The sequence below is a fragment of the Desulfosporomusa polytropa genome (assembly GCF_055380075.1).
This window is the reverse complement of record NZ_AP042400.1, coordinates 810946-868616: the sequence shown is the minus strand read 5'-3', so window position 1 is coordinate 868616 and position 57671 is coordinate 810946. Positions and strand designations below refer to the sequence as shown.

Annotated in this window: 51 protein-coding genes and 2 pseudogenes (1 of these 53 running past the window's edge); 5 read left to right on the top strand and 48 right to left on the bottom strand. The window is 41.7% G+C overall.

The window, feature by feature from the left end; translation table 11 throughout:
• The 38 genes from ACZ449_RS05860 to folP form a co-directional block, all read right to left on the bottom strand.
• Nucleotides 1–588, bottom strand: the 5' portion of a protein-coding gene (locus ACZ449_RS05860) for a MinD/ParA family protein (protein WP_464260116.1). The gene continues 294 nt to the left of window position 1, outside the view; only the first 588 of its 882 coding nucleotides appear in the window; the start codon lies at nt 586–588; its stop codon lies off the left edge, out of view.
• A 1-nt stretch (nt 589) separates the two neighbouring features.
• Nucleotides 590–1678 carry a flagellar biosynthesis protein FlhF gene (flhF, locus tag ACZ449_RS05855; RefSeq protein ID WP_464260115.1) on the bottom strand — a complete coding sequence of 363 codons (1089 nt, stop codon included), beginning with the start codon at nt 1676–1678 and terminating at the stop codon, nt 590–592.
• Between the two features lies 1 nt (nt 1679).
• Nucleotides 1680–3749, bottom strand: coding sequence for a flagellar biosynthesis protein FlhA (flhA, locus tag ACZ449_RS05850; RefSeq protein ID WP_464260114.1), 2070 nt, complete (start codon nt 3747–3749; stop codon nt 1680–1682).
• A 21-nt stretch (nt 3750–3770) separates the two neighbouring features.
• Nucleotides 3771–4913 carry a flagellar biosynthesis protein FlhB gene (gene flhB, locus ACZ449_RS05845; RefSeq protein ID WP_464261822.1) on the bottom strand — a complete coding sequence of 381 codons (1143 nt, stop codon included), beginning with the start codon at nt 4911–4913 and terminating at the stop codon, nt 3771–3773.
• A complete protein-coding gene (fliR, locus tag ACZ449_RS05840) occupies nt 4864–5649 on the bottom strand; it encodes a flagellar biosynthetic protein FliR (RefSeq protein WP_464260113.1) in 786 nt (261 codons plus the stop codon). Before fliR ends, flhB begins: the two co-directional genes overlap by 50 nt.
• A gap of 40 nt (nt 5650–5689) precedes the next feature.
• Entirely contained in the window at nt 5690–5959 is a 270-nt protein-coding gene (gene fliQ / locus ACZ449_RS05835) for a flagellar biosynthesis protein FliQ (protein ID WP_464260112.1), read from the bottom strand.
• Between the two features lie 12 nt (nt 5960–5971).
• The gene (gene fliP / locus ACZ449_RS05830) at nt 5972–6691 is read right to left on the bottom strand and encodes a flagellar type III secretion system pore protein FliP (protein WP_464261821.1); all 720 of its coding nucleotides are present in this window, start codon (nt 6689–6691) and stop codon (nt 5972–5974) included.
• A 68-nt stretch (nt 6692–6759) separates the two neighbouring features.
• Entirely contained in the window at nt 6760–7332 is a 573-nt protein-coding gene (fliO, locus tag ACZ449_RS05825; protein ID WP_464260111.1) for a flagellar biosynthetic protein FliO, read from the bottom strand.
• A gap of 17 nt (nt 7333–7349) precedes the next feature.
• Nucleotides 7350–7712, bottom strand: a complete 363-nt coding sequence (locus ACZ449_RS05820) for a response regulator (protein ID WP_464260110.1) — start codon at nt 7710–7712, stop codon at nt 7350–7352.
• Nucleotides 7713–7750: 38 nt separating this feature from the next.
• Nucleotides 7751–8863, bottom strand: coding sequence for a flagellar motor switch phosphatase FliY (fliY, locus tag ACZ449_RS05815; RefSeq protein WP_464260109.1), 1113 nt, complete (start codon nt 8861–8863; stop codon nt 7751–7753).
• A complete protein-coding gene (fliM, locus tag ACZ449_RS05810) occupies nt 8856–9860 on the bottom strand; it encodes a flagellar motor switch protein FliM (protein WP_464260108.1) in 1005 nt (334 codons plus the stop codon). Before fliM ends, fliY begins: the two co-directional genes overlap by 8 nt.
• 88 nt (nt 9861–9948) lie before the next feature.
• Nucleotides 9949–10428, bottom strand: coding sequence for a flagellar basal body-associated FliL family protein (locus tag ACZ449_RS05805; RefSeq protein ID WP_464260107.1), 480 nt, complete (start codon nt 10426–10428; stop codon nt 9949–9951).
• A gap of 65 nt (nt 10429–10493) precedes the next feature.
• A complete protein-coding gene (locus tag ACZ449_RS05800) occupies nt 10494–10691 on the bottom strand; it encodes a flagellar FlbD family protein (RefSeq protein ID WP_021167586.1) in 198 nt (65 codons plus the stop codon).
• A 113-nt stretch (nt 10692–10804) separates the two neighbouring features.
• Nucleotides 10805–12718, bottom strand: a complete 1914-nt coding sequence (locus tag ACZ449_RS05795; protein ID WP_464260106.1) for a flagellar hook protein FlgE — start codon at nt 12716–12718, stop codon at nt 10805–10807.
• A 99-nt stretch (nt 12719–12817) separates the two neighbouring features.
• On the bottom strand, nt 12818–13213 hold the full coding sequence (locus ACZ449_RS05790; RefSeq protein WP_464260105.1) for a TIGR02530 family flagellar biosynthesis protein: 396 nt from the start codon (nt 13211–13213) through the stop codon (nt 12818–12820).
• Nucleotides 13206–13847, bottom strand: a complete 642-nt coding sequence (flgD, locus tag ACZ449_RS05785; protein WP_464260104.1) for a flagellar hook assembly protein FlgD — start codon at nt 13845–13847, stop codon at nt 13206–13208. Before flgD ends, ACZ449_RS05790 begins: the two co-directional genes overlap by 8 nt.
• 17 nt (nt 13848–13864) lie before the next feature.
• Entirely contained in the window at nt 13865–15493 is a 1629-nt protein-coding gene (locus ACZ449_RS05780) for a flagellar hook-length control protein FliK (RefSeq protein ID WP_464260103.1), read from the bottom strand.
• Nucleotides 15494–15534: 41 nt separating this feature from the next.
• Nucleotides 15535–16191 (bottom strand): MotE family protein, encoded by a 657-nt coding sequence (locus tag ACZ449_RS05775; protein ID WP_464260102.1) that lies wholly within the window; start codon nt 16189–16191, stop codon nt 15535–15537.
• 18 nt (nt 16192–16209) lie between these two features.
• On the bottom strand, nt 16210–16752 hold the full coding sequence (locus tag ACZ449_RS05770; protein WP_464261820.1) for a lytic transglycosylase domain-containing protein: 543 nt from the start codon (nt 16750–16752) through the stop codon (nt 16210–16212).
• Between the two features lie 5 nt (nt 16753–16757).
• Nucleotides 16758–17210 carry a flagellar export protein FliJ gene (fliJ, locus tag ACZ449_RS05765; protein ID WP_464260101.1) on the bottom strand — a complete coding sequence of 151 codons (453 nt, stop codon included), beginning with the start codon at nt 17208–17210 and terminating at the stop codon, nt 16758–16760.
• A 23-nt stretch (nt 17211–17233) separates the two neighbouring features.
• Nucleotides 17234–18547: a flagellar protein export ATPase FliI gene (gene fliI, locus ACZ449_RS05760; protein WP_464260100.1), complete on the bottom strand. Its 1314-nt coding sequence runs from the start codon at nt 18545–18547 to the stop codon at nt 17234–17236.
• Entirely contained in the window at nt 18544–19317 is a 774-nt protein-coding gene (locus ACZ449_RS05755; protein WP_464260099.1) for a FliH/SctL family protein, read from the bottom strand. Before ACZ449_RS05755 ends, fliI begins: the two co-directional genes overlap by 4 nt.
• On the bottom strand, nt 19310–20320 hold the full coding sequence (gene fliG / locus ACZ449_RS05750; protein ID WP_464260098.1) for a flagellar motor switch protein FliG: 1011 nt from the start codon (nt 20318–20320) through the stop codon (nt 19310–19312). Before fliG ends, ACZ449_RS05755 begins: the two co-directional genes overlap by 8 nt.
• An 18-nt stretch (nt 20321–20338) precedes the next feature.
• On the bottom strand, nt 20339–21901 hold the full coding sequence (gene fliF / locus ACZ449_RS05745) for a flagellar basal-body MS-ring/collar protein FliF (RefSeq protein WP_464260097.1): 1563 nt from the start codon (nt 21899–21901) through the stop codon (nt 20339–20341).
• Between the two features lie 94 nt (nt 21902–21995).
• Nucleotides 21996–22292: a flagellar hook-basal body complex protein FliE gene (gene fliE / locus ACZ449_RS05740; protein WP_464260096.1), complete on the bottom strand. Its 297-nt coding sequence runs from the start codon at nt 22290–22292 to the stop codon at nt 21996–21998.
• 13 nt (nt 22293–22305) lie between these two features.
• A complete protein-coding gene (gene flgC / locus ACZ449_RS05735) occupies nt 22306–22740 on the bottom strand; it encodes a flagellar basal body rod protein FlgC (RefSeq protein ID WP_464260095.1) in 435 nt (144 codons plus the stop codon).
• A 5-nt stretch (nt 22741–22745) separates the two neighbouring features.
• Entirely contained in the window at nt 22746–23159 is a 414-nt protein-coding gene (gene flgB / locus ACZ449_RS05730) for a flagellar basal body rod protein FlgB (RefSeq protein ID WP_464260094.1), read from the bottom strand.
• A gap of 272 nt (nt 23160–23431) precedes the next feature.
• Nucleotides 23432–24208, bottom strand: a complete 777-nt coding sequence (codY, locus tag ACZ449_RS05725; protein WP_464260093.1) for a GTP-sensing pleiotropic transcriptional regulator CodY — start codon at nt 24206–24208, stop codon at nt 23432–23434.
• 35 nt (nt 24209–24243) lie between these two features.
• Nucleotides 24244–25644 carry an ATP-dependent protease ATPase subunit HslU gene (gene hslU / locus ACZ449_RS05720; RefSeq protein ID WP_464260092.1) on the bottom strand — a complete coding sequence of 467 codons (1401 nt, stop codon included), beginning with the start codon at nt 25642–25644 and terminating at the stop codon, nt 24244–24246.
• A 15-nt stretch (nt 25645–25659) separates the two neighbouring features.
• Nucleotides 25660–26190 (bottom strand): ATP-dependent protease subunit HslV, encoded by a 531-nt coding sequence (gene hslV / locus ACZ449_RS05715; protein WP_464261819.1) that lies wholly within the window; start codon nt 26188–26190, stop codon nt 25660–25662.
• 29 nt (nt 26191–26219) lie between these two features.
• Entirely contained in the window at nt 26220–27167 is a 948-nt protein-coding gene (gene xerA / locus ACZ449_RS05710; RefSeq protein WP_464260091.1) for a site-specific tyrosine recombinase/integron integrase, read from the bottom strand.
• Nucleotides 27168–27266: 99 nt separating this feature from the next.
• Nucleotides 27267–28562, bottom strand: a complete 1296-nt coding sequence (gene trmFO, locus ACZ449_RS05705; RefSeq protein WP_464260090.1) for a methylenetetrahydrofolate--tRNA-(uracil(54)-C(5))-methyltransferase (FADH(2)-oxidizing) TrmFO — start codon at nt 28560–28562, stop codon at nt 27267–27269.
• The gene (gene topA / locus ACZ449_RS05700) at nt 28555–30759 is read right to left on the bottom strand and encodes a type I DNA topoisomerase (RefSeq protein ID WP_464260089.1); all 2205 of its coding nucleotides are present in this window, start codon (nt 30757–30759) and stop codon (nt 28555–28557) included. The genes trmFO and topA overlap by 8 nt, the downstream gene beginning before the upstream one ends.
• The gene (gene dprA / locus ACZ449_RS05695; protein ID WP_464260088.1) at nt 30756–31841 is read right to left on the bottom strand and encodes a DNA-processing protein DprA; all 1086 of its coding nucleotides are present in this window, start codon (nt 31839–31841) and stop codon (nt 30756–30758) included. Before dprA ends, topA begins: the two co-directional genes overlap by 4 nt.
• A gap of 136 nt (nt 31842–31977) precedes the next feature.
• The gene (locus tag ACZ449_RS05690; RefSeq protein WP_464260087.1) at nt 31978–33105 is read right to left on the bottom strand and encodes an MGDG synthase family glycosyltransferase; all 1128 of its coding nucleotides are present in this window, start codon (nt 33103–33105) and stop codon (nt 31978–31980) included.
• Nucleotides 33098–33622, bottom strand: a complete 525-nt coding sequence (folK, locus tag ACZ449_RS05685) for a 2-amino-4-hydroxy-6-hydroxymethyldihydropteridine diphosphokinase (protein ID WP_464260086.1) — start codon at nt 33620–33622, stop codon at nt 33098–33100. Before folK ends, ACZ449_RS05690 begins: the two co-directional genes overlap by 8 nt.
• Entirely contained in the window at nt 33619–33987 is a 369-nt protein-coding gene (gene folB / locus ACZ449_RS05680; protein ID WP_464260085.1) for a dihydroneopterin aldolase, read from the bottom strand. The genes folK and folB overlap by 4 nt, the downstream gene beginning before the upstream one ends.
• A gap of 11 nt (nt 33988–33998) precedes the next feature.
• Complete coding sequence (gene folP, locus ACZ449_RS05675; protein WP_464260084.1) at nt 33999–35201, bottom strand: dihydropteroate synthase; 1203 nt, start codon at nt 35199–35201, stop codon at nt 33999–34001.
• A 121-nt stretch (nt 35202–35322) separates the two neighbouring features.
• Here folP and ACZ449_RS05670 point away from each other — a divergent pair, with 121 nt between their 5' ends.
• Nucleotides 35323–36375, top strand: a complete 1053-nt coding sequence (locus ACZ449_RS05670; protein ID WP_464260083.1) for a nicotinate phosphoribosyltransferase — start codon at nt 35323–35325, stop codon at nt 36373–36375.
• Between the two features lie 71 nt (nt 36376–36446).
• On the opposite strand, the gene ACZ449_RS05665 is transcribed toward ACZ449_RS05670, so the two are convergent.
• From ACZ449_RS05665 to ACZ449_RS05655, 3 genes and pseudogenes are all read right to left on the bottom strand, one after another.
• Nucleotides 36447–37208 carry a TPM domain-containing protein gene (locus ACZ449_RS05665; RefSeq protein ID WP_464260082.1) on the bottom strand — a complete coding sequence of 254 codons (762 nt, stop codon included), beginning with the start codon at nt 37206–37208 and terminating at the stop codon, nt 36447–36449.
• 24 nt (nt 37209–37232) lie between these two features.
• On the bottom strand, nt 37233–37787 hold the full coding sequence (locus ACZ449_RS05660) for a LemA family protein (protein ID WP_464260081.1): 555 nt from the start codon (nt 37785–37787) through the stop codon (nt 37233–37235).
• An 83-nt stretch (nt 37788–37870) separates the two neighbouring features.
• Nucleotides 37871–39399, bottom strand: a pseudogene (locus ACZ449_RS05655) (YifB family Mg chelatase-like AAA ATPase).
• A gap of 598 nt (nt 39400–39997) precedes the next feature.
• On the opposite strand from ACZ449_RS05655, the gene ACZ449_RS05650 reads away from it, so the two are divergent.
• Both ACZ449_RS05650 and ACZ449_RS05645 read left to right on the top strand, forming a co-directional pair.
• Nucleotides 39998–40234: a phage integrase N-terminal SAM-like domain-containing protein gene (locus tag ACZ449_RS05650; protein ID WP_464260080.1), complete on the top strand. Its 237-nt coding sequence runs from the start codon at nt 39998–40000 to the stop codon at nt 40232–40234.
• Nucleotides 40235–40824: 590 nt separating this feature from the next.
• Nucleotides 40825–41046, top strand: a complete 222-nt coding sequence (locus ACZ449_RS05645) for a hypothetical protein (RefSeq protein ID WP_464260079.1) — start codon at nt 40825–40827, stop codon at nt 41044–41046.
• Nucleotides 41047–41418: 372 nt separating this feature from the next.
• Here ACZ449_RS05645 and ACZ449_RS05640 read toward each other — a convergent pair whose 3' ends face one another.
• The 4 genes from ACZ449_RS05640 to ACZ449_RS05625 form a co-directional block, all read right to left on the bottom strand.
• Nucleotides 41419–42093: a hypothetical protein gene (locus ACZ449_RS05640; protein WP_464260078.1), complete on the bottom strand. Its 675-nt coding sequence runs from the start codon at nt 42091–42093 to the stop codon at nt 41419–41421.
• A gap of 21 nt (nt 42094–42114) precedes the next feature.
• Nucleotides 42115–51123, bottom strand: coding sequence for a two-partner secretion domain-containing protein (locus tag ACZ449_RS05635; protein WP_464260077.1), 9009 nt, complete (start codon nt 51121–51123; stop codon nt 42115–42117).
• 34 nt (nt 51124–51157) lie between these two features.
• Nucleotides 51158–52864: a ShlB/FhaC/HecB family hemolysin secretion/activation protein gene (locus ACZ449_RS05630; RefSeq protein ID WP_464260076.1), complete on the bottom strand. Its 1707-nt coding sequence runs from the start codon at nt 52862–52864 to the stop codon at nt 51158–51160.
• Between the two features lie 517 nt (nt 52865–53381).
• The gene (locus ACZ449_RS05625) at nt 53382–53696 is read right to left on the bottom strand and encodes a hypothetical protein (protein WP_464260075.1); all 315 of its coding nucleotides are present in this window, start codon (nt 53694–53696) and stop codon (nt 53382–53384) included.
• 264 nt (nt 53697–53960) lie between these two features.
• Between ACZ449_RS05625 and ACZ449_RS05620 the strand changes: the two genes are divergently transcribed.
• Both ACZ449_RS05620 and ACZ449_RS05615 read left to right on the top strand, forming a co-directional pair.
• On the top strand, nt 53961–54746 hold the full coding sequence (locus ACZ449_RS05620; protein ID WP_464260074.1) for a recombinase family protein: 786 nt from the start codon (nt 53961–53963) through the stop codon (nt 54744–54746).
• Nucleotides 54747–54784: 38 nt separating this feature from the next.
• Entirely contained in the window at nt 54785–55282 is a 498-nt protein-coding gene (locus ACZ449_RS05615) for a recombinase zinc ribbon domain-containing protein (RefSeq protein ID WP_464260073.1), read from the top strand.
• A 77-nt stretch (nt 55283–55359) separates the two neighbouring features.
• Here ACZ449_RS05615 and ACZ449_RS05610 read toward each other — a convergent pair.
• The 3 genes and pseudogenes from ACZ449_RS05610 to ACZ449_RS05600 form a co-directional block, all read right to left on the bottom strand.
• Nucleotides 55360–55510: pseudogene (locus ACZ449_RS05610) on the bottom strand (ATP-binding protein); the annotation flags it as partial.
• A 30-nt stretch (nt 55511–55540) separates the two neighbouring features.
• On the bottom strand, nt 55541–56611 hold the full coding sequence (locus tag ACZ449_RS05605) for an FUSC family protein (protein ID WP_464260072.1): 1071 nt from the start codon (nt 56609–56611) through the stop codon (nt 55541–55543).
• Between the two features lie 78 nt (nt 56612–56689).
• On the bottom strand, nt 56690–57298 hold the full coding sequence (locus tag ACZ449_RS05600; protein WP_464260071.1) for a hypothetical protein: 609 nt from the start codon (nt 57296–57298) through the stop codon (nt 56690–56692).
• Nucleotides 57299–57671 lie beyond the last annotated feature (373 nt).

The window sequence follows — 57671 nt, the reverse complement described above, 5'->3', positions numbered from 1 at the left end:
TTTGAGGGGTGCATTCCCTTTTTGCCCTGCATAGGCTTTCACCATCGCATAGGCATCTGTTATCGCGGTAGGCTCTGGTGTTGTAATAATAATAACTTCATCAGCAGCCATAACAAAATTCAAAACATTACGGCTAAGTCCGGCTCCTGTATCAATTAAAATAAAGTCAGCCCAATTATCAAATAAAGATATTTGGCTAACTATATAGTTTAAATGGGCATCGCTTAAATTAGCCAAATGATAAATTCCTGAACCGCCAGCCATAAACTTAATACCGCGCGGACCATCTGTGGCAATGTCGGTAATCTTCAAGCCATCTTCCAATAAATTAAGAATATTATAACTAGCTGAACAACCAAGAACCACTTCCACATTAGCCATCCCTAAGTCAGCATCAATTACCAATACCTTTTGGTTTAGTGCGGCTAATGCCAGCGCTAAGTTTACAGTAAAATTAGTCTTTCCGACACCGCCTTTACCACTAGTAATTGCAATTACCCGGCTTTTAGCACTTTGCTTAATAACCGCACTTGTCGGAATGGAAGAACCTAATGTCATTTGACGCAATTTCTCAGCTTGATCACTCATATTAATCCCTCAAAATCATATTTGCTAATTTAGTAGAGGTAATTAACTCAATATCATCTGGAACACTTTGTCCTGTGGTCATATATGATAAAGAGGTGGGGAAATGATATACCAAATTTAGAATGGTGCCCAAATTACTTGCTTCATCCACTTTTGTAAATAAAAATTTCTGAGGAGAGCAAATTGAAAATTTATTTACTATTTCTAAAGCATCACGATATTTTGTTGTAGTACTCAAAACAAGATGTGTTTCAATACACGGATCCACTGACAATAATGCCTGCAATTCCTCTAATTGACCATGATTGCCTGGACTACGTCCAGCAGTATCCACTAACACCAACTGCTTATCCTTATGGCGATAAATTGCATTCTTAAGCTCATCAGGAGAATACACAATTTCTATTGGTACACCAATGATATCACCATAAATTTTCAATTGTTCAACAGCAGCAATGCGATACGTATCTGCTGTTATCAAAGCTACCTTATAGCCCTCTTTTAATGCAAAATTTGCAGCTAACTTGGCAATAGTCGTAGTTTTTCCTACGCCTGTCGGCCCAATCAACGCTACCGTTTTACAGCTTGAAGGCAGTATAGTAATTCCATCAATTTTTTGGAAGCAATTGGTGATGCGATCAACTAAAAGTTTACGAGCAACCCCTTGATCACCACCGACAATAGCGTTGTCATCTGCCAATCCCTTAATTAGATTGGCGGCAATCACAGGTTCAATATCATTCTTAATTAATAAGTCCATAAGGGGCGAGGATTGTTTGTTGTTCTTAGGAAGTTGGCCTACCATTTGTTCTATCATTTTCCGCATAGACGACATTTCAAGCTGTAGCGTCGTTATTTTCGCATCGTCTACTATATTGGCTGCTAGCGGAGCAGCAATGATTGACTGCTTTTTGGGGGCAACAGTATCTATGGCTGCCATGACCTCTACCATCTCTTTGCCAAAAAAACCAAAAATCCCACCTTTTTTAAACCGGCGAGTATGCAAGATAACGGCATCTCGTCCTAAATCTTGTTTTACATGAGCCATTGCTTCTGCCATGTTGTGTGCTGTAAATAGTTTAACTTTCAACTTACAATTTCACCATCCCTAGTGCCTGCACTTCAGCTTTTGGATCCAATTCAGCATAGGATAAAACCGTTAAATTGGGCGCTACTCGTTCTGTAAGTTTGCGAAAATACAGCCTAGCTCCCGGATTTGTAAGAACTACTGGCTGATAACCCATATTAGTAAGCTTAGAAAGTTCATTTGTAAGACTAGTAATTACAGCTTGCACCATTTTTGGCTCTAATGCAACATATGAACCTTGTTCAGTTCGCTGCACTGAATTAACAATCGTATTTTCCAACTGCGGATCAACCGTTAAACAGGTTAACATATTATTATTTACAAATTGACGGGATATTTGGCGAGACAGTGCATGTCGAACATATTCGGTTAAAATCTCCGTATCTTTCGTTAATTGAGCATAATCAGCCACTGTCTCAAAAATTGTCACCAAATCTCTAATAGAAACTTTCTCACGCAGCAAATTCCCCAATATTTTTTGAATTTCGCCAATTGATAAGAGATTAGGGGTCAATTCCTCAACAACAGTTGCATTATTTTGTTTAACCGAATCAACCAAGGTTTGTACTTCCTGCCTTCCTAGAATCTCAGCAGCATGGCTCTTGATAATCTCAGTAAGATGTGTTGCCAAAACAGACACCGGGTCAACTACCGTATAACCTGCCAGCTCGGCTTGCTCACGATAAGTCTCTTGAATCCACAGCGCTGGCAGCCCAAAAGCCGGTTCTACAGTTTCAACTCCTGGCACTGATTCAAAAGCTGCACCTGAATCCATGGCTAAAAAGTGATCTAACATTAATTCGCCTCTGGCAATTTCAATACCTTTTAATTTAATTACATAGATATTAGGTTTCAATTGAATATTATCGCGAATCCGGATTGTCGGAACAATCAGCCCAAGTTCTAATGCGCATTGACGGCGAATCATAACCACTCGGTCTAATAAGTCACCGCCTTGGCTGACATCAACAAGCGGAATAAGACTATAACCAATCTCCAATTCCATTGGATCAACTTGCAGCAATGCAATGATATTTTCGGGTTTTCGGACCTCTTCTTTCTCAATTTCCTCTTGTTGAGACGCTTCCATCTGAACATCTGATTGTTGAGTTCTAATGAGGGTATAGCCGACGCCCCCAGTAATAGCACTGAGAGCAAAAAACGGAACGCCCGGCAACCCTGGAATTAAGCCTAAAATCAATAATACCCCGCTGGCAATAAAAAATATGCGGGGATTATTGATAATTTGACGGGTAAGATCTGAGCCTAAGTTAGAATCAGAAGCTGCTCTAGTTACCACAAGACCTGTAGCCGTAGATACTAATAACGCTGGTATCTGATTAACCAAACCTTCGCCTACTGTCAACAACGTATACGTCTGAAGTGCTTGCAGAACATCCAGGTTCCGCTGCACCATCCCAATAACAAAACCACCGACAATATTGATTACTATAATAATAATAGCAGCAATGGCATCGCCTTTAACAAATTTACTCGCACCATCCATTGCACCATAAAAATCAGCTTCCCGTTGAATATTTCTACGGCGCTCACGCGCATCTTTATCACTAATAAGCCCAGCATTAAGATCAGCATCAATACTCATTTGCTTACCAGGCATAGCATCCAAAGTAAAGCGGGCGGCAACTTCAGCAACACGTTCAGCGCCCTTAGTAATTACAATAAACTGAATGATAATCAAAATAACAAACACAATAAAACCAACTACCGCATTACCACCAACTACAAAATTACCGAAAGCGGCAATGACTTCGCCAGCATGTCCCTCAAGTAAAATAAGACGTGTAGACGATACATTAAGTGCCAATCGAAATAAGGTCGTAATTAACAGCAATGACGGAAATACAGAAAAATCTAAAGGCTCAATATTATAAATAGCCACCATTACAATAATCAAGGCTAATGTAATATTTAATGTCAATAATAAGTCAAGCAGCATTGTCGGTAGTGGAATAATCATCATTACTACAATTGTAATAATAGCAACCGCAACCATGACATCACTATATTTTTCTATGCCTGTAATCAAGGCAGATTCTCGACTAGTAGCCATCTATTCTATCGCTCCTTCAAGCTAGGACAAACGTTTCTTTAACCGATATACGTAAGCCAAGACTTCTGCAACCGCCTGATATAACTCATTAGGTATAACATTACCAACCTCTACCACAGGATATAATGCCCGGGCTAATGGTTTATTCTCAACAACAACAACTTTATTTTCTCGTGCTACTTGTTTGATCCGTTCAGCCAAAAAATCCTGACCTTTAGCCAGAACCACCGGAGCGGCCATACTTTTATCATACTTAAGGGCAATAGCTAAATGAGTAGGATTGGTAACAACCACATCAGCTTGAGGAATTTCTTGCATCATCCGCCGCATAGCCATAGCCCGCTGTTTTTCCCTGATTTTGCCTTTTATTTGCGGATCGCCTTCCGTTTGCTTCATTTCTTGTTTGACTTCTTCCTTAGACATCTTCAAACTTTGATTATGTTCCCACCATTGATACATATAATCAAATATTGCCAAAATCATCATAACTGCAATAATTTGAAAAGCCAGGTCAATAACCAACGATCCAACTAATTTAAGGGAGTCAATTAATTCCATGCTAATTAGTTTGGGAATATCACTTGTTTTAACAACGGCAAAACGATAAATAAAATAACCAATAACACCTACTTTAAAAAGAGCTTTGGCGAGTTCAACAAGTGATCTTTTTGAAAATAGTCGCTGAAAACCAGATAGTGGATTTACTTTACCAAAATCCGGCATTAACACTTCTGTTGAAAAAATTACTCCTACTTGCATAAAATTAATAACCACTGATATTACCATAATAACTAAGAGAATCGGCAAAACTGTTTTTGCCATAACGATTCCAATATTTAGAAATAATAACTGAATAGCATTAATCGTTAAATCGGTTGTCGCCAAACTAGATAAAATAGCTGTCGTGTAACTTGCTAATTCATTATATACACCAACACCTAACAAATTCAGCGTGTAAAAACCAGCCAAAATGACGAAAGCCGAACTAATCTCAGAGCTTTTGGCCACCTGCCCCTTTTGCTTAGCTTCCGATTTACGCTTAGGGGTAGCCTCTTCCGTTTTTTCACCATTAAACAACTGTAAATCAAAGTTAGTTAGCTTATATTGGCTATCGTTAACTGGGGGCGAAACTCTCCAAGAGGCGATACATATTATGAAAACCATCACTGAAAATCACCTCCAAAAATGCTATATAAACTGGCAACGCTAACGATAGTACAAAAATGCCGACAATAATTTTGCCCGGCATACCAACAACAAAAATATTCATTTGCGGCATGGTACGAGCCAAAATACCTAATGCTACATCGGTAAGCACCAATGCTACCAACACGGGCAAACTAATCTTAATTGCAATAATAAAAAGATCAACAACCATATCTACTGCAATATTAGCCATTTCCGGGCGAAACAATCCGTGGGTTACCGGGATACTTGTAAAACTGTAAACAATCGCTGATAAAAAAAGGTGATGACTATTACTGGTCAAAAACACTAATATTGCTAATATATATTTAAAATTACCAATAAGTGGTACCTGTTGACCGAATTGAGGATCGATAACATTAACCATTCCAAAACCGATTTGTGTATCAAGTAAGGTGCCTGACATCTGTATCCCATAAAAGATAAATGAACAAGCAAACCCCATGATCAAGCCAATCAAAAATTCACTAATAACGATCGCTATATAGGAGAGCAAAGCATCCGGGATAACAAGGTTTGGTTGAATTAATAGTGGTAACAAAATATAGGATATTAGTAATGACAACCCCGCCTTTACTAGTAATGGAACATTGCGAGCGCCAAAAATAGGAGCCGATGAAAAAACACCACTTATCCTTGCAAAGATCAGTAGGAAAAAGCCTAACTGATTTTGCAATAAAGTAAACAAATCCACTATTTGTTACCACCTATCTATCAGTAAAACTAGCTCCCCATTAACGCACCATATTAGGCAGACTCATAAAAATTTCCCTGGTATAGCCCACCAATATACTAAGCATCCATGGACCAAAAACAAGTACAGCAACAAAAACAGCAATAATCTTGGGAATAAAAGCAAGTGACTGCTCTTGTATTTGGGTTGTCGCTTGGAATATGCTGACCGCAACACCGACAATCAGACCAAGAATGAGCATTGGGGCTGACACCATCATGACCATTGTTAAGGCATCGCGACCAACCTGGATAGCCATATCGCCAGACATAAGTGCCCCCCTCTACACAAAGCTACTGACTAATGATCGGATAATCAAATGCCAACCATCCACCAATATAAATAATAAAATTTTAAAAGGTAACGATATCATTACTGGCGGTAGCATCATCATCCCCATCGCCATGAGGGTGCTAGCCACCACCATATCAATAACAATAAATGGAATATAAATCAAAAAACCTATTTGAAAAGCAGTTTTTAGTTCACTAATAATAAAAGCCGGAATTAATACTGATGTGGGAACATCTTCCGGTGCATTAGGTCGTGGCATCTCAGATAAATTTACAAATAAGGCTAAATCGTTTTCGCGAGTCTGTTTAAACATAAATTCCCGCATAGGTTTCACAGCCTCGGTCATCGCGGTTTGCTGATCCATTGTCCCCGCCAGCATCGGTTGAAAAGCATTTTGGTTCACCTGATCAAAGTAGGGGGACATCGTATAAAAAGTTAAGAACAGTGAAAGCCCTACTATAACCTGATTAGGAGGCACATTTTGCGTTGCCAACGCGCTACGCAAAAATGATAATACTATAATTATGCGTGTGAAGGAAGTCATCATAATCAAAATAGACGGTGCCAGTGAAAGCACCGTTAACATTAACAGAACTTGCAGGCTAAGCGCAACATCCTGAGGACTATTTGCTTGTTCCACCCCAACATTGATATTGGGAATAGGTATTAAAGGTGCTGCTCCAGCTACAATGGGACAAGCTAATACCATAATTATAGTCAAAATCAAAACTTGGTATTGCCCTGATTTCACATAGTTAATCCTTTGAGACACTCTATTTACCTCTTCCTACTATCGGTATCATGCTCCTTCTCGCGAAATTCGAGAGTGTCGGAACTGAAAGCATCGGGGGATTTTTTTTGCATTTTTCTGAGCAAACCAAGTTGACGCTGAAAAACACTACTAAATTGTTCCGGAGGCATAACGATATTTTGAGTGGCCTTAAGCTGTTCAATATCTGATAGAGAGGTTATCTCATTGAGCATCGTAATATTCTGCTCGGTTACTCCTAATACCATAAACTTGCCGGCTATCTCAATTACATAGATAGCGCGGTTAGGCCCCAAAGATAGGGTAGCATAAATCTTACCACTTCCAAATCCTCCACCGCTAGTCAGTCTTTGTCCTAAGAACCGCGAAGTAAGATAAGCAAGACCAAGAACCAATAAAAATGTTAATAGTAATGATAAAATATATCCACTGGTTGCAAACCAAGATGACGTTGCTGGTTGAGGCTCCTGATATTTTAAATACTCGCCCGTTTCCGCAGCCGCCAACACCTGACCTGTAAACAAAGATAAACAAACAAGAAAAATTAGAATACCGCCGCTAACGCGCCAATTACTAAGCATCTATCAATTTCACCTGACTAACCAACTGCTTTGCGGACAGCTTCCAGAACACGGTCAGGTTGAAAAGGCTTAACAATAAAATCGCGAGCTCCTGATTGAATTGCTTCAATAACCATCGCCTGTTGTCCCATTGCGCTACACATAATTACTTTTGCGCTAGCGTCTATTTTTTTAATTTCTTTTACGGCGGCAATTCCATCCATCTCTGGCATAGTAATATCCATAGTGGTCAAATCCGGTTTAAGTTCCTGATATTTTTCTACCGCTTTGAGCCCATTTTCCGCTTCGCCTACTACATCATACCCATTTTTAGATAAAATATCTTTAATCATCATTCTCATAAAAGCGGCATCATCAACAATTAAAACTTTAATGGCCATTAAATTTATCTCCCCTATCTCAAAAAAATTTGGAATTACTACTGAAGATGGCTAGCCCGCTCCAACGGAGTTATTATATCGGTAATCCGTACGCCAAAGTTTTCATCAATTACTACAACCTCACCTTTGGCAATCAGTTTACCATTAACCAAAATATCTACCGGTTCACCTGCAAGCTTATCCAATTCTACCACTGATCCTGGAGTCAATTCCAGAATATCGCGAATTAGTTTGCGAGTTCGCCCAAGTTCAACCGTAATCTGGAGCGGCACATCCATAATAAGGCCAATATTGGTATCTACACCAGGTATGCCTGCCGCTTTTAAAGGAGCAAACTGCACTGGCTGTACAGCAACATTTTGCACTTGTTGCTGCTTAGGCTGGGATGCTGGTTGAGCGGCATATACAGGAGCCGGTTGCGGTTCAGCTACTGGCTTAGGAGAAGCGGCAGGCTGTGGTGCTGACGCCGCAGGCTGTTGTACAGCATTCAACAGATTTTCGACCATTTCCTTAGCTATATTAATAGGTAATATTTGCATAAGCTCGCTGTCAATAAGATCCTCTACCTCCATCCGGAAAGAGATACGTACTAACGAATCATCACCTGAAACAATACTATCAATATTAGGATCTACTGCGAAATCCAACAGATTGACTTTCGGTGGTGCAATATCTACCTTTTTCTTAAACATCGTCGATATGGAGGTTGCCGTTGAACCCATCATCTGATTCATCGCTTCGCTAACAGCACTCATATAGAGTTCATTGAGTTCTGTTTGCGGATTTGTGCCATCTCCACCCATCATTAAGTCAGCAATAATTAATGCATCCTGCTCACGTACTGCTAAAATATTAGTACCTAATAGACCTTGCGTGTACCCAACTTCAATAACTAAATAGGGTAACGGATATTGGCGTTTAATCTCATTTAAGCTAGTTATCGAAACCTTCGGTGTAGTAATTGATACTCGCCTACCTAAAAGCACTGACATTGTCGTGGCCGCAGTACCCATAGATATATTACCAATCTCACCTAAAGCATCTTTTTCAATGTCGGATAAATCTTGCCCTGCCGGAGATGGCGAGGCTGCAACCGGTTCGCCTCTTAGCAAAGCGTCTATTTCTTCCTGGGACAGGAATCCATCACTCATTATCATCATCTCCTTGGGAAATTACTTGCGTTATTTGTATTGCATTTCTATTAGAAATAAGTCCCGGTTTACACTTAAATTTTTCTCGGCTGCCAACAAGTATACTTAAATCACTTTCTGCTTTCGTTTCCAATTGCAGTACATCACCCACTCCTAAATCCAATAGTTCATGGACAGTAACAGTAGCTCGTCCAAGTTCAACAATAACAGGAATAAGCGTTCTCTCAATTTTTCGTTTTAATACATTCACCGTTTCCGGTGAAGCTTGCTTAGCTGCTGCCGACGACACCCAGAATGTTGTCGTCAATTTTGACATAATTGGTTCAAGTACCAAATACGGAATACAGATATTCATCAGACCTTCGGCTTGGCCAATCTTAGCTTGAAGGGTAATGAGTACTACCATATCATTAGGAGGAACAATCTGTGTAAACTGCGGGTTAGTCTCTAACGCCTCCATGCGTGGTTCAATCGCCAGAACCTGCTTCCAGGCTTCTTGCATGCTATCCATCGCTTTATTAATAACTTTTCGGATAATCGCTTCCTCAATATCAGTCAACGAACGTGGCTTAGCAGGTGGTAAACCTGGACCGCCAAATAATCGATCAATAATTGCCAGTACAATATTAGGATTTATCTCTAATATTGCGTTTCCTTTAAGTGGTCGCATCTGAAAAATACTAATAACGCTGGGGTTTGGCATTGACCGGATAAACTCCTCATATGTCAGTTGGTCAACAGAGGCCACATCAATATGAATAAGTGTCCGAAGATGCGCTGATAGGTACGTATTAAGCAAGCGCGCAAAATTTTCATGAAGCATATACAGAGTACGAATTTGATCCTTTGAAAATTTATCTGGGCGTTTAAAGTCATATATTTTGATTTTACGTTGTTTTTCTTCGGTTTTTATTTCTTCAGCAGTTACAACGCCGGTAGATAAAGCTGACAAAAGTTCGTCAATTTCAGATTGTGATAAAACATCGGGTCCTGCCAATCCTCCCCCTCCTTTCCTATCCAAAATTGCTACTAACATCCTAGCTGACTACAGCTATTTTAATTATACTAAAAGAATGAACGCGAAGCTACTGTAAAACAAAATTGGTTATATAGATATCATAAACTCGTTCTTCACCAAGCGTTGTGTTAATTTCATTTTTCAACATCTCTTTTAACTGCTCTTGCTTGGTTGGGTCAAAATCTTCAATTTTTTGTGAACGCAAAACATAAACAGCAGTATCTAATATCTTTATTTCCTCAGGTGACGGCATTTTCCCTTCCTTTGTCGCTGCATTTTTATTTGGTTTTAATTCTACAATGACGCCAATTTTAAGATAACGACCACTATTTACACCGCCAATATTGATAATCAACCCGTCTTTTGCATCCCCCAGCTTAATAAACTGTCCTGGCTCATGCAGAGCATTTTTTTTCTCAACCGTTTGATCTGACACAACCCTAGTTGCAATCAAATACGAAATACCACCGGCTAAAATTAAGCCCACAACAATTAAGATGATCAGTACCATCATCGACATCTTCTTGGGTTTTTCCTCTTCAGCCACTGGCGCACCTCCCTTACAGTATCTTTGGACTACTCATCCTATTTGCTACTCACATACATTTCATGTTAGCGCATATTCCGAAATAATGCCCGGCGATAATCCATTACCTTACGCACAATCTCATCCATCGCTTCTTCTACAATCAGTTTCTTCCCGCTAGTTAAAGTAATCACTGTATCAGGTGTCTCTTCAATGGTTTCAATCAATTCGGCATTTACTACAAAATCACAATCTTGAGATTTAAGTTTTGTAACCTTTATCATGTCATTCCCTCCCTTACTATTGTTCTATAAAAATTCATGGCTAGTTTATACTTTTCCTCCGGAAAAAACAGGTAGCAGAAGGGAGGCTTTCCCCCCGCTACCTTTCCTTGAAATTATCGTTTCAGATTGGCTAATAACTCCAGCATTTCATCTGTTGTTGTGATAATCTTGGAGTTAGCCTGGAAGCCACGCTGGGTAATAATCATATCACTGAATTGCTGCGCCAAATCAACGTTGGACATTTCCAACGAAGCGGAAATAAACGACCCACGCCCGCCAGTAGACCCTGCACCAACCTGTGGTTGGCCGGAATTGTTTGATTTAGCAAACATGGTATCACCGACTTTACTTAACCCACCCGGGTTGTTAAATGTAGCCAAAGCCACCTGCCCTAGAGTCTTGTTTATCCCATTAGAAAAGATGGCAGAAATCGTACCACTTTTGTCAATGGTCAGTTTTGACATATCAATTGTGCCTGATGTGTAGCCATCAGTACTATTGGCCAACACCGTAGACTCACCACTATATTGGGTAACGGCCGGAGTCGTGCCATTTTCCAAGAACAGATTCATGGTAACAGGGAAGCTGACAGCACCATTACTGCCTGGCACGGTAACCAATGGCCCCGTGGCAGCTGAAGTCGGTGAAATTAACACACCTTTGGAATTAAAGGTCACTTTGTCGTTATTCACTGCCGTCGCGGTACCGTCGACTTTGGCAGAAACAACCCATTCTCCCGGCACACCGGTTTTCGTAAACGTATAATCCACTTTATGCGCCGTTCCCACGCTGTCATAAACACTAAGCGATGTATTTGCTATGGCTGACTTCCCAGTGGTGATTCCCGACATATCTATGGTTGTAAGCGCACTCAGGGTTCCTGATCCAGTTACAGAAATAGAAGAATGCAGCGAATCGCCAACGATAAATGTACCAGGAGCAGTGATGGTAATATTAGGGTCAGTTGTACTAACTTCCCATTCTTCTGCATTACTGGTTTTTTTAAGAGTTACAGGAATTGTTATTCTATTACCGGTATTATCAATAACCGAAATATTAGTCGATACTGTAGCATTTTCCTTAGCATCAGCCGGAATAACTCCGCTCATTGTAGCTGAAGTATTGGCATCAGCAGCAGTTAGAGCTGTTATCTGTCCAGTTAGAGTGTTGGCACCATTGGAAATGGCAGAATGAAACATAACACTCTGCCCTTCAATTGTAAGTGAAAAATCATCTGCTGGAGTTGCTAAAGGCACGGTAATTGAGTGTGCGCTACCAGTATCATCTCCTGCTGTAACGCTCCATGTATTGACACCCGGATTTCCTGTTTTTGTATAATTAATTGTAATCGGTACTAAAGCACCGCTCTGCAAATAGGTATTCACTGTGAAAGACACTACAGTTCCTACTTTAGCATTTGCGTCCAGTTGTCCATTAATGTCCATCGCTTTATCTGCTGTAGGAATCCCAACCGCCGTCCCTTTCCCATCAGCACTTAAATTATTGCCAACGGCAATCTCTGTCGATACTTTCGGAGCCATGGTAGTTCCGGCAGGAACCTGTATCGATGTAATCGGACCAGTTGTATTAATATTTCCCGCAGCGTCCGGCATCCATCCCATAACTTTAAGACCACTACCGGGTATCACATAATTGCCGCTGGTATCAAAGTCAAAATTGCCGGCTCTGGTATAGTATTGGTTAGCGCCGTCAGACACAACAAAAAAACCTTGACCTTGAATGTATAGGTCAGTTTGTTTGCCAGTTGTTTGAGGAGCACCATCCGTAAAAAGTGTGTCAATACTGGCAACACCCATACCAAGACCAATTTGCATAGGGTTGGTACCACCACGATTGCCTTGAGCAGCAGACGCCCCTTGCAGGCTTTGGCTTAAAATATCCTGAAAGTTAACTCTACTTGCTTTAAAACCAGCGGTATTTACGTTAGCAATGTTATTGCCAATAACGTCCATACGGGTCTGGTGGTTTTTCAGACCGGCTACGCCGGAAAATAGTGAACGCATCATAGTAAAAGTGACCTCCTACTTTATTATGTATATCTCTCTAGTATTATTGACTGCCTCAGTCATTCAGCAGTATTGCGGGCTTCCTTAAGAGGTCCAGCCCTAAATAATCACAGCACTATCAATATTGGTAAATACATTATCTTTAATAGTGGCACCGTCCATAGCTGTTATGACAGTCTTGTTTTTGACACTGACAACAAATGCCAAGCTGTCGTTCATTAGGATAAGCGATTCTTTGGCACCCTTTTGTGCCGCTTTCTCGACCGCTTGCCCTAGCTTACCTAATTGTGAACTATCAAGGTGAATATTTCGGCTATGTAAGCGTTGCATGGCATGTTGGGAAAATTTAACCCCTGCTATTTCCTGTTGCAACACCTGATTAAAATTGGAAACGGTGGTTGCTTTATTGGCAGAACCAGTTGCAGTTGTCGATTGATTTGGCGAAATAACTGGCGCTAACGGTTGGTAAGTAGTATAGATACGATTATCAGTCATTACTGGTTACTTTCGGCGGATACTCAACTGCTGTTACTTTGTTCATATCAATGTAAGTATCGCCAATTAACAATTTTGCTTCACCATCCACTACCTTTGCACCTATAACGATCCCTGACATTGGTTTAGCGGTAGTGCTGTCAGTCCAGGTAACCTTCATGCCAATCATAGTATTAGCTTCTACCAAAGCTTCTGCCACCCGCGTGGAAGCATGATTAGTTGTCTGCGTTGGAGACTCAACTGCCGTTACTTTGCTCAGTTCAATGGAAGTATTGCCAATAATCAGTCTAGGTTCACCGCTGACTACCCGGACACTTGAAACAACCCCTGACATTTCCTTAGCGGAAGCGCTGTCAGTCCAAAAAACTTTTGAACCAATCATATTACTGGCTTGGGTCATCTGCATGGAAGTATTCAGGTTCTTCATTTGTTCCAAACTGGTAAACTGCGCCATTTGCGCAATAAAATCTTTATCCTCCATCGGGTTCATCGGATCCTGATACTGCAATTGGGTGAGTAGTAGCTTCAAAAAATCATCTTTACCAAGATCATCACTTTTTTTCCTGGTAGTCGCAGTACTGTCAGTGTTAGACGAAGATTGACTAGTACCGGCAACTGAATATGCATTAGCCATGTTAACACCTTCTTTTTTTAAATACGGTAATCTACACCAGATTGCGAGCCAATTCCTGAAGTATTTCCGCCTATTATTTCACCATCAAGCGCTTCGATAAAATCACCGGCAGATTTTTTATTAGTAAACTTCATTAATTGCTGCCGCGTGTTTTGCTCCTGACCTTGGTTAGGCTGAAATTGACTGAGACCGGCATAAACACTAACATTATCCACTTTTAACCCCGTATTGGCTAAGTCTTGCTTCAGTTGAGGCAGCGAAGCTTCAATAAGACTGCGCACTTCCGGATTATTGGAATGGAAGCTGGCATTTACCACACCGTTTTCGATAGCTACTTTAAGGGTAAGTTCACCAAGATGTTCTGGTTTGAGCTTCATAACCATTTCTGTATTTTGAGCTATGGTAATAATTTTCGTTTGCTCCACAATTTGATCAACAACTTGATACACGTCGGCAACTTGAGTGGTTGGTGACTGAGTTTCAGTAGTTTTAGTTGACGCCATTATACCAGTTGTGGATACTAAGGCAGCATCTAAATTATGTGCAAATATAGGCGAATTCGTTACTTCAGTACCTTCAGTCGACAGCTCCTGTGTAACTCGGAGTGTACTGGAATCTGCCAGGCTATTTTTCTGTCCTTCACCACCGCCAAGGTTTGAACTTAAAGTTCTCTCCTGCTGGTTGGTTCCCACTGCCGGTATAACCACTTGCTCGCTAGGTAACTGCTCTTGCTGATTCGTATTACTGTTAGCACTTGGGGTAGCTTCTACTTTCACGGCTTGCGTTTGCAACCCCAACCCTACTGCCGTTTGCGCTGCAATTGCGCCGTTAGGCTCTGCGGCAATTTCGACTTGCGCCGCTTGGTTTTGCAGACCTGCTGCTGTTTGCGATACAACTGTTGTGTTAGAGTTTGGAATGGCTTCTACCTGTACGGCTTGGGATTGCAGTCCTGTTGGTACTTGCGCCAAATTTTCTTGCTCTGTCGCACCACTTGATACTGTGACTGTAATACTTCCTGATAGCTTACTTAGCATTTCCGGACTTTGTTGCCCGGTTTGCAGCAGGTTAGACATGACATTTTGCGTCATGTTACTTTGATTACTATTGGTAACAGGGTTCTGCATAGAATCAGAAGTTGTTGCTGGTTGTGCTAGCGTGGAGACCTCAGGAACATTCGTTGCCATCTGGAGTTGACTAATCGCTGTTGCAGTTAACGCGGTAGTACCTTGTTCTGCAGACTGCGTGTTCACAACTGGCGTGTTCACTACTGGCATAGCAAGCAGTATTTGCGTGGTTAAAGCAGAACTAGTAAGGTTTGTCAACCCCTCTTGATCAAGCAAATCGTTTTCCTCAAGCTTAGCTGTATCACCCACAGGCGTGGCAGAACCAGCAGACGTTTGCTCTTTAGCTGTATCAGTATCATTTTTCTTAATTACATTATTAGGCGCCACCGAATCCATGGGGTTATCAACGGCAACCGATTCCTGCTCGTTGGCAGTTACTTCATCAGACTTAGAAACCACATTGTTCAGTGTATCACTAAAGCTAGTCTTGGTTTGACTTTTAGAGCTGCTATTTGAGCTTTTGCTAGACGACACTGGAGCTGGGCTAGATTTTGTTGGTAATAGATTAAGTGCTAGATTCATTTTTTCACCTCCTTTCATAGGTGTTACTTGGCTATATCACGCTATAACCTAGGTACTTGAGGCTGACCTCTAAGCATTTCCTGGGATATGCGAGCAGCACGTGAGGAATCAATTAAGGCTAAGATTTTGGAAACTTGTTCTTCTTCCATTTTTCCAAAAATAGAAATAACGGTGGAGTCATCTAGTTCTTGCATAATAGCAACCGCCGCCTCTGGTTTCATTCCCCCATAGAGCCGAGCTAGCTTGGAAATACGTTTAGTTTCTTCTTGCTGTTTAATTTTAGTCTGCTTCTCTACCTCTTCTTTGGTAATGACAGTAGTGCCTGGGGGTTGAGGCGTTGGTAACATCGAGACTGGCGGCTGAACCTGTTTGGGGCCATTTGGCAATACTTGTTGAGCGGCAGCAGCATCGCTTTCCAGTTCTACCGGTTCAAAGTTCGTTTTTGGAAAAAAACGAGCAACCGCCGGGTATTGCGCCAAATTCGCATCTTTAGTAATTTTCTCTATGTCAATCACTTTTAAATAAACTCCGGCAGCAAAACCTATGGCGATCAAAATGCACAAAGCCACAAGAATAGACAACACTTTAAAAACTACACTAAATTTTGATTTGGGAGCCTCTGCCTCCGGGGCATTAGTAGTAGGCACGCTTGCTGTTTGTTTAGGTTTGGCGGCAGGATTTTTCGGTTTTTCAGCCATAATTAATTATAGACTCCTCTACTTAGCCAGAGATAGAACCCTAGCTACATAGTTACGTGTTTCACTGTACGGCGGAACACCATTATAGTTCTTCACCGCTTGTGGTCCGGCATTATAGGCAGCTACCGCTTTAGAAACATCACCATCAAATGTAGTCAGCATCTGTTTCAGATAACGAACACCACCATCAACATTCTCACGCGGATCATTAATATTACCTACCCCAAGTGAACTGGCCGTTTCTGGCATAAGCTGCATTACACCCACTGCACCAACAGGGGAAACAGCGTCTTGCGATAATCCAGATTCAGCTTCAGCAACAGCCATTGCCAATTTTGGATCAACACCATATTTAGCAGCAGCTACTTGTACCATTTTGGCAATGTCCCCACCTTGAGCACTATTGCCAGGTGAGGTGCTTGGGATATTATTGGCTTGTTGGGTATTGGCAGCTGAAAGTACTGTAGCAAAATTGCTGCCAGCTTGAGTTGCCGGAACAGTTGGAGCAAAGCGTCGTTCTATGTCGGCAATCCGCTGAACCACATGGTTAATACTTGACATCATGTTTATTCACTCTCCTTGTTACGCATAAAGGCCTGCGTTCCAAGCTCATCAAGAACTTTTTGTTCGTCTTGCAATAATTCGATATTATACTGTTCTAATCGTTTTTTTCGCAAATTGTCAACAAGTTTTCTTTGTTTCATCGCAGCTTCCAAGACAACAAGACACTCTTGTCGGTAAGCCTCGGCCTTAACGATTTGCTCTTGCTGAAAAATAATATCTTTTTTAATCTTATCGATATAATAGCTAAAAGTCTTAAGAGTTTCAATTGTTGGAGAACCAGCATGTTCTTCGCTGAGTAAAGTAAGGCTGCCTAGTAGTTTGTTTTGAAATTGATTCAAAAATTCTTGTTCCTTATATAAGCGCATACTGGCCTCAGTCATCTTGATCTGCGCCTGTTCTTCTTCCATTTTTCGAAATTTTAGTAATGTCTCCAGGCGAAACCGAAATTTCTTCATAGCCTACCCATCCTCAGTAACTGTTAGGCAACAATCATTTTTAGACGTTCAATGGTCGCAGACATAGGCATATTTTCATCTACATCCTGTTGCAGGAAACTTTTAATTTGGTCAATGACCGCAATAGCGCGATCAATATTCGGGTTACTGCCTTGGGCATAAGCACCAATATTAATTAAATCTTCGGCCTCGCGATAAGTAGCAAGCAAAGCCCTAAGTCTTTGAGCACACTGTAGATGTTCTTTATCAACAATTTCCGTCATTACCCGGCTAACACTATTTAGAACATCAATAGCCGGATAATGATTTAAGGCTGCCAGCCCTCGTGACAAAACAATATGTCCATCCAAAATACTGCGCACAGCATCAGCAATTGGTTCATTCATATCGTCCCCATCAACTAATACGGTGTAAATTCCAGTAATGGAACCTTGATCACCAGTACCTGAGCGTTCTAATAATTTTGGCAACATAGAAAATACGGATGGAGTATAACCACGGGTAGCTGGCGGTTCACCTACTGTCAGTCCCACTTCTCGCTGAGCCATGGCAAACCGTGTTACTGAATCCATCATCAGCATGACATCCATACCCTGATCGCGAAAATATTCTGCAATAGCAGTAGCTGTCATGGCCCCTTTAATTCTAACAAGAGCCGGTTGATCAGATGTTGCCACAACAACTACCGAGCGTTTAAGGCCTTCTTCACCTAAATCGCGTTCTATGAATTCCCGCACTTCCCGGCCACGTTCACCAATAAGGGCAATTACGCTAATATCAGCCTCAGTATTACGAGCAATCATGCCTAGTAACGTACTTTTACCAACTCCACTGCCGGCCATAATACCTACCCGCTGGCCCCGGCCTAATGTTAATAAGCTATCAATGGCCCGGACACCCACACCTAACTTTTCTTCAATACGACGGCGGGTTAAAGGCGGCGGCGGCATAGTACTAAGCGGATAGTCGATATTGCTAAGTAGCGGACCTTTGTCATCTATCGGATTACCAAGCCCGTCTAAAATGCGTCCCAATAATTGACGTCCTACGCTTACCCTGAGCATTCTATGAGCTGAAACAACTTCACAGCCTGGACCAATACCTTGCAAATCGCCAACAGGCATCAGTAAAATGCGGTTCTCTTTAAATCCAACAACCTCAGCGGGAATAGGTTCTCCTTTGCGAGGATAAACATAGCATAACTCTCCCAAATTCACATTAGGTCCTTGTGACTCCATCACTAAGCCAATAATTTGAGTAATTTTACCGTTTAGTTTCATGTTATCCGCATTAGCTATTGCTAATAAATAGCGAGAGGAATCAAATGTTTTACTCATGGTAGTACTTCCTCAAGTGCCTTGTGAACTAGTTCAAGCTTGGTATCTAATTTTGCATCAACAGTACCTAACGCTGTTTCAATAGTACATCCACCTAAAGCTACAGTATGATCAGCGGTTATAGTAATGGTATTATCCCGTTTAATCATTAACTGCAAATCACGTTTGGCCATTAGCGCCATTTCATAATCTTCAGGATTTACTCTGACTGTTATCTGATCTTGATCACTAACCTTGTCTAAGGCTTCCTTAAGTATTGGCAAAATCGTTGTCGGATTATCTGCAATCTCTCTCGCCAATACTTTGCTAGCTACAGCAAGAGCGATTTCAACAATTTGGTGTTCTGCGTCAACAAACATTTGGGCAACTTCTTGCTCTGCGGTTTGAATAAGATGCTGCGCTTTTTCGAGAGACGACTGCATTGTTTGTTGCATATCGGCAATTGCAGTTTGATTACCTTGATTATAACCTTCTTGGTAGCCTTGCTCATGTCCTTCCTGCTGACCTCGGGCATGGGCTTCGTCATAAGCCTGCTGAGCTATTTCTTTTGCTTTGCTTTCGGCATCAGTCAAACACTGTGCAGCCGATGTCTGTGCCTTAGCCATAATAGCTTCGGCCTCACTACGGATTGCTGCCAAATCTATTTCTGGCTGCGCATTCTGTGGTGGTTGTTCCTGTACTACCACTGGCTCAGGAACGGCTGCTAGCCTATGTTTGATGACAACTGGCGATTTCCGCTGACAAAGCACACTTTTTATAATCTTAGACAATTATTTCGTCTCCTTTACCACGCGAAACAACGATTTCGCCTGATTCTTCGAGACGACGGATATTATTTACAATTTTTTGTTGAGATTCTTCAACATCTCTTATGCGTACAGGACCCATATATTCGATTTCTTCCTTGAGCATTTCAGCAGCCCGTTTGGAAATATTTTTATATACCTTATTAGCAACCTCACTTGATGTTGCTTTGAGAGCCAATGCCAAGTCTTTATTCTCGATTTCTCTAAGTACAAGCTGAAGTGATCTGTCGTCCAACAGCACAATATCTTCGAAAACAAACATGCGTTTTTTGATTTCTTCGGCTAATTCAGGGTTTTGTACTTCCATATTTTCAATAATGGTTCTCTCTGTAGTCCGGTCCACACGGTTAAGAATTTCAACAATGGAATCTACACCACCAGCGGCTGTAAAGTCTTGAGTTACCAGTGATGACAATTTGCGTTCCAGTATCCTTTCCACATCGCGAATAACATCAGGTGAAGTGCGGTCCATTGTCGCTATTCGCCGGGCAACGTCGACCTGACGTTCTGGCGGCAATGCGGAAACAATGGCGGCCGATTGTTCAGGTTGGAGATAAGCCATAATCAAAGCAATGGTTTGAGGATGTTCATTTTGAATAAAATTAAGCAATTGACTTGGATCAGTTTTTCGAGCAAAGTCAAACGGACGAATTTGCAGACTAGTAGTTAGACGGTTAATTATTGATACAGCTTTATCAGAACCTAATGCTTTTTCTAAAACCTCACGAGCATAATCCAAACCACCGCTGGAAATATATTCTTTCGCTAAACACATTTGGTGAAATTCATTGAGAACTTTATCTTTTTGTTCTTGTGATAATTTTCGTTGATTAGCAATCTCCAGCGTTAGCTTCTCAATTTCGTCTTCCTTCATATGTTTTAGCACTTGTGCGGAGATATCTGGCCCTAAAGCAATTAATAAAATTGCAGCTTTTTGTTTGCCTGTCACTTCATTGGACTGGTACATAAGCTCTGATGCCTCCCATCATTCATCTGCTAACCAAACCTTCAAAATCTGGGCCACATCTTCTGGGCGCGATTTGGCAAATTTTTCAACAGTGCTTCGTTGTTCAGCCCGTTCGGTTTCCTGCGCATTCATCTCATCTTGAGCCTCGTCTGCTACATCAACAAGGGGTTGGCCTTCAAGCGAAATAGCTTCCAGTAATGCTGCTTCCTCTTGCTCGCGACGGCGAGCATATCGCCTATATAAATAGTATAGAATAGCACTAATAATCAGAACAGCAAGTCCTACTTTCAGCAAAAATGCTTGCTGCAGTTGTTTAGCATATTCTTCATCTTCTTTACGCTGTTTATCAGCCATTTCGGTATTAAACTGTATTGGCTCAACAGCAATGGTATCTCCCCGAGTAGGGTTAAATCCAATAGCCGAAGCTACCGTTTTATTTAAGCTATCTTGCTGTGCTTTGGGCATCGCTGCATCTACAAGCACTGCTACTGTCAAGCGCCGAATAGCACCAGGCGTGCTTACTACTTTTTCCTTGGTTTCATTAATTTCATAATTACGGATTGCTTCTCGCTTTTCATAATTTGATTGCGAGTTATTATTAGCAACATACCCCGGAATATTGGATGTCGTTCCTGGAACACCACCAGGGGCATTAGCAGCATTCCCTTGATAACTCTCATTAGTCTCTTGTGAACTGCGAATAATACCCTTGTCATCGACAACCGGCTCGAAAACTTGGCGATCTAACGTGCGTTGATCAAAGTTGAGTTCAACATTAACCCTGGCAGCAGCTTTGCCGATACCCAGAGTCTGATCAAGTAACGATTGTACGTTCTTTTGCAGGTCATCCTGTACTTTTTTAGTCATCTCAAACTGAGTAATCGCCGCAGTGCCGGCCTGAGGCGGCGTCTCTGAATCTGATTGGTCATTTAAAACTCGTGCCAAACTATCGACAACAGTAATATTTTCTGGTTTCAACCCTTGCACACTATGGGCGACCAAATTAACGATTCCTTTGACTTGTTGCTGATTCAATTTTGCATCTGGTTTAAGTTTAAGCATGATGGAAGCCGTAGCTGGTTTCTCTGTTTTTTTATAGAGGCTATCCTCTGACATCACAATATGAACTCTGGCCTTTTCCACTTCTGCCATCTGTTCAATTGTGCGTGTCAGCTCTCCTTGAACGGCTTGCAAAAGTTGTACTTTATTTTGAAATTCTGTTGCGCCAAATTTATTTTCGTCAAAAATTTCAAACCCTTTATTCCCGCGTGGCAAACCTTGACTGGCTAAGTCCAACCTGAGCTTATGTACATCTTTGGCTGGAACTAAAATGACAGTACCATTACTGCCAGTTTGCACTTCATAAGCAACCTTCATCTCTTTTAATTTTGCAGTAACTTTGCCTGCATCTTCAGCTTCAAGCGTAGTAAACAACGGTACATTGTCAGGACGACTCCCCCACCAGTAACTCCATGCTAAAATAGAAATAAATATAAATGCGGCTGTACCGAGGATAATGTACCTATGTTTATTATTTAATTTTTGCCAAAGACGCAGAGACTGTTCTTTCAAGTCAGTCATGTCTCCACCCTTTCAGTTAAGGAAAAGTAATACTTAGTCAAATTTACATTATAGTCGTATATTTGACAATGCTGAATCATTTTCCATATAAGCATTAAACCTGCATTCTCATAACTTCCTGATAAGCGTCAACAACCTTATTGCGAACCTGCATAGTCAGTTGCAAGGCCACTGTCGCTTTTTCGGCTGCTATTGTAACTTCAGATATATCCTGAATTTTTCCTGAGGCTAGGTTTATTGATGCCTGCTTAGCTTCATTTTGTAGTTGGTTTACATTGTTTAACGCATCACTTAAAAATTCTTCAAAAGGTTTTTCCGGTTGTTGAGCGCTTTCAGTCGTTTCAAGGAGTTTTCCTGTAATAGGCGCTAATTTTAAAGCTTCAATTTGCATTTATTTTTGCCTCCTATTTCCCAATGTCTAACGCTTTCATGGCCATACTTTTAGCCGCATTCACAGCAGTTACATTAGCCTCATAAGCTCTCGAAGCAGTAATCATATCCACCATTTCACTGACAATAGTAACATTCGGCATCTCTACATAACCTTCTCTATTAGCATCAGGATGGTTTGGATCATACATAAGTTTAAACGGCGCCGTATCTTTTGTGATTCCAGTTACCCGAACGCCTGTGCCTGTATTCATTTGTTGGGACAACATCTGTCCAAAAGAAGCTTGTCCAGAACGCGGTTCAAAAACCACCATCTGCCGACGATAAGGGCCACCTTCTGTAGTACGAGTAGTATTCGCATTAGCTATATTGTTAGAAATAACATCCATTCGCAGTCGCTCGGCAGTCATACCTGAAGCTGACGCATCAATGGCCTGAAATAGTCCCATAATACTTATTTTCCTCCATTAATTACGGATTTGAGATTAGAAAAATATTTATTAATCTGATCTGCAACTGCACTATAAGTAATCGAATTTTTTGCCAAACCTGCCATTTCACTATCAATATCTACATTATTATCATCATTTCGAAATGAAGTAGTAGTAATAGTATTTATCGTCGGCTCAACATCATCTAGTGAGGTTGATTTTATTGGCAAATGTCGTTCATGAGTTCTGGCAATAGGTGACTTTTCAGCACTCATAGCTAACTCCAACTGATTTTCAAAGCTTACTTCACTTTTCTTAAACTTAGGAGTGTTCACATTAGCAATATTATTGCTAATAACTTTATGCCGCAGTGAAGCAGCGCTTAACGCTTTTTCCAATACCGACACCTGTGTTGACTGTAAGAGTGAGTTAAGCATTTCGCTAACCCTCCTTTAAAATTAACCAAATATACAACTCTTGTATTAGTTACTTACTATTTTATCTATACAACTTTATATTATTTCTACAAAATCCACGAAAATCCTCTTGTTTTTTTCAAAAAACTCTTCATATTTCGTAAAGTTGGGACCTTTGACCTACTGCGTCTACATAACATTTCTTGCCAATATATTTATCTGCAAACTTAACTTATCTTTGGGTATTATAAAAAAAAATCCAGTTGCATTAAGCAACTGGATTTTTCAACAAACTATTTTTTTAGTTTTTTCAATTCATCTAGTAATCGGTCATTAAGAACTTTAATATATGTTCCTTTCATGCCCAGCGACTTGGATTCAATGACACCAGCACTTTCAAACTTTCGTAACGCATTAACTATTACTGAACGGGTGATACCAACGCGATCGGCTATTTTACTGGCAACTAATAATCCTTCATTGCCTTCTAGTTCACTTAAAATATGCATAACTGCTTCTAATTCCGAATAAGAAAGGGTTCCTAGCGCTACTTGTACAGTAGCTTTTTTCCTAGCTTCCTCCTCAATCTTTTCAGTGCGGTCTCTGAGCATTTCCATGCCAACAACCGTTCCGCCATACTCAGCTAAGATTAAATCATCATCAACAAATTCGACATTAAATTTAGCTACAATTAATGTTCCTATTCTTTCCCCTACGCCATGGATAGGAACAATAGTAGTAAATTTATCATTAAATAAGCAATTGGTTTCTGCGCTAAAACTACATAACCCGCCTTCCAGACGCAAGTTTGGCGATGTTTGATCAATCTTGCGCAACCATCCCACATACCTTTCAGGAAACTGTCCCATTTTAAGGACTTTATCCCGCATAAGATCACATTCAAAATCATCAAGCAATGCATACCCCAATATACTACCATCTTTGCTAACAATATAGACGTTAGCAGCCATAACAGTGCTAAGCACTGTTGAAACTTCACTGTATTCCACTTTCTCTGATTTCTGGAGCAACTTATTAATAGCACGTGTACGTTCTAACAATGATGACATTTACTATTCCCACCTTTCATAATGTGAAACAAAAACTATAGAATGTAATGACTTAGATCGTGATTTATAACTATATGATCTAATTTGGATTTTACATATTCGCGATTAATAATGACCTGCTGTTCAGCAATGTCAGGCGCATCAAATGCTAAATCTTCCAAAAGTTTTTCCAAAATAGTGTGTAGTCTACGGGCACCAATGTTTTCAGTCTGGCTATTTACTCTACACGCGATATCAGCCAATTCATCAATAGCGTCCTCAGTAAACTCTACTTTTATATTTTCGGTTTCCAATAGGCTAATATATTGTTTTATAAGTGCATTAGCCGGTTCTGTCAGTATTTGCCGAAAATCTTCTTTGGATAGATTAGTAAGTTCAACCCTGATTGGAAAACGTCCCTGCAACTCTGGTATCAAATCAGAAGGCTTAGAAACATGGAACGCACCTGCAGCAATAAACAAAATATGATCAGTTTTTACAGGGCCGTATTTGGTAACGACAGTAGAACCTTCTACAATCGGCAGAATATCCCGTTGAACACCCTCGCGGGAAACATCTGGTCCTGAACCTTGACCTCTGCCCGAAATTTTGTCAATTTCGTCTAAAAAAATTATACCATAGTTTTCGGCTACATTGACAGCGCTAGTTATCACTTCATCCATATCAATCAATTTTTGCGCTTCTTCTTGAGTAAAGATTTTTCGGGCATTAGCTACTGTAACTTTACGTTTTTTCTGTTTCTTTGGCAATAAATTTCCAAGCATATCTTGTATATTCATGCCCATTTCTTCAATTCCAGTTCCAGCAAACATTCCCATCACTGGTTGAGCAGCATCTTCTACGGTAATTTCAAGCAATTCATCTTCAAGTTCACCGTTAAGCAGGCGTTTACGCCACCATTCACGGCCGGCGTTACCTACTTGTGGTTCCTCTACTTCTGGTGGTTTATCCTGGTTTGTTCCCATTCCTCCCGCCCCGGAAAACAGCATTTCAAATGGATTCCGTTGCGATTCTTTTTTGGCTGTTGGAACAAACTGATCAAGAATTCGCTCCTCCGCCAATTCTTTGGCCTTATCATTAACCTCAAGTATCTTCTGGTTCTTGACCATGCGGATAGATGTTTCAACTAAATCACGCACCATGGATTCGACATCACGTCCAACATAGCCTATTTCCGTAAATTTAGTTGCTTCCACTTTTACAAAGGGTGCATTGACAAGTTTGGCTAACCTGCGGGCAATTTCAGTTTTACCAACTCCGGTAGGTCCAATCATCAAAATATTTTTAGGGATAATTTCTTCTTTAAGGTCTGCTGGCAGCTTCTTGCTGCGCCAGCGATTTCTAAGTGCGACAGCTACTGATTTTTTTGCTTGATGCTGACCAATTATATATTTATTCAATTCCTTGACTATTTCTCTTGGCGTGAGTTCTAGCAAAATCATCCCCCCTTTTTATAGTTCTTCAACCGTAATATGATCATTCGTATACACGCAAATACCGGCAGCAATTTCGAGCGCCGTACGTGCAATATCAGCAGCATTTAATGGAGAATGCTGTACTAATGCCCTGGCAGCGGCAAGGGCATAAGATCCACCAGAACCAATAGCAGTAACGCCGTCATCTGGCTCAATTACCTCACCATTACCAGATATAATAAGAAGATGTTTGTCATCAACAACAATGAGCAGCGCTTCCAGTCGTCTAAGAACCCGGTCAAGACGCCATTCTTTCGCAAGTTCAACAGCGGCTCTCATCATATTGCCATTAAACTCTTCTAGCTTTCCTTCAAACTTATCAAATAGTGTAAATGCATCAGCCACCGAACCGGCAAATCCGGCTAATACTTTGCCGTGATATAAACGACGGACTTTTTTTGCACTGTGTTTCATTATTGTATTTTGACCAAATGTAACTTGGCCGTCACCGGCAATAGCCGTCTTCCCCTGATGGCGAACAGCAACAATCGTTGTAGCATGAAACATAGTATCCATAATATCACCTCCCAGGAAAATCAAGCACGCGGATGAAAATTCCTGTAATTTGCTTTGAGTCTTTCAGTAGTTATATGGGTATAAAGCTGCGTAGTAGACAAATTAACATGACCTAAAAGTTCCTGCACAGTCCTCAAGTCAGCACCATGGTCTAATAAATGAGTCGCAAAAGTGTGGCGAATGGTGTGTGGACTGACATTTTTTTTAATTGCCATTACCTCAACATATTTATCAACAATTCGCCGCACGCTCCTGTCAGTTAGTGGTCCGCCTCGACTATTTACAAATACATAGTTATGAACTTTAGCCGTTTGATGTCCATATTCACCCGGATTAGCACATAGCGTAGAGCGCACGCTGGACAAATAAAGTTCCAAAACTTCAACCGCCGCCCGCCCCATCAAAACAATTCGCTGCTTAGCACCCTTGCCTGATACAACAATGGCGCGTCCAGCAAAATCAATATCTGTCAGCATGATTCCTGTAAGCTCACTAACCCTTATTCCTGTTGCATATAGCATTTCCAGTACAGCTTTATCACGAATTCCGAGCAAACTGTTGTCCGGTAAAGTGATTAATTCACGAATTTCGTTTATGTCAAGAAAAACAGGTAATCTTTTATCAAGTTTTGGGGTTCTAACAGCCTTACAGGGATTTTCCTTTAAAATATTTTCCCGGCATAAAAATCTGAAAAACGACCTAAGCGCCGCAATCCGTCGCATAATGGTCGCTTTGGCATATTGTTCTGATTTTAAAAAAGCCAGATAACTGCGAATTATAAGCGGAGTGATGTCAATAAATAGTATCTCACCAGCACCCTGATTAGACACAAACTCCACAAACTGCAAAATATCTCGTTGGTAGTTGTGAATCGTGTGCAGAGAGGCATTTTTTTCAAGTTTTAGGTATAAGAGAAACTTCTCAATTAATTGGTCAACGCCAGCAAATGCTTCGCCTTTTAAGGACATTTTCATCATTCTTTCCGACAATGTTTACTATTGTTCTGGCGGAAATTACTATTATACTAACACACTTGAAACAATTCCGCAATATTATTGTCGTATTATTCAAATAAATTCTTGTAACGCCGCCAATGCTCTGTTGGCAATGGTTTGATTCTTAACCTTCTTATCTTTAATCTTATGCTCAAGGGGCGGAAGCAGACCAAAATTAATATTCATAGGCTGAAAATGTGCCGAATCAGCTTGCGTAATGTAATGACACAAGGCACCATGGGCGGTTTGTTCAGGAAACACCTGCGGCTTACGTCCTTGTAGCAGCCTGCTTGCATTGATGCCAGCCACCAAACCGCTTGCTGCTGATTCAACATAGCCTTCAACACCAGTAATTTGGCCAGCAAAGAAAATCTGCGGCTGCTCTTTCATTTGCAATGTAGGCTGCAATATCTTCGGCGAGTTAATAAAAGTATTGCGATGCATTACCCCATAGCGGACAAAGTCCGCATTCTCCAAACCGGGAATCAATCTAAAAACGCGCTGCTGTTCAGGCCATTGTAGATGAGTCTGAAAACCGACCAAATTATAAAGTGTTGCCGAACGGTTGTCTTGCCTTAATTGGACCACAGCATATGGCATTTCGCCAGTCTCTGGATGTCGTAAGCCAACAGGCTTCATTGGGCCAAAGCGCATAGTATCAATCCCACGGGTGGCCATAGTCTCTATTGGCATACACCCTTCGAAAACTACTAGCTTTTCAAAATTTTTGACTGGTGCGGTCTGAGCACAGGTAATTTCCTGATAAAACAGTTCATATTGCGCTTTGGTCATAGGGCAATTTAGATAGTCATCATCGCCTTTACCATAGCGAGATGCCCGGTAAATTATCTTCATATTAAGGGAATCAGCAGTAACGATAGGTGCTGCCGCATCATAAAAATATAGATATTCATTACCAGTAAGACCGGCAATGGCAGTGGACAAGCCGGGAGAAGTAAGTGGCCCAGTGGCGATAATCAAGGGACGCCCACTAGGTATTTCCAAAACTTCAGCATGACTAACCGTAATCCGCGGATGGTTACAGAGCGTATTAGTAATCATCTCGCTAAAATCATTACGGTCGACGGCCAATGCCCCGCCTGCGGGTACACAATGCGCATCAGCCGCTTTCATAATTAACGAATTCAAGGTTCTCATTTCTTCTTTTAAGAGACCGACCGCGTTTTCGATGGCAGCGCCTCTAAGCGAGTTGCTGCATACCAATTCAGCAAATAAAGCGGTATGATGAGCCGGAGTCATCACCTTCGGGCGCATTTCATATAATTCCACATCAATCCCGGCTTCAGCCAGTTGCCAGGCAGCCTCACTACCTGCCAAGCCGGCTCCAAGTATAATGACTTTATTCATTCTTTTTCCTCCGGTTAGCTGTAGCAGGCTTCTTCTTCGTCTTTGCCTGTACTTCTTTATCTTCTACGTTCTTAGCTGTTTCTTTACTATCACCAGCGACTTGACGGGACGAGCAATTCTCATTACTGCAAATGGTAGAAAACCCGCCATTTTTAAATTTATGTCTGATCATATAGGACCCGCATGTTTGGCAATTTTCTTTCAGTGGCATATCCCAGGTATTAAAATCACATTCCGGATACTTCTCGCACCCATAAAAGACTCGCCGACGTTTAGTGTGGCGTTCAACAATATCACTGCCGCATTTAGGACATGGAACACCAATATCTTTTAAAATGGGCTTAGTATTGCGGCAAGCCGGAAATCCGGGACAAGCCAAGAAATTGCCATAACGCCCCTGTTTAACGACCATCATCTGCCCACAATTTTCACAGGGAACATCAGATACTTCGACAGGTAATTCGACATGACCAATCGCTTCTTCCGCAAAACTTAGATCTTGGGCAAAAGGGGTATAAAATTCTTCTAAGACAGTTAACCAAGAAGCATCGCCTTCAGCAATATCATCCAACTTATCTTCCATTCCAGCAGTAAATTCAACATCAAGAATTTTATCAAAATATTGCTTTAGAAGGTCAAGTACGACAAAGCCGAGCTCAGTGGGCTGAAATTTTTTTTCAATTCGCTCGACATAACCCCGATCAACAATTGTCTCAATTGTTGGTGCATAGGTACTCGGGCGACCAATCCCTTTTTCTTCCAGAACCTTGACCAATGATGCCTCGGTGTAGCGAGGCGGTGGCTCGGTAAAATGTTGTTTGGGATCTAGCTTGTTGAGTTTCAACACTTGCCCTGCAACCAAATCAGGCAGCGTAGTTTCCTTATCCAAATCACTATCAGAAGTTTGTTCAACCTCTTTACTCTTACCAATGGCACCACTAAATGCTGCTAAAAATCCAGGAAATTTCAGTTGTGATCCGGTAGATTTGAGCTTATACCGTCCAGCAGTAATCTCGATAGTAAGCGTATCATAAATAGCAGGTGTCATCTGACTGGCAATAAATCTTTCCCAGATAAGTGTATACAGCTTTAACTGATCTTTACTCAAGTTCGTGCCAATAGCATCTGGGGCTAACTCCAGTGTAGTTGGCCTTACAGCCTCATGGGCATCCTGCGATTTTTTATTAGCATAGATTGGCGCCTTCGCCGGCAAAAAATGTAAGCCAAACTTATTCTCAACATAACTTCTAGCTTCCTGTTGAGCAATTTCAGCCACTCGGGTAGAATCGGTACGCATATAGGTAATAAGACCCACTTGCCCCATGCGCCCAATAGCAAGTCCTTCATATAATTGTTGCGCAATTATCATGGTTTTGCGGGAAGTAAAACCCAATTTGCGAGCAGCCTCTTGCTGCAAACTGCTGGTTGTAAATGGTGGCTGGGGATTACGCTTTCTTTCCCGTTTTTTAACATCATTGACTACATACTCCGCTTGATTTAACTCACTGACAATACCTTCTGCTTGCAGCTCATTAGTAACAGCAAGTTTCTTACCATCCATGGCTGCTAGTTCAGCATCAAACGTTTTTGAATTAGTCTTTTCTTTGAGTTTAGCCGTTATTGTCCAATACTCTTGCGGAACAAAGGCCTGAATCTCTTTTTCCCTGTCACAAATTAGCCGGACAGCTACTGATTGCACCCGTCCCGCACTCAAGCCTTTACGAACTTTCCGCCATAACAGCGGACTAAGCTTATAGCCCACTATACGGTCGAGTATTCTTCTAGCTTGTTGGGCGTAAACCCGTGGCAAATTAATGGGGCGTGGTTTTTTGACAGCCTGTTGAATAGCCGTCTTCGTAATCTCATTAAATTCAATCCGGCAAGTTGTCTGCTCCGGAATATTAAGTATGTGCGCCAAATGCCATGCAATTGCCTCGCCTTCGCGATCCGGGTCAGTCGCGAGATAAACAATATCGGCACTTTTAGCAGCTTCCTTTAGGCTTTTTATCAGATCGCCCTTACCTCGAATATTAATATACTTAGGTTCAAAGTCGTGTTCAAGATTAACACCAAATTGACTTTTAGGCAAATCACGCAAATGTCCCATAGAGGCTTTGACTGTATAATTTTTTCCAAGAAACTTTTCTATTGTCTTGGCTTTAGCCGGGGATTCTACTACAACTAGAGCTTTGCTCACTTAATTCCCTCCCTGGCGGTACAGGTATAGCGCTGACCGCTATGTTCGACCGTCAAACCCCGTAATGAAAGCTGGAGTATTATATATGCAGCCGTTGCCGGCAGTACATTCAATTTTGTCACAATTTCTTCAATTCCTATAGGCTCTTCATAATTCAGCAAACTATACACTTGCTGTTCTGCTTGAGATAATTCCGGCGCTACTTGATTACCCGGGCTTTTCTCCCAATCATACTCTTCTAAGATATCGATCGCACTATCTACTAGCTTGGCCCCCTGTTTTATAAGACGGTTTGTACCTTTACTGTTACCTGCAAAAATGCTACCTGGCACGGCAAAGACATCTCGTCCTTCTTCTAACGCAAAATCAGCTGTTATCAATGCCCCACTTTTTTCTGCGGCTTCTACGACAATAACACCACGGGCAAGACCGTTAATAATACGGTTGCGAGCCGGAAAGTGACCTGGATGGGCTATAACTCCTGGTGCATATTCTGAGAGTACTACTCCTTTTTCAGCAATACTGCCTAGCAGTTTTGCATTCTCTGGTGGGTAAGCAACATCCACACCTGAACCCAGCACGGCGACTGTATAGCCCTGTTCCAACGCGCCTAGATGAGCAGCAGTATCAATCCCTCTGGCTGCCCCGCTAACAATACCTACTCGGGCAGCGGCTAATGCAGCTGCTAACATACCTGCAACATTTTTCCCATAAGCTGTGGCTTTACGTGAGCCTACAATAGCTATCTGTTTATCATTTATCGGTAATGTACCACGATAATATAAAACACAAGGGGGATTAAAGGTATTACGAAGCAGCAGCGGATAATCATCATCAAAGAAACAGCAAAGAAAAATTCGCTTTTTCCTTAATGATTCAGCCAGTTTATGTATATCTATCTTATCCCGCTGACCAAGTAAATTATTATAGATTGTGTTATCAAGACACTTGGATAAAAATAAATCGCCCTGGTCAGCCAACCAAGCCTGCCGGGCGCTACCAAAATATTCAACCAAGGCCTTAATGCGTGAACTGCCGATACCTGGCACCATCTGCAAAGCAGCCAAGTAAAAATTCTCCATATCCAGTTCCTCCACATTTAGCTAACATTGAAACACCAATAGCACATAGTAAATACTTGGTAAATCGTAATACTAGCAATTATACCTGCAATAAAAAGCACAGGTCAAGGGCCTAATGGCCTAATTTAAAGATTTTTTATAATAAATTAACATTTTCAGCAATTATTTTCGCAATATCTGCCGCTGCATTCGGTCGACCAAGTAAAGCAGCTTGCTGACATAGCGCAGACAAATCATTATTATCCTCAAATAAGAGCCGTGTTAAAATACCTTGCAGTTCCGGTAGAGAATCTGCCCTTAGAGCAACATGGCTATCCAATAAGAACCGCGTGTTTGCTTCTTCCTGCCCCGGTATAGGACGAAAAATGATGAGTGGTACAGCCTTAGTCAAAGCCTCCGCCGAACTCATTCCACCAGGTTTGGATATTAATAAATCGGCAACACTCATTAACTCATGCACATTATCGACAAAACCTAAAACCTTGACCGGATGCGTACTGGTTGCTGCAAACTGAACAAGCTTCCGATAAAGCGCCTGGTTCTTTCCCGCTACCGCTATTAGCTGTAACGGTCTGTCAATTTGATTACATACATTTAAAATCTTATCTATCGGTAAAACACCTGCACCGCCGCCCATAATCAGAATATTCTTCCGGTCATTAGAAAGGCTAAACTTCGCAAGTAGCTCAGCTTTACTACTTGTTTGACTAAAGTTATTACTAACAGGTATTCCTGTAACGACAATAGCGTCAGCAGCGATACCATGATTACGCAAGTAATGCACCATAGCAGGGTGAGCTACAAAATAGCAACCTATTTCGGGGTATACCCATAGACGATGAACAATAAAATCCGTAATGATAGCTGCCGTTGGAACAGTAATTAATCCTTGTTTCTTTAGCCAAGCTACTAAACCCGCTGGAGTTGCATGCGTACATACAATCACGTCTGGCTGAAATTCATTGATATAATTTAGCATGCGTTTAGCAAGCAATTGGCTAATTAACTCCCGTCCCAACAGTGCCAAACGGCTTTGATTTCCCCAGCCATAGGCCGTTCCGTAGATCGCCGGAAAAGCTTCAAGTATTTTTAGGTATATCGCAAGTATTGTCTTGCCAATGGCTGGGGGAAAGAAATCAAATACATTGCATAACTCTGTTTGACAAGCATGGTTATCTCTAAGGATTTGACTAACTGCTTGCGCTGCCCTAATATGTCCTGCGCCTATCGGAGCGCTAATAAATAAAATTCGCTTATTAATCAAGAGTAGCCGCCTGCTCAGAAGGTTTTATCGCACCATATACATTGACTTGGCTGTCATCTATGGTGGCCATCAGCAGTTCTTGTGCCGTCTTTCCTTTGTATACTTTTGAATTGCCGGCAATCTCCGCTAAGGGAATTAAAACGAATTTTCTCTCAGACATGCGCGGATGAGGAAGATCAAGCGCAGTAGTAGTCATCTCCACGTCATGATATACCAAAAGGTCAATATCAATGTTACGGGGACCCCAGCGAACTTCTCGAACCCTTCCCATGTGTTGCTCAGTGGCCAGACAGATAGTAAGCAGCTCCATGGGCGTTAAATCAGTACCAATAGCAATTACTACATTGAGAAAGCTCGGCTGCTCTCTCAAGCCCACCGGTTCTGTCTCATATAATAGTGACACCTTTTCAATAGATATTCTAGGGTGACTGCCTAGCAGGTTTATTGCTGTAGCAATGTTTTCTTCTCTGGTATGCATAGTGTTGCTGATATTAGAACCCAGTCCCAAAACAATCATTGATCACGTCTCCGAACAGACTCAACTTCGACATAATCAAGTGCTGCCGCAATTGGCACCGAGGGTTTGCGCACCCGTACAACCACTTCTTCTACAAGAGGGTGTAATCGCAAAATTTCCCCGGCAATATGGTAGGTTAATGCTTCCAGAAGCTGAAAGCGATGGTTTTCTACAATCTCTTTAGTTTGGTTATATATCGATACATAATCTACCGTTTCTTGGAGGTTGTCGCTTTTGCCAGCCTGGCTTAAATCAGCTTTCAGATCAAGATCAACATAAAAACGCTGCCCTAATTCCCGTTCAAATTCATATACCCCATGAAAGCCGTAAAACACCATGTTTTTTAAAGATACTCTATGACTCACTTTAACTCCCCCTATTTATATTTGGCATTAAGCATTGCATCAGTCATACGAACAATGCGGGCGATGGCTTGTACATCATGTACCCTAACAATATTTGCACCTTTAGTAATTCCTACAGCAACAGTAGCTGCTGTTCCTTCCACCCGGTCACTAGGCGGAGCATCTAAGATATCGCCGATAAACCGCTTGCGTGAAGTACCTAAGAGTATCGGGCAACCAAGCGACTTAAGTTCGTCTAGCCGGGACATGATTACCAGATTGTCTGAACCCTTTTTGACAAAACCGATACCTGGATCTACAATAAAGTTATCTGACCTTATGCCAGCAGTCTCACCAATCTGCATACTACGCCGTAAAAATTCAAGCATATGCGACATAATATCCCTTTGATATTCAGCCTCGCCCTGATTATACATAATGACTACCGGTGCATTATATTCGGCTGCTACTTTAGCCATTTCAGGATCAAACTGCAGACCCCAGATATCATTGATAATGTGAGCACCCGCTTTTAGTGTCTCCCTGGCAACACTGGCTTTATAAGTATCAATAGAAATCGGTACACTAGAAATATCTAAAACTTTTTCCAGTACAGGCATTAGCCTTTCCAATTCTTCTTCGGCCGAGATTTTACACGAACCATATGGCCTGGTAGATTCGGCACCAATATCAATGATATCAGCACCATCGTTAATCATTTGTTCAGCATGCTTTAAGGCTGCATCCAGATTGTTAAACTTTCCGCCATCAGAAAAAGAATCTGGCGTAAAGTTTAAAATGCCCATAACTAAGGTTTTTTCCGGAGAAATTGATAGCGTGTGCGCCCCTAGCTTATAGCTACGCTGGGGGAATTTTTCGTCAGCCGCTATTATAGCTTCCAATTCCCCAGCAAGTTTTTTCAGGCCCCATGGCTGAACTTTGAGTTGGGGAATGCAGTGTTTGAAATGTTTTAAACTACCGCTTAACAGCACATCGGTATATTGACTGCTATAATCAGCTGTTCCTCTAGAAACCGAAGCCTCACCGCCTTTAGAAAGAAAAGTCTGCTTTAAAATAAGCGCAGCCTTGTTTACTACATTTTCAACTTTTATCGTTTTATAAACAGCCTTATTTGACATAATGGCGGCTCCTGCGGGGTCACACTGAACCGTTGCCACTTCTTTTCGGGCCTGTTCCTGATTTTTTATTTCAATTACTCGCATATTATATGTCATTAGCATCCTCCCCTATTGCGGAAAAATATGATTTTATTGTATCATAAAATTATGTAGAATAAAGATTATTATGCAAATTTTAGAGAATTACTATTAAATTTGCAAATCTAGGAGGCCTATCATGAGACAACGCCTATCGCCTGATCGTTTTAATCTCCCCATCGAACAGATAAAAAGTGGCTATTTCAGCGACAGTTATTTTTTGCGTACTCAAGAAATTTTGGTCAAAGACACCCATCATCCACGAGTAATAATGCAAGTGTTTCAACGTCAACATGCAATTGTATGTGGTGTTGATGAAGCTATTGCTATTCTCAAAAAATGTGCTCACAATCCGGATAGTTTAGTTATTCATGCGTTGTATGATGGCGATCAGATTGAACCCTGGGAAACTGTTATGACCATCGAGGGCGATTTGGCAGATTTTTCACATCTAGAAACAGTTTATCTTGGCTCGCTTTCTCGCCAAAGTAAAATTGCCACAAATGTACAGCGAGTAGTACAGGTTGCTAATGGCAAGCCTGTGTTGTTTTTCCCTTCACGTTTCGATCATTATGCAGTCCAGGCGGCTGATGGTTATGCGGCTCATATTGGTGGCGTATTTGGTGTTTCTACTCCTGCCAATGGCGCACTCTGGGACGCTGAAGCACTTGGTACTATTCCCCATTCTTTAATTGCTGCTTACGGTGGTGACACTATCCGAGCTACAAAAGCCTTTGATACCCATACAGATCCGCATATAGGCCGAGTAGCGCTTATTGATTTTTCCAATGACTGTGTTGCCACAGCATTAGCGATAGCCAGAGAGATGGGCGATTCTCTCGGAGGAGTTCGCCTCGATACGGCTGATACCCTTGTTGATGTTTCTGTATTACCTTATATGGGTACCTTTAAACCTACTGGCGTCTGTGCACAACTAGTTCTAAATGTCCGGCAAGCTCTTGACCGCGAGGGTTTTAACCATGTAAAAATAATGGTGTCTGGCGGTTTCAACGTCGAGCGCATCAAGCAATTTGAAGCAAATAATGTACCTGTTGATGTTTATGCTGTTGGGAGTAGTTTGTTTAATGACAATATCAACTTCACGGCAGATGTAGTTATGGTAAATGGCCAACCCAGCGGCAAAGTTGGGCGCAGTTACCGTCCTAATCCTCGTTTGACTTTAGTAAAATAATGAACAAAAAAGGTGAAACAACCATCAGGTTGTTTCACCTTTTTTGTTCATTATTATTTAATAACCTACAGCTACCACTTTCGGCTTGAGCCACCGCCGCCACCTGAGCCACCACCATAGCCACCGCCTGAACCACCACCACCACCGCCACGAATGCGCAGTAATGAAAGGATAAGATAGGTGATACTGCCACCCAGAAACAGCCAATCACAGATAAATAGTACCAACGCGCCTGCTACTAATGCAACTTGTGCCCACCAGGGCAAAGTATCTAACATTGATTGGTTAGCCGCTGACTGTACCTTAGCTGGCTGGGCATTCGTATTTATATCCAGATTATACTCTTTAGCAGTTATACTAACTAACGCCTGATAACCATTCCAAATACCTTTATTATAATCATTGGCGGCAAAATAGGGTATCATATACTTATCTTGAATGGCACCTGTTTTAGCATCATTGAGGGCACCTTCCAAGCCATAACCTACCTCAATCCGCGATTGTCGATCATTTACTGCAACTAATAGCAGCACACCATTATTCAGCTGTTTATCACCAATACCCCATTGTCGCAGTACCTCCAAGGCATACGTCTCCACCGGGGCTTCCTCAAGAGACTTGACTGTCAATACTACAATTTGTGCTTTAGTCTTGGCCGCCAGCTTACTACCTAAACTATTGATTTTGCTCTTGGTTTCAGCATCCAGTACTCCAGCATGATCTTGAACATAGATACCCTGGGTTGGTGCCGGAGGAATTTGAGGCTGTGCCCAAGCACTGGCCGCTAATAATATATACCCCACCAAAACTAGCCAAGCTAACCGTTTATTCATAAGTTATCCCCCTTGCTTGGCAAATTAGAATTTAACCTGAGGAACTTGTTTTGCACCCTCTTCAGCTTTGAAATACTCTTTGGGACCAAAACCCATCATACCGGCAAACAGGCTTGTCGGCAAAGAATGTATTTTTACATTATAGCCTTGCACAGCGTCATTATAATCTTTTCGAGCCACAGCAATTCGATTTTCTGTACCGCTGAGTTCGTCCATAAGCGCCCGGAAATTTTGGTCAGCCTTAAGATTCGGATAGTTCTCAACGACAACCAATAATCTGCTAAGTGCTGAATTTAGTTCAGCATTTGCTTCTGCCTTACCAGCCGGTCCTTGTGCCCCCGTCAGCTTTGCACGGGCATCAGCCACAGCTTGAATCGCCTGTTGCTCATGAGCAGCATAGCCTTTTACAGTATTAACTAAATTGGGAATCAAGTCAGCTCGCCGCTGCAACTGATTTTCAATCTGACTCCACTTACCATTAACGCTTTCATTCATGCTAACCATTGAATTGTAACTGAACATGGCACCTACCAATAATACTCCAACTATCGCGATAACAATCCAGACTGTCTTATTCATCTAAAAACCCCCTTACTATTTTTCAAAAAGACTCCCTACTTATTATATCTAACCTGGATAAATATATCAGTAGTGAATGGTAATCATTTCCGGGAAATTGTTTGAAAATCATTGCGAAATTGAATGGCTTCCGCAATATGAGTTGCTTCAATTTGCTCCATCCCACTCAAATCAGCAATAGTCTGAGCAACTTTTATTATTCTGTCATAGCCCCGTGCACTAAGATTCATCTTGATAAACGCTTGCTTAAGAATATCTGTCGACTCAGCTGTCAGCTTGCATAGTTTTTTTATATGCTTGTGCTCCATTTGGGCATTTGCATAGAAGCCAAATTTTTGGAGCCGTTTGTGCTGAATCACCCTAGCAGCCTCTACCCGACGTCGGATAACAGCTGATGACTCTTGCTCCGTATTTCTTACTAAATCGCCATACTCAAGCCGTGGCACGTGAATTGTTAAATCTAAGCGGTCTAATAATGGTCCAGATATTTTTTTCTGATAACGACGGATGTCATTATGTGTGCAAGTACACTCTCTTGACGGATCAGAACTAAAGCCACACGGACATGGATTTAATGCGGCAATAAGCATGAGTTTCGCAGGATAGGATAAGGTAGCGTTAACTCGTGAAATAGTTACCTCGCCATCTTCAAGCGGCTGACGCAGGACTTCGAGTACGGTACGGGGAAATTCAGGCAGTTCATCCAAAAACAGCACACCATTATGACTTAATGTAACCTCCCCTGGTCTTGGAATACTTCCCCCCCGATCATACCTGCAGTTGACACAGTATGGTGCGGACTGCGAAATGGTCGATTGCGGACTAAGCCAATATTATTTTTGAGCATTCCCGCGACACTATAAATTTTTGTTACTTCAAGTGACTCTTGTGCTGTCATATCAGGCAATATTGATGGAATTCGTCTGGCAAGCATTGTTTTCCCCGAACCTGGCGGTCCAACCATCATGACATTGTGAAAACCAGCTGCCGCTATTTCAAGCGCCCGCTTGGCAACGATTTGACCCTGTACATCGGCAAAATCAAGTTCAGCATCAATAGTTTGACCTTCCGGTAAATTTGGAAGTGCAGAGGGCAAAATTTTCTCACCTTTTAGGTGAGAAATAACCGCAGCTAGTGTTTCAGGTGCATAGACTGTCAATTTCCCAGCCAATAGCGCTTCTTGTACATTTTCCGGAGCTACAATCATTTCTGATATATTATTATCTTGGCAATTAACCGCCATCGATAATATGCCTGATATTGCCCGTAAGCGTCCTTCTAACGACAATTCCCCGGCAAACACCTGACTGCGGCAATTCGTTGGCTTAACTTGGCCACTTGCCGCTAAAATACCTACAGCAATCGGCAAATCTAGTCCTGAACTATCCTTTTTAATATCAGCCGGTGCTAAATTTACGGTAATACGTCGAACAGGAAATTCAAAGCCACTGTTTTTAATAGCTGCCCGTACGCGTTCCCGCGATTCACGAACAGCAGTATCCGGTAATCCCACAATATCAAGGCCGGGAATGCCATTGGCAATATCCACTTCAACGGTTATCTGTATACCGTTTAATCCTAATGTTGTTGAACCAAAAGTTTGTGCAAACACCAGTTACCCCCACTGCTATTCAGCCACCAAATGCATTTATAATGTGATTACATTTAATCGAATCTTTTACCAGATACACTTTGAAATATCAAAGTTGCAGGCACTATCGGTGATTCCTCGCTTATTTAAGTCTATTTATTGTATGTAATGAATCCTCTGTTGCGATAATAACGCAGTAATCTGCGCGAATGTCACCTGCATTGTGTCCAAGGGTAAAATACCCAAAAATCCAGATGTTTTAGTTATTCTGGATAATTACTGCAAATCCTTCCTATTTAAAGGAAAAAGTGAAACGGCTACCTTTTTTAAAACAATCCTTTGTAAAAATAAAAGGAGCGAGAGAAGAACGAAATCGCTCACGCGATGGCCTTGGTAATCCTCCATAATAAAAAAATCATAAAAAAAGTGAAAAGTACGCCCTTTTATAGTATTGTTTAATCGCCAAACCAAACAAACCAGAAAGGAAAGCGTACTTTTCACTTTATGATTATACCATGTCCTAAGATTGAAATACATACGTTTTTTTACACAACAAGAGCTCCTCCTGATGCCATGCATTGGCTTCACAAAACCAAAAAAATCAGGAGGTAGTATGTCTATGCAACAATATAAACAGAAGATCGAACTATACTTTGAACTTAAAGGGACTCCGGATTCTTCGCAGGAATCCTATTTGCGAAGAATCTTTGCATTCGTCAATTACATGCAAAATCAGCATAAATGCATGGAAGACATTACAGATAGCGATATCCAACAATATATCCTCTACAGGGTGTCAAGGGCAGGGTGTCAAGGGGACGGGGTTGTCGACACCTTTTTTATGCTTTTAAAATAACAGGGTGTCAAGGGGACGGGGTTGTCGACACCTTTTTTATGCTTTTAAAATAATACCTCTATTAATGCCAGTAAGTCTTTCGATTTGCCGAATCGACTCTGCCGGTTTATTCCTCGCATAATTATATGGTAAATTCCGCTTCTACTTTTCTTTCTTGCTGTTCTTGGCATTATTTCACCCCCAGCTTTATCTTATTACGTAGTTATATTGTTGTCAATAACCCCGTCCCCTTGACACTCTTTAAATCATTTTCTGGAATCATTTATTCAAGAGCGAGCGCTTTTTGCTCAGCGTAGCATACCCTTGACTGAATGGCGGAAGGAGATATAATTTGCCAGAACAGGGAAATCCATTACGACAATGTTATTTTTAACTCATCTTCCTCACTGGCTTACCCTGCGTGACGGTGGCTCATTCTACAACGCGACAGTGGCTCTCTATGTGCGTACTCATTGCTCTGCCGAGACGAAATATTCACTTGGAAATATCATAATCCTTTATTTGGTAACCAAGTATTAGTCCATAGCACCTGATAATTGTAAATAGACCATTAGTAGATTATAATGATATCAGCATAGGAGGTGCTAACTATGCCCAAGAATAAGAATATAATCAAATGCGGAACCATTAATCCGAATACCTTGAAAATCGCCGGCAAACCTAATCGGGCAATGACCCCAGAATTAAAACTGGCCCCTACCTGGATTGACCGAAAAAACGACTATAGGCGTCATAAAGAAAAGCAAAAAATCCGCCATTATTCCGATGATTATGGAATATGGCGGATTTTTATTTTATTCCTCGTTAATTAGATTCCTACTATCCGAGTAAATTATGTCACTTACACCGCTGAAAATATAAATCATAAATATATACTAATTCAATCCTCAAACTAGGATCCGTTGTGGTGGAATTTATTGTGGAAATTGTTCCGGTAATGGTTATGGGGGTAGTTGTCCGTTTTTTGGTGGTAATGAGTCTAAGTCATTCTGATTCACCAGATTTGATTTTGACGGATTATTAATAGGTAATATTATCCAGTCGTTGTTTAATCATCAGACGACACCTGAGAGGCAAAAAGATGTCAGCGAATTTTTACGTCCACTGACCTCGTTTGTATAGAATAGACACTACTAGTTGTTACACAATTTATCATCTTATTGTTTCTTGGGAAATTACTAATTTTACTTCCATTTATTGAGATTCAATTTCAAATTTATAGCCGTGTAATCTACAAATTCTTTCATCTTTACTCTAATCATATCAGGCTGGGTTTTAACTAATTCTCGTAATTCTTGAACTCTATTATTACGTTCAACCTGATAATCATAGATTGGGGGTTGTGTAGTTTCTTCAAGATATGCAAGAAATGTTTGATCCGCAAATACAAGTTCCTCAAGATATAAATAGGTGTAAGCCAAGTATTCTTTTCGTATTACAGGTGCTATCAAATAAGGATTTCCAGGAGACCAACTATTAATAAAGGAAACAATACCTTTAGGATGCCCTGCCTCTTCAAACCACGGCAATGCATCTGTCCTTAATTGTTTTAAAATTTGTTCAAACTCCTTTTCCAATTCTGTTTCATCATCGACTAATCCCCATCCAGCACGTCTTTCACTAATGTGTCTTAGACGAGTTCCAAAGCCTAGATTAAGTCTTTCACAAGGAATATATAGTGGTTGAATTACTATATTGCAGTAAAACCCCCCTGGAGGAATTTCAAAACAAATCACATGCATTACACCTTGCTTGACCCTAACTAAAACTGTAGGATTTAAAAATATAAAATTATTTTCTTCTGCAAATCGCTTTAAGTATTTTTTTATAAGTATCTTTATTCTTTGTCCGTAAGTCAAATATTTTCACCCCTTAAAAAATTACGGTCTAATCTCAAATACCGGAACATTTGGTATAGCTAGGTTTCCTAAACTCCGTCTAATTGCCTCTACCCTGTACTGCGTTAAACCAGCCACTCCAGTCTTTAAATCATATACCGCGATGATTGCACCCTCAGCGTTGTATAAAACTGCATCCAGTCGTACAGCACCCGCAGTTCCATAGGTCGCTGGGCTACCATTAAGGAATGTTTGCTCAGTTTGAATTGCCTCATTCCCTGTACCTTTGATTAAATTTTGAAAAATGGTGTGCATCCTAGTTCCATCAACCCAAGCATTCACTCTCTGAGCTAATGTTAAAGACTCACTAGCCTGCGTAGCAAGTGCATCAAGTTGCCTTGATACCGTTACAACTTCATCTATTTCCTTTTCAGCCAAAGGAGCACCGACTCTAGATATATAAACAATTCGCGAGGCAGCTACTTCATCTAGTATAACACCGGACTCAGCAATAATTCCCATCCTTACCAAAATTGCTCGTAAAGCTGGGGCATCTTCACAGATTTGCACTATTTTTTCAAGCAATAAGTGAATGTAGTTGTCTCTCGTCCCTGAAACAGCTATTGTTCCTCCTGTTAGGGCATCACCCCCAACTAGATCAGATGCAACTGCACCAACTATTAAACTTGCCCATTCGTGCAATGCGGGATCTTTAATCTTCGACAATTCATTTTGAATAGCCTCGTTTGTTCCTGCCCCAACCGCACCAGATACAAAGTTACCACTAGCAAAATAGGACGCTATTCCACCTATCACAGTATGGAACAATGTTTTGTATTCTCCGCCTTCACTCCACTGCGCGATACGTCGTTCTGCATCAGCCTTAGCTTCAGGTGTTTTTGCATTTTTAAAATCTTCTTCTGCCTTTTGAAGCTTATCGAAGGCCAATTCCCCTATATAATTAAATGCTTCTTTAGTAAATACATTTGCTAATTCTTGTCGTTCTTGTACAGTTTTCTTGTCAAATATCTTACCTAGAGCATTTACTGTTCCGCTAAGATCACGACTAAGTCCACTAAGATCCGCATTAGGATTGCTACGAACTTCAATTGTACCAGGAGATATTGCAGATTTAGTTGTACTATTTGCATCACCTGACGCTGGTATACCAATATTCGGTGTAATACTACCATTCTTATCAAGGTTAACCCCTGTACTACTTGAATTGTAATCCGCCTTGTTTTGTATATCCGAGTAAGTTAGAGTACCTGTAGAGAGTTTGTTTTTATCTGGTGTAGCATCGCTGGAAATGACCGAACCTTTAAGGTCGGTGTTTTTACCTACAGTAATATCAAAGCCCTCTTTACCTGCATAAATCCCCGCCTGCTCCGTTACACTCTTATAATTTGAATTCGTCTTACTGGTTCCAGCAGAACCATGAACGCCACTAAGTTTGCCGGTACCAAAACCAATCCCTGCATTTTTACTACTTGCTTTATAATTTTCACTGTCCTGCAGACTGACAATATTCAAATCTCCATCGGCCTTAACGTCAACCTTTTCACCACTTACCTGTGATCCAATGATATTGGTATCTGCACCGGAGTGAATTGTTAATGTACCGCTGGCATCAACATTACTGCTGGTGTTCGTTATCGTAGTACCGTTTTCATTACCTTTACCGATTTGTGCGGAACCCGTAATTCCCATAAAATTGCCGGTTCCCAATCCTACAGTTGCCCCCAAAGACCAAGAAGATGAACTTGTTTTGTTGGTATTCTGCGCAATGTTTTGATCTGCCTCAATATTTACGTTACCTTTTTTAGCATCAAGCGTAACATCTTTACCGGATATGTTAGTTGCAACGAGATTGATATCTTCATCGGTGGCCGTAACTATAACGTTTCCACCGGCTGTTATGTTGGATGAATTAACAGTCTCCACATGTGTCGTTTGTTCTTGCGTCATTTTACTGCTACCGATACCGATATTGATGGAAAGAAGTCTGTCAATCTTTTGGTTTAATTTGTTTTTCTCGTTTTGCAATACGTCCTTTTTTGCTAAATTCGAAGGATCACTGGTAGACTCCTCCAATGCCTTCTTATAGGCATCTTTATATTGTTCGTAGCTAACAAGTTCTTTATTGAGATCCTTACTGTCTTGATAGGCTTTATAGATATATAAATCTTTTAATCGATTGTCCTCGACTTCTCCTGAGCGTTTAACAGAGTTGGCAATGGTAGTAGCCGCATCAATCAATTGCCCACCTAACGATACAGTTAATCCGCTTTGTTTGAATTCATACTTATATTGGCTGTCATAAGTATCAACTGAATTATCTAGTGTTACCTCTTTACCAGTAAGGCTGATGTCTTTGCCACTGACTATAGTTGTGCCTTCGCTGGTAACGTTGTTGCCGGCAGTGATGTTGACGTTACCGGCAATAGACCCTACAGTACTGCCAATTTCGTCTTTGACCTGCTCGTTGAGCGTTGTCTTTGTCGACTGAGTACCGATTGTAAAGCCAAATCCACCACCACTAAAGAGGCCGGATTTTTTCACTTTTTTATAGTGTTCGTCTTTGCCGGTTTCCTGGGCCGAAGTAATGTTTACGTCGTTATCAGCATGCAATGAAACGTCGTTCGTGGCAATAACCGTACTCCCTTTGACGGTAAGGTCTTTGCCGGCGTTGATTTCTACGGAATCACCGGAAATGCTGCTGCCGACGACTTGGTTCGTGAGGGAATAGTCCCGGGTGTCTTTGGTCTTGGAGGATAAGAAGCCGCTTGTTTTCTTATGTTTTTGCACAAGTGACTCATGCTTTTCTTTCACTTCCTGGATGGTTACATCGTTATCAGCCTTGATAGTAATTTTACCAGTATCGCTGTAGACGTTGCTGCCGGCGATATTGACGTTGCCGTTAGGGTTAGTTTCTTTACTGTCTTCGGGTTTAACCGCGGAAATACTAACCTTGCCGCCGGCCTGCAGGTTGCTGCCAATAACATATTCATCATCCGTACGGGTGCGCTTCCAATTACTGCTGGTTCCAGTCTTGGTATCCAGCAGTTCCTCATCTTTAACGGCGCTGATATTAACATTGCCGTCTACGGACTTGAGGGTAAGATCCTGACCTGCATTGATTTGAGCACCACTTAGATTGACATCTTGCTGGCTTGTCATCGTGATATTGTTGCCAGCTTTAATGCTACTGGTACTATTGGTCGTTGTATCATGTAAATAGTTTTTGGCAGTGGTATGCTCCGTGGTAGTTACGGCGCCGATGTTTACGTTGCGACCGGCGTCGAGAGTAATATTTTTATCTGCCGAAACTTTTCCACCGATGATCTTGATATCTCGTTTGGCATCAAGGGTTATACTGCCAGTCGCACTAATTTCTGCTGTTTGTCCGGCGATTGTCCGAGTGTTGTTGCCGGCCTTTTCATTATTTTCGGTTTTGGCGACAAAGGTTGTTGTTTCGTTCTTGATATCACGGCCAGCAAGAGTAATAGTATCGCCGATTATTTTACTGTTCTGGTTGAGTATATCCTGGCTCGTGGTAATCTGAACATTATCGGCAGCGATGATGGCACCGTTTGACCGTAAGCTGCTTTTTTGATTGGGAGCCAGATAAACGACCGGTACAAGAACCTTTTGACCCTGAACGTCTTGTTCCACCAGCCAAACCATATCGGACGTGAGCTGTGCCATTTGCTCAGCCGTTAGTGCCACACCCACCTGCAAATTGAACAGTTTAGCATAGCTCGCACCGTTAGTCATCAGCGCTTTATATTCATCCTCAGTAGAGGAATAGCCACTGAGAACTTCCCTCCCAGTCAACTCACTAATCTGTTCACGGACCAGTTTTTGCTGGTAAAAACCATCGCCGACTAGCTTCATTGTTTTTTCCGGATTAATGCCTAATTGTTTAAGCATATAGTCACTGGTAATAAAATTTTTATAATTGGCAAACCTGGGATCAGTCTCTACTAAATAGTGACTACCCGGTTCCGTATGGATCGTAAAGAGGCCATTGGATGGCAGCGTGATCTTCATACCTGTTTTGCTAACTACACCTGCACCGACAGTGTTTGTCCAGGTGCCGCTCGGATTAACAGTCATTCCACCGCTTTGTCCTAACGAATTGCTGCCTTGTAAGGTGGTGTTTCCTAGAACTGTTTGGATTGGCGTCACATTTGACGTTTGTGTCGATTGTAAAGTTGAAAAATTACCTCCGGTAACGTTTATGGGGTTTATAGTGATGTTATTTACGTTAGGACCATTAATAATTACCTGCTGTCCGCCACCGAAGATAGAAGTAGTACCAGGTAGTTGTTCGTAGATTGTTTCGTCATAAATGGTTTCGGGCTTATAAGCATCTTTAGGATTCTCATAAACACCCTCTTCGTCATAGTACGTATAATGTTGTCCACTATCTACCAAATGGCGCGTAATTGTTTTTGTCCTTCCCTGTGCTACGTTGTTTAACGTTCCACTTGTTTCAAGTGTACTAGCGGCAATAACCGAACTGTTATTATTATTCACGGTATTGGCGTGCAAGGTTATATTGCCAGCGGCTGATATTTTGCCTTCGGGAGAGTCCTGTGTAACAGTAGTTTCTTTAATCGTTTGGCCTAACATAAAGATTAACTTTTTACCGCTCCCCCACATTTCCTCCCAACTAGGTAGCTTTTCAGGATATACTAAAATTGCGGTACTTGGATCAATCAAATCTTTAATTAATTTTTCCCAATCATAACTATCACCTCCACCACCCTTATGGAATTTTACCCACCCCTCAATAAAATTGGAATACGTTTCCTCAGAATTCTCCTTTTCCTCAACCTCAAATATCCTCTTCTTATTCGTAATTTCACTCGCAGTTATAGCAATATTCCCATCCGCTTCAATCGTAGCCGATTGATTGAGCACTGGGCCACCGCTAGTAATCGTGATATTACCCATACTATAGATATTCGCACCATCTTTGTTTTCCACTGAACCAGTAGTATTAAGATTCACCGCATTAGTTGCAGCCAGAATTGCCGCATCACCGCTATTGCTAATGGCACTGGCCTGCACAGTCAGACTGCCGGCTGTTACCGTACCGGTATTGTTGAAGTTCTGACTGCTTACGTCAACCGCATTCCCGTCAAGTCGTCCACTATTGTTCACATCGCCTGTTGCCGATATTTTTAACAATTCTCCGGCTGATAAGGTAGCCCCCGCATTATTCGTCACAGCAGCAGCGTTTAGCGTGGTATTGCGCACTGCCGTAAGTGTGCTGTTATTGGTAATATTCTTCGCTGTTATATTAATATCACGGTTTGCCTGAACCTGAATGCTGTCATCCTGGATATAGTCACTATTTACGGTAATATTCACATCTTGACCGGCTGTTATTTTGCTGCCGGCTCCGCTTAGGCTTTGGGTAGTCAGATTAATATCGGTATTGGCGATAAGATTGCCGCTGGTGTTATTGATTGTACTTGCCTGCGCAGTTAACGTGCCGCCGGCACTGATAGTGCCATTTGCATTATTTAGGGCAGCATTACTTTGATTGAGGGTAATATTCTGCTGGGCCAAGAGTTTGCCGCCGGCGTTATCGATTCCCTGATTTGCATTAACGGTAAGGTTACCTTGGATTAAGACTTGTCCTCCTTGATTGACTAGGCTGGCAGCTGTTACGACGGTATCACCATTGCCGCCAATAAGGCCATTGGTATTTTGAACTGCCTGGTCTACTGTAATTGTTGTTCCGCTATTATCGAGATTCAGTACCTTACCACTTTGGTTGTCAAGCGACAGGGCTTTAAGTATCAGATCTTTGTTGGCCTGGATTAAGCCTTGTTGGTTATTGGTAATCGCCCCTTGAGCGGTTACTTGGACTCTGTCACCAGCCAGAAATCCCTGCGTGTTGGTAAGCGAAGATGCGCTTACTGTAAGCTGTTGCTGAGATATGATTGAACCATTGGTATTGTCAATAGCCTGGGTCTGAATGTCCACTTGGCTATTACCGGCGATTTTCCCGGCGTTATTCGTGAGGCCGTTTGTGGCAATGATGGCCAAGCTGCCTGTTCCGGCATGTTGAATTTGCCCGCTGCTGTTGGTAAGCGAACTACTTTGCAACGTCAAGGTATCCCCGTTGCTGGCAATGGTACCCTGGGCATTATTGATACTGCCTGTTGCTTTCAGGTTGGTAGCTGCCGTACCTGTTTGCTTGATAGTGCCGCCTCTATTGTTGATAGTAGTGGCGGTAATAGCCACGCTATCGGCCATGATCCGGCCTGCGTTGCCCTGAGTATCCCGATCGTTGGTTACGTTACCGGCAGCCGTTATAACTAAGGCTCCATTGGCCTGAATATCTGCACCGGTAGTGTTTACATCGCCAGTAGTGGCGGTCATGGTTGCATTTGCGCCGGCATACGTTGTCCCTCCGGACTGTTCAATGGCCGTGCCGGTGATGGCAAGGTCGCCGCCAGAGAGTGTTTGCCCTTTTGCGGTAACAGCACCAATAGCATTAATGGTCAGGTTACCGGAAGTTCCAACACTGCCGCCACTTTGGATTCCTGCACCAAGTGATCCGGTAGAAACTACAGCCTGAGCCGCTATGGTCGTGTCTTTGGCTGAAGCAAGAATACCGGTATTGGTCAGGATATTTACATCATCCAACTTGGCGTTGCCTTGGGCATACATTGTCCCTTGATTGAGCAAATCGCCTTGTAAAATGAGGTTCATATCACCCGTACTTGTAATAGACGACGAGGCTCCACTGTTGGTCATGGTTTTGGAATGTACGGTTAGCGTATCTGCAGATAATTTACCGGTGTTAGTAAGATTTTGCCCCCAAATTGTAACGTCATCTGCGTCCATTTGGCCATTGTTTTTGATATTACCTAACGAAATGAGCGTTAAAATGTCGCCACCAGCCAGAGTAGCACCGCTATCATTGGTTAAGTCATATGCAGTCACATAGGCATTTCTGACTGCCGTAATACTTCCTTGGTTCATGACTGTACCGCTTACATCAATACTCATGTCACGATTGGCCTTTATTTGACCACCGGGACTATTCGTTAGATTTCCTGCTAAAAATAGCTGAAGATCTTGCCCTGAGATGATTTGACCGTTCCCTGTTAGGCTATTTGCGGCAAAATATAAATTATTGTTTGCAATCAGATTACCACCGGTATTATTGGCTGCTGCTACATGAACAACTAGCTGCCCACCGGCACTGATAGTGCCTCCTGCATTGGTTAAGTCGGACCCGCTGCTACCTAGAGAAATGTCTTTTCTGGCGGAAATTGTACCACTGGTATTATCCGTGGTTTGGTTACTTGCTAAAACAAGGTCATCATTAGCCAGGATCTGTCCACTTTGGTTCTTAATATTTTGTGCTCTAACTTCTATTGTTCCGTTGCTGACGATCGTTCCTGACTGATTTTTCAAATTCTCAGTTGGTTTCACGGTTAGTTTCCCTGAACCGGCATGTTCAACTTTTCCCTGAGCATTATCGATACTAGTGGCTGAAAGGATAAGGTCAGAACCGTTCGTCGCTATGGTCCCCGCATTGTTGGCAATAGTATGGGCAGCAATCAGCTTGGTTGCACCGGAACCGGTTTGTGAAATGCTGCTACCTTGATTAGAAATGTCACCGGCGGTAATGGTGACTTGGTTTGCCGCAATTTGTCCGGCCACATGCTTAGCATTTTCGTTGTTATTTACCGTACCGGCAGCACTCATGACTAAGGCACCATCAACGTCAAGCTTGGCACCCGTATGAATGATGTCACCTTGGGTTGCTGTTATCATAGCGGAGCCGCCAGCATAGGTATTGGCACCGCTTTGGTCAATGGTTTTCCCGTATATGAAAAGGTTTTCACCGGCAATGTTGGTGCCGGTAGCTGTTATCGCATTGGTTGCACCTACTGCGAGATTACCGGTTGTATCAATGGTTCCGTCACTTTTTATACCGGCTGCAAGAGCTCCTGTTGAGTTAATGTTTTGTGCAATTACCGTAGTGTCTTTTGCAGCGACAATGATACCGGAATTGCTGAGTGTTCCTCCGCTGCTCACATTGGTATTCCCTTGAGCGTAAATCGTCCCTTGATTTTTTACACTATCAGTTGCGTTTATTGTTACCTGGCCACTGGCGCTCAGCTGACCACCTAGTGTTATTTTTCCATCGTTAGTTAGTGTGAGGTCCCCGCCGCTGGCAGATAGGGTGCCTTGGCTATTCACGCCAACCCCATGTTCTGTACCTACCAGTTTAATTTTGTTGGCGTACATACCGCCTAATGCACTAACATCAAGAGCAACCATGGGTTGATTGCCCTCTCCAGTTACAGTTTGTGTGTTTAGTGTGTTATATGCTACGTTGTTGCTGCCTGTCACAACGTTAACCTCTTTGGCCCAGATGCCGGCGTTAACGATAGCTGTCCGGCTAATTAGGTCGAATCGATCACTTTCGGTTGCGTCAATGCCGTCTTCTTCTACGTTAACTTGACCACCTGTTACGCGGAAAGCCTCGAGACTGCCGGTACCACCAAATACCGGTGCACCTGTGGTGAGAACACCACGGCTGGTATTTATAAAGCCAAAGCCATTACCAACTATCCCATTGCGGTTGGCAATAATGACATCAGCCCGCTGACCGGCCACTTCAAGATAACCAGCAAGGTGGCTGATATTGTTACCTGTTATTTCGTTAAGAATAATGCGGGCTAAACCGTCCTTAAGATTGGGATTGCCCTGAATATAGCCTGCAAGTTGAGTCTTAGACAATTTATATGAGTTATTAAGAATAAGTCCTTTACGGGTTATATCAAACTCTTGATAGAGGTTGCGTGATACTCCTGCCTTTGACGGCGCCGTGATTTGAATAACCGGCGTTCCATTTTGGGCGCTGTCAACAGTAGGCCGGTTTGGGGTTGGTGCATTAGGATCAGCAACCGCCTGGGCCATCACCAAAACTGGCTGCAGGCTAAATAGGGCTAACGTAATCCATGCTATTATTTTTTTAAGTTTTTTCTTTTCTGAACTAAAAGCGTTCATTCTATCCCCTCCATGAAATGGCATTCCATCGGATTTACAGTTGATAGTACACCTGGAATCCTAAAACGTGGTTCGGCACTTTCATGCCATCCGGTCGTTTGATGGGTTTGCCGATAAACACGTCATACTGAGCGCCAGCTAGGTTGCCCCGCAGCCCCAATGCTGAACCTACTATGTTTTTGCCGGGAGACTGATCGGCTGATTTGCCGCCAATCTGACCCATATCTAAGGCCAGGTAGACTTCCTGACCGGAATTCTCGATAGGTATGCTTAGTTCGTTCCGCAGGTACCAGCCCGTTTCGGCGGAAAGTGTCTGTTCACCGTCAAAGCCTCGTACGGTATAACGGTTACCGATACTTAAGAATTCTGAAGCATACAGTCGGTCTTTGGTATATTGTCCGCGCAAGGTAGCGTTGTAGCTGGCCTTGGTTTTACCAAGAATAACGGGCGTTGTCAGGCTGGCGTCAAGGGTCCAGATATTATAACGGGTGGTTGGCTGACCAGACTCACTGGCGGCTGGATCGTCTTGGGCACCGAACCAGGGTATGCCCCGTTTATAGCCTACCGTATAGTCAACAACCGTTTGACCGTAATATTGTTTATGGGTTAAGCCAAGTTTGAGCGCCGTGGTATTACGCCGCTGTAGCTCGATTTCAGCATCATCAATAAAGGATTTACTTGTGGATTTTATTAGACTAAAGGCAAGGCTCGTTTTCTGGGTCTGATCACGATACACTAATTTTTCTGCTTTCAATTCCACATCTCTTGTGCGCCCGGAAATCACGAAGAAGTTCCCCAGGTTTTGAATTGTCTGATGGTATTTATATATCGAACTCGATAAGGAATACGTCCAGTAGCCGTGAGGAAAAGAGTAGCTAAAGTTGTCGCCGCGAGTGCCATATCGATTACCATTACTTTCGGCATCGTTATTAAAAGAAATGTTGAACAGGTCATTCTTGCCCAGTAGATTATCTAGCGCAAGAGTCTCCGAGGCTTGCAGCTTACCAGTCGCTTTGCTGCCAGAGTCATCGAGCGACAACACAAGTTTCCAGGGCTTTTTTTGTTTAACATTGATTTGTATGATCGATTCACCCGGCTTGTCCCCCGGTAAGAGCTGCATTTCGGCGTCTTGGGACGAAACGCGTTTCATTTGCTCTAGCCCTTGCTCCAAGTCGCGCAGGTTAAGGATATCTCCCGGTCTTGACGGGAAAGCGCTTTTCCAGTCTGCTCTCATGGTAGGATCTGATAGCCTAATATCTTTAATCATCCCAGGAACAATTTGCAGGGTGAGAACCCCTGATGATATGTCTTGCTGGGGAATAAGCACTCGCGTTGTTACATAACCGTGGTCAATGAGGGCGTTGGTCAGTGATTTAACAATGATGGTTATCCCCTGCCAGCCGATCTTTTGACCTTGATACTTAGTTACCAAATCATATCCCCAAGCAAACCTGCCTTCTTCATCGCCTGCGATCTTGATGGTATTTATGGTAAAGCTTGGGGTCTCGTCAGGCAATTTTACTATTTTAGTGTCTTGTTTCCCTTTTTGCAGGAAAATGTCCGGGCTTTGCTCACGTTGTCTACGATCCTGAGCTTCTTGACGTGCTTTGTGATTTTGATCTTCAATAGCTGTTCGTGATGGTGGTGCTGCAAAAGCGATGTTTGTGCTAGTAAACAAAATTATTAAGACTAGTAGGCAAGTTTTAGTCAATTGTAAATTTCCGCAAGTATTCGGGCTCATTAGTGGTCTCCAATTCTCAAAAAATATAAAAGTCAATCACAAAAGCATGACTGACTTAACTTTAGCCTCACTTTTTATTCTGCTGATTTATATAAATCAAATATCGCAGCTGCAGATACCCAATTTATTAAATCAAACAGATATTTTACATGAGTAATATTTATTAAATTGTTATATATGTATTAATTTCCTTGTCTAACCAAAAATTCCCTTTATTTTTTTTACATTTTTGTATACAACTTCCACGCGATAGAGTTTATAAAAGATAGTGGTGTCAATATCATTAATTCATTTGAACGAAAACATAGACATCATAACGAAAGCAAAAAATCCGCCGTTATTCCGATGTTTATGGAGATAAGGCGGATTTTTATATTTATTTTTGATTGTCTATCTAAGTAATCAACATATTCCTGCATTAATCTATTCTATCAGCTATATCACTATAACTATACGCGTCTAACTTTTTCGGACATTGATTTCAATAGACTGTCCTGTCTTTGTAATTCACCCTATTTTAATGAGTCGGAGAAACTTTCACTTGACTCACTAAATGTGAAAATTCCTTTGCTCTAAATTCTAAGAGTATGATCCCTTCATCCAATCCTTCGGTACACGAGTAAATCTTTGAAACAAAGAACTCTAAGCCATATTCGCAAAAAGTACTCCATAAATGGCAAGGTAGTTCTTCTAACTCCTTAAATGTTATTAAAAACTGCTCATTATATTGCCCTTCAAAAAGTTTCTTTCTCCACAAACTATCTTGACAAATTTCTGTCACAACATCATCTAGATATTTTTCATGAAGTTTTTCTGCTAAAGCGAATTTCATTATTGCCGTTCCTACTTTCTTATCAATTGATATGTGTCTTTTTCAAGTGGGTAGATCATAATTTTCAGTAGAAGCCTCATACACATAGTACTTGATTCTTATTTTATCCTATTTGTCAATATAGTTACTATCCTTTTCATATTTTTTGTATTAGGACTATGAATAATAAGAATCATAAAACTTTTATAAATGCTTCCGGATTATTCTTTTATTATCTTGACCAGAACAAACGTTTGCATTATCCTATTCTTAGGAGGTGTTCTCATGCCAACAGTATTGCTTGCCCGGGTATCAACAGATGATCAGGCAGACCGGGGCACTATCGAAACACAAATCCAATTTGGAACAAAATATTGCGACCTTCACGAAATACCGCTTCAAGAAATATACAAAGATGACGGTGTCAGCGGCACTATTCCTCTACCCGAACGGCCAGAAGGTGGACGCCTAATTGAAGACGCTAAAGCTGGCAAGATCAAAACAGTACTCGTTTACAAACTTGACCGCCTTGGTCGTACTGCACGCGTAATACTCAACGCCATCTATGATTTAGAACAGTATGGCGTTCAAATTCGTTCCATGACAGAGCCATTTGATACTTCCTCTCCTGCTGGCCGATTTGCACTAACAATCCTGGCTGGTGTCGCAGATTTAGATAGAACAACAACTCTTGAACGTCTGTGGCTAGGCGCCCAACGCTGGGCTCGGGAAGGCAAATGGTTAGGTGGGATAACACCTTACGGTTACTATGTCAATGAAGACGGTTACCTTGAAGTTAATGAGAATCTAATACCAGGCTTTGATATGTCTGAGGCTGGTGTGATTCGCTTAATGTATCAGCTTCTGACTGATCAAAAAATGTCTACAATCAAAGTTGCTGACTATCTTAATGCTCTTGCTATTCCTACCTCCTACGTCATCCATGGTCGAGAACTTACAAAGGGGAAGAGAAAAGAAAATACCTCGGGAAAGTGGAATCCGGGGCGCATCAGGAACATGATAGTAAACAGTACATACATGGGGCATCCACCACTATGGAAAACACTCTAAAAAGGCTCGTGAGATCATTTCACGCGAAGTACCCGCTATTGTCTCAGGCGAAACGGAACCAGGCTCAGCAAGTGCTTAAAGATAACAGACTAGAAGCTACTCGCTATGCCAAACATCATTACTTATTGCGTAGCCTGGTAAAGTGCAGTTGCTGCGGATTGAACTTCAGCGGCACAGCCAATGTTTCAGGCAAAACTTTTTACATATGCAATGGTAAGACAACCTATAGGGGTAAATTCCAAGGTAAATGTCCAGCAAAAAACGTACCGGCTGAATGGCTTGATAGCATGGTCTGGCAGGACTGCGTAAACTTCATCATGTCTCCAGGTGAAGCGTTGGCAACATTGGATAGCAGCATGCAGGAAATCAAGTCAAAGAAGGAGTCTCTTGAATCAGAGAAAAGGCTAGTGGTAGCCACCATTGCCAGTAAGGACTCCGAGAAGCAAAGTGTCATCGACCTGTACCGTAAAAAGCTAATTGATGCCCGAGACTTGGAGCAGCAGTTGTTTAGCAGTCGTGTTGCACGGAAAGATTAGTTTCATCATTAATAAGCTTGGACAGTTTTTTTACTCGCATATCAAGTGCTAGATTCTCAGTCGCAATCTTTGCCAGTTAAGCCAATATTATTTTTGAGCATTCCCGCAACACTATAAATTTTTGTTACTTCAAGTGACTCTTGTGCTGTCATATCAGGCAATAGATGGAATTCGTCTGGCGAGCATTGTTTTCCCCGAACCTGGCGGTCCAACCATTATGAAATTGTGAGCTACCTCCATAGTAAATAAGCTACTCCATCACTTAGTTTCCACGCTTTCCTGAAGTAATATCTTGGCTTGCCGCGTAGCCCACTTAATTTCATTTGCCGTTACTGCCACTTCAAGTAACCCGTGTAAATAATAGCTGCCTGAAAGTTTGGGTTGCCATTGCTCAATTGCTTTAGTCAGACGTTCCCAATACTCTTCACTAATTTCTTCCGGCATAGCGGTATCGCCATCAACAATGACAGATCTAATTTTTCCGTTGACACGAATAACTATTGTGCAACCGCTTTCTAATATTTGCAAAATAGCTCTAAATTCCTCACTTATAGGTGGACTACCAGATTTAATTCTTCGGTCCAATCGTGTAGGCAAAAGATCAAAAATCCTGTCACCCTTCTTAGTAATTGATTCGTTGTAATCAATTAGTTTTTGAGCCAATAAAATCCACTCTCTGGGTTCTGCTTCAGCAATCACTTGGCGCTCTCTACTAAGCATATCAAACAGCGTTCGTGCTTCCTTATTTAGTTTGTTAACTCGCCTACGTTGTTCTGTATCTATATGAAGCCCACCGCTGTCAAGGCCAACATAATCCTGTATCGCCCGGCAAAAATAAAGAACTGACGCCTCGTTGCTTTCCATTAGTTTTTCTTTAAGCAATTTGGTATACTTAGGCGGCCATAACAATACGTTGATAAGCATAGCCGAACCCAGACCGACAAAAATTACTCCTGTTCTGGCAAGGGCATGAAATAAAAACTCTTCTGTGCTAGCACTTAAAACAAAAAGAGCAGCAACTATACCCATGGTTATGCCACTATGCAGTTTTAACTTTATATATATTGGTATAAGCAAAACAACTATTAAACCTGCTGATAACGGATTAACCCCGAGGAAATAACCAAAAAAGAACCCTGCCATGACACCCAGTATATGGACCAAAATCTGATCCCGTGCTGCCCTTACTGTCAAAAATATTGATGGCTGCATATTTATCACGGCAGAAACAGCACCAAAGAAGGCTGGTTCCAAAGCAAGATACTTGCATAAAAACATTGTAATTGCAACAGCTATACCCGTTTTAATAACGCGTGCACCAATTTTCATTTTTCACCTACGTAATTTCTAATATCTTTTATTATCCTATTAGTTCTCTTTTCTACTATGTAATCGAATGGGTCGATTCTAAAGAATCCCTTGTTCTATCTTCTCTACGATAAAATCATTGACTGAACCAGCGGCCTCAAACTGCTGTCGAGCTGCAACAGCAGTTTGAGGATTCGATAATAAACCATAAATATAATTATCGACTTTTTCTTTTAGTTCATAGGGAAGGTGGAGACTGAGATCTTTTTCCCCATAAGTAGGAAAGCACATCTTGACTTTTTCTCTCGCTTCTTTAGCGGACATGCCTTGATTTTTTAACATAGCATAAATCGCCATTCGCTGGAATTCACTAAACTTTTTAATTAAACCTCTTTCCAGTTCATCCTTATTCCACCATTCTCGGATTTCTTCATCAGAAACACCGAATAGGCGGCGTTTTTCAAGCATCTCATTCATGCGAGTATTATTTTTTTCAGTCTTTAAAAGATAATCCCCCATATTGGATGATAAATTAGATTCAGATATCATGTTTTCTTTGACTTCTTTCAGTAATCTCTGGAATATCATTTGTGCTTGCTCTTTGGTTTCAATATCTTTCATGATTATTGGAATAAATTGTCGTTCCAATTCCTGTTCGCGCAGGGTAGGAGGACTTTTCTTGGTAAATAGTTTAGATAATAATCCCATAAATAACACCCTGTATAATGAAAATCGTAAAATTCCCATTACCCTTTCTTTTAAAAATACAATACTCGCTATAGATTAACAAACACTGTAGATTGAAGTGTTCCGCTTTTAAACCCTACAATTCTTGTGCATTTAATACACATGTGGCTTAACCTCTATGTTTATATTACCATTTATTCTGTTTCACGGAATCAAAATTGCCCAGCCTGCTCCTCCGCGCATGATAAGTCAGGCAATAGTTCTTGGGATCATTGTATATTATAAAATTTTAGTCTTATTTCCCTGAAGACACATAGAACTCCTGCCAAATCCTCAAGTATTTGGCAGGAGTTCTGGTTCTACTTTTACGCTATTGTTATCTTCTTAGCCTTGA

Coding starts and splice junctions, on each gene's coding strand:
- flhA (WP_464260114.1), bottom strand. CDS start 3,749: ATGGCTACTAGTCGAGAATCTGCCTTGATTACAGGCATAGAAAAATAT.
- flhB (WP_464261822.1), bottom strand. CDS start 4,913: ATGGTTTTCATAATATGTATCGCCTCTTGGAGAGTTTCGCCCCCAGTT.
- fliQ (WP_464260112.1), bottom strand. CDS start 5,959: ATGTCTGGCGATATGGCTATCCAGGTTGGTCGCGATGCCTTAACAATG.
- fliP (WP_464261821.1), bottom strand. CDS start 6,691: ATGGTATTAGCTTGTCCCATTGTAGCTGGAGCAGCACCTTTAATACCT.
- fliO (WP_464260111.1), bottom strand. CDS start 7,332: ATGCTTAGTAATTGGCGCGTTAGCGGCGGTATTCTAATTTTTCTTGTT.
- ACZ449_RS05820 (WP_464260110.1), bottom strand. CDS start 7,712: ATGGCCATTAAAGTTTTAATTGTTGATGATGCCGCTTTTATGAGAATG.
- fliY (WP_464260109.1), bottom strand. CDS start 8,863: ATGAGTGATGGATTCCTGTCCCAGGAAGAAATAGACGCTTTGCTAAGA.
- ACZ449_RS05800 (WP_021167586.1), bottom strand. CDS start 10,691: ATGATAAAGGTTACAAAACTTAAATCTCAAGATTGTGATTTTGTAGTA.
- ACZ449_RS05795 (WP_464260106.1), bottom strand. CDS start 12,718: ATGATGCGTTCACTATTTTCCGGCGTAGCCGGTCTGAAAAACCACCAG.
- ACZ449_RS05790 (WP_464260105.1), bottom strand. CDS start 13,213: ATGACTGATAATCGTATCTATACTACTTACCAACCGTTAGCGCCAGTT.
- flgD (WP_464260104.1), bottom strand. CDS start 13,847: ATGGCTAATGCATATTCAGTTGCCGGTACTAGTCAATCTTCGTCTAAC.
- ACZ449_RS05780 (WP_464260103.1), bottom strand. CDS start 15,493: ATGAATCTAGCACTTAATCTATTACCAACAAAATCTAGCCCAGCTCCA.
- ACZ449_RS05775 (WP_464260102.1), bottom strand. CDS start 16,191: ATGGCTGAAAAACCGAAAAATCCTGCCGCCAAACCTAAACAAACAGCA.
- ACZ449_RS05770 (WP_464261820.1), bottom strand. CDS start 16,752: ATGTCAAGTATTAACCATGTGGTTCAGCGGATTGCCGACATAGAACGA.
- fliJ (WP_464260101.1), bottom strand. CDS start 17,210: ATGAAGAAATTTCGGTTTCGCCTGGAGACATTACTAAAATTTCGAAAA.
- fliI (WP_464260100.1), bottom strand. CDS start 18,547: ATGAGTAAAACATTTGATTCCTCTCGCTATTTATTAGCAATAGCTAAT.
- fliG (WP_464260098.1), bottom strand. CDS start 20,320: ATGTACCAGTCCAATGAAGTGACAGGCAAACAAAAAGCTGCAATTTTA.
- fliF (WP_464260097.1), bottom strand. CDS start 21,901: ATGACTGACTTGAAAGAACAGTCTCTGCGTCTTTGGCAAAAATTAAAT.
- fliE (WP_464260096.1), bottom strand. CDS start 22,292: ATGCAAATTGAAGCTTTAAAATTAGCGCCTATTACAGGAAAACTCCTT.
- flgC (WP_464260095.1), bottom strand. CDS start 22,740: ATGGGACTATTTCAGGCCATTGATGCGTCAGCTTCAGGTATGACTGCC.
- flgB (WP_464260094.1), bottom strand. CDS start 23,159: ATGCTTAACTCACTCTTACAGTCAACACAGGTGTCGGTATTGGAAAAA.
- codY (WP_464260093.1), bottom strand. CDS start 24,208: ATGTCATCATTGTTAGAACGTACACGTGCTATTAATAAGTTGCTCCAG.
- hslV (WP_464261819.1), bottom strand. CDS start 26,190: ATGTTTCATGCTACAACGATTGTTGCTGTTCGCCATCAGGGGAAGACG.
- xerA (WP_464260091.1), bottom strand. CDS start 27,167: ATGTCCTTAAAAGGCGAAGCATTTGCTGGCGTTGACCAATTAATTGAG.
- trmFO (WP_464260090.1), bottom strand. CDS start 28,562: ATGAATAAAGTCATTATACTTGGAGCCGGCTTGGCAGGTAGTGAGGCT.
- dprA (WP_464260088.1), bottom strand. CDS start 31,841: ATGGAGAATTTTTACTTGGCTGCTTTGCAGATGGTGCCAGGTATCGGC.
- folK (WP_464260086.1), bottom strand. CDS start 33,622: ATGATTGTTTTGGGACTGGGTTCTAATATCAGCAACACTATGCATACC.
- folP (WP_464260084.1), bottom strand. CDS start 35,201: ATGACATATAATATGCGAGTAATTGAAATAAAAAATCAGGAACAGGCC.
- ACZ449_RS05670 (WP_464260083.1), top strand. CDS start 35,323: ATGAGACAACGCCTATCGCCTGATCGTTTTAATCTCCCCATCGAACAG.
- ACZ449_RS05665 (WP_464260082.1), bottom strand. CDS start 37,208: ATGAATAAACGGTTAGCTTGGCTAGTTTTGGTGGGGTATATATTATTA.
- ACZ449_RS05660 (WP_464260081.1), bottom strand. CDS start 37,787: ATGAATAAGACAGTCTGGATTGTTATCGCGATAGTTGGAGTATTATTG.
- ACZ449_RS05650 (WP_464260080.1), top strand. CDS start 39,998: ATGCAACAATATAAACAGAAGATCGAACTATACTTTGAACTTAAAGGG.
- ACZ449_RS05645 (WP_464260079.1), top strand. CDS start 40,825: ATGCCCAAGAATAAGAATATAATCAAATGCGGAACCATTAATCCGAAT.
- ACZ449_RS05635 (WP_464260077.1), bottom strand. CDS start 51,123: ATGAACGCTTTTAGTTCAGAAAAGAAAAAACTTAAAAAAATAATAGCA.
- ACZ449_RS05630 (WP_464260076.1), bottom strand. CDS start 52,864: ATGAGCCCGAATACTTGCGGAAATTTACAATTGACTAAAACTTGCCTA.
- ACZ449_RS05625 (WP_464260075.1), bottom strand. CDS start 53,696: ATGAAATTCGCTTTAGCAGAAAAACTTCATGAAAAATATCTAGATGAT.
- ACZ449_RS05620 (WP_464260074.1), top strand. CDS start 53,961: ATGCCAACAGTATTGCTTGCCCGGGTATCAACAGATGATCAGGCAGAC.
- ACZ449_RS05605 (WP_464260072.1), bottom strand. CDS start 56,611: ATGAAAATTGGTGCACGCGTTATTAAAACGGGTATAGCTGTTGCAATT.
- ACZ449_RS05600 (WP_464260071.1), bottom strand. CDS start 57,298: ATGGGATTATTATCTAAACTATTTACCAAGAAAAGTCCTCCTACCCTG.